This is a genomic window from Peribacillus asahii (assembly GCF_003570725.1).
GTDB lineage: Bacteria > Bacillota > Bacilli > Bacillales > DSM-1321 > Peribacillus > Peribacillus asahii.
In genome coordinates, this window is record NZ_QWVS01000029.1 from 1 (window position 1) to 43,638 (window position 43,638).

Below are 43,638 nucleotides of genomic sequence, written 5' to 3' on the forward strand. Positions count from 1 at the left end.
ACAAATTTAGGTGCTTCCTATGAGCCTGTTAGCCGAGCTTATAACACACTTTTCCTTACTAAACAGAGTGCTATTCGACGCAGGGGGAGCCTTTCCGAGCGTTACCTCCTCATTCGACTCCTCGACATAACCCTTCAGTTTTAGAAATCTAAAACTGCCTAACCTTTACCGAAATTGTGTAAACCACATTTCATTTGAGCTAGGAACATTTCGCACCCACAATCTGGCCCTAAAATAAAAAAGCGCTGATCCTTATTATTACAGAAAAGCCCCCTTTACTTTAAGTATAAATGTTCACAAAGTTTTAAGAGTCGTTATTCACTCTCTTAAATAGTTATGAAGAAATCCCTATTCCTTCATAATATGCATTGTTTCCAGAACACCTCCTGAATGTATTATGGAAACAAAAAAAGCCGCGTGGCTACGGCGTTTCTTGCTCGTTCAACTTTTGTTGAAGCTCGGTTTCTAATCTCTTTTACCGAGTTGAAGGACATAATGTTTATCGACACATTTATCAGTATAAGAAAAATAACGGCATCACAAATGATGCCGTTCAAATGGTACTCTACTCCTTTCCACCAGATATACTTTGTTGCCTCTTCTTTGCTTTCCAGATCAATTCTGGAATTAAGGGAAGATTATGAAGCGAAACACCAGCGGCCACAGACAATGCATTCCCGAGGGCCCCAGGCATTCCCATTAACCCCAGTTCTCCTATTCCTCGGGCTCCGTATGGTGCATCAATCTGTGGATTTTCAACAAAACCAACCAAGTAATTAGGATTCTCTCCATAGCGGAGCGGGCGATACGTCCGAAGTTGCGGATTCAACACCCTCCCTAAATCATCAAAATAAAAGGTTTCTCTCCCAGCGAATGCCAGCCCCATACTCATCGCCCCCATAACCTGACCTAACGCTGTTTTTTCATTCATCACCCTGCCAGCATCCACCACCGCTGCAGCATTAACAAGCCGATACGTATAATCTTTACGATCGAATTCTATCTCTACCCCATATGCCGCAACAGACCACTCCGGACCAGGCTTCCCAGCCCCAGTTTCAGGATCCAAATGCGTGATATGGCGTAATATATATTTTCCTCTGCCAATAATTTGACCGCCAATAGAGTTACCATTTGGATACTTATAACCATAACCAATATCTTTAAAATGGAGCCCAATGGATGGATCATCCCTCAAAAATACCCGACTATTTGCCACTTCAAGATCTTCCTTTGGTGCTCTTAACACACATGAAGCCACTTCTTTTAATTGGTTAATCACATCGTCTGCGGCATTTAAGGTAGCCCTGCCTGCCATAAATGTCCCCCTGCTGGCAACAGTTTTCCAATGTTCTGGCGTTGTCTCGGTATCGACTTTCATTCGAACATGAATTTGATTGATATCCATTTTAAGTCTCTCGGCGAGAATTTGAGCTAGCACAGTCTTAGTTCCCGTTCCAATTTCGATAATCCCTGACATTAAATTGATACTCCCATCGCGATTAAATGTTAAAATAACACCCGAGGGAGCGTTGGTATCAATTGTTGATGTTTTCCAGCTGCAGCTTACGCCTTTTACTCTAACAAAGCGTTCATCTATCTCTTTAATCGACCCTTCGTCCCACTTGATTAAATGTCTTAATTTCTCAATACAATGTGGTAAGTCTCCTAAATTACTTTTATTTAAAAGAACCCTTGTCGGTGTTGTATTTCCTGGCCTAATGGCATTTATAAAACGGAGTTCAAGCGGATCCATTTGCAGTTTTTGTGATAGTAAGTCCAATGTTCTTTCCATTACAAAGGACAGCTCAGAATGAGAAAATCCTCTATAGGGGGATGCATACGGATGGTTGGTATACATACAGTATGAGTTACACCAGACATTCTCAACATTGTAGGGACCTGTACAGTCGACTGCCCCTGATCTCGTTACATCAATGGCCTTATCAGAATAGGCACCCCCATCCCACAAATAAAGAATTTCCATAGCCTTAATTTTCCCGTTGCGGTCGGCCCCAATTTTAACTGTTGCATCCAAACCAATGTGACATGGAGATGTAATAATATCCTCTTCACGGGTATTGAAAACCTTCACAGGTCGGCCGCCAACAGCTTTCGATGCTAAGTAGGCAAGTATTTCAAGCTGAACGGATGCCTTTCCACCGTAGGCTCCTCCAACAAACGGCGTGTGAACAACAATTTTCCCTATATCCTCACCAAAGTAATCAGCTATAAGTGTTTTGACCATAAAAGGTGCCTGAGACGAAGTCATTATATTGATTGTTCCATCTGGTAAGATCTCACACGTTGAACATCTTGTTTCCATTGCGGCATGGTCCGAAGGTGCAAAAGAATAACTTGCTTCTACTGTTACCTCACTGTCAGACCATCCTTTTTCCATATTACCCTTGCGAATTTTAATAAGGCTTGCAATGTTTGTTCCCGGAACCGGGTGTGAATCTTCCTCCTTTTTGTATTCACCTAACCTTTCATGGACGAGGGGAGCATTCTTTTGGAACGCCTGTGTAGGTGAATTGACTACTGGCAATAATTCATAGTAGACCTTAACTAGGTTAGCTGCTTTCTGAGCCTGTGCTAGAGTATCAGCGACAACTAATGCAACCGGTTCTCCGTGATAACGGACCTTATCAACAGCAATCGGTGGGCGGTCACGAATGGCCTCACCTGTGAGTGGAAAATGTTCTCCTGCAATAACCGCTTTAACACCTGGTATTTTTAATGCTTCTGTCGTGTCAATCGCAGTGATCCTAGCGTGCCCATATGGACTAATGACCTTTGCACAAGAAAGCATCCCGACTGATTTGTAATCATCCGTGTATTTCGCCCGTCCTGTCACCTTATCCCACGAGTCTTTACGAATAACACCTTTCCCAATTATATCCAACAAATTCCCTCCTAACCCTCGTTTTTCATGAAACCTTTCTATTCCCAATGCATTAATATTCGTGTACATAAATATAGCTAAATAGAAGTGACCATATGATTAATTATATAGATGAAGTTTGCAAGTGTATCTCCTACCTTATAAATATGGGATTTCAATGAAATCATACGTTAAATAACAAAAGCCGATAATTCTTTTACAAAAAAATAGGCATTAATGTTTATACACTCTAATAAATTTCATTTCTTAAGAATATAAACCTGAACATTCAGAATGTGGTGTTTATTAGAATATTGCATCGATACATGTGTCTAAGATCCCAATGTTCTGCAATTTTACAGTTTTCTAAACTGTAAATATCCGCTAATTCTGATTCCTGTGGTATTGAGGCTTGTTATAACATAACTATGGACAAAACCACATAGACATCCTCAGCAATCATTCACTCTTGTCTGCATGACTACTAAATTCTTTATATCACCGGGCTAATTCTTGTTCCACTAAATTGAATCTATAGTTTAAGTACAATTTTTCACAATATCAATAAGGGTTCACTCTATTGATATTGTGAAAACATCCTTTTAAGTAGCTTCTCAATACATCAAAATGTAATTTATTATAAATGCGTATTTTCATATTGGTCTCTTTATTAGAGATGATAGTTATTTCTATATATTCTAACGAGGTCAATTCAAAAATATTGAGTTAAACTCATCGCTCAAATATAGCTTTAAATCCCCAATAATGCTTACATTAAGTGTGTGTATTGTTGATAGTGACAGAACCAATAATAGCCTTCTCCCCTGCCGCTGCTCGCTCCGAGGCTTTGCCCTCCAACAAAGTGCAAGTAATGAATCTCTAATAAATCAGATCCTTCTTTTAAATCTTTTTAAAAATGGAGCAAGCAGGCTATCGCCCATAATATAAGAACAAGGACCGGTGCGCACCTGCTTCAATCTATAAATTGATTTTCAATTTACGGACATATGACTCGCTGACTGACAATAGCACAGCTAGTTTCCGATTAGACATTTTAGGATATCGTTGCATAGCCTGTTTAAGCTGCCATAACTTATCCTCTGTCTTTTCCTTCTCATTCTCCAAACACATTTCACGACTTACAGATTTACGTTCTTCGCTCTTCTGTAATTTATCCCGCTCACGCTTTCTTCTACGCTTTTCATTACCATCAATAATCGTTTTTAAATGCTGCTGTTCTTCCGTTGTTATCTCTAACCATCTGATAATCGTAGAGTTTTTTAAGTTATACCCCGCTCCCGGATATCCTTTAGCTACCGCTTCTTCATTAGCCTTGGCATCACTCTTTGCTTGCCAGGCCTTCTCAGCGCTTCTGGTCACCCTTTCTACCTCACGCTTCGGCAGCGGCTCCTTAAATTCGCTGTTAAACTCCAACATTTGATCCAAGGACCCTTTTAAAGGTTCTGGTGCAAAGATAAAGCAAAAGAGAATAAAGCGCATATATTCCTAGCGGAATGGTATCTTATGCTACAATCCCAAACAATTGATGGATGAATTCTTTCTGATTTTGGATAGACTGATCCTGTAAATCAATCTGTTCTTTATTAATGTACGAAAGCAAGGTAACGTGGAGTCTCATCGTCCCTATTAACTAAGGGGAAGAACAGGCTTCTGTGTCGTGTTTTTTCTATACTATACGTTCACAAAAGTATGCTTAATTTTTATAATTCGGACTTACACTATTTTCTTCATTTTCTTCTCTCCTATTTAATTAATAGAAAAAAGCCGTTTTCATAGTACGGCTTTTTATTCTAAGAGTAATAACTAGGTTACTTCTTCCACTCAATACTCTCCTGTTTCTCCCTGTTTACTTCCAGCTTAAATATATCAGGTCTTGCATAATGACCTGTAGGATCGAAATCAAATTGACTATAAGCTATTTGTTTCATATCAAGGTCAGCAAGAAGTATTTCTTCTTTTCCCCAAACAGGTTCTGCTACATAATCTCCCATTGGGCCAACAATAGCGCTTCCACCAGTACACATCACTTCTGGAGAAGATTCAAGATCAGCATAACAAGCTAAATCCTTAGGATACATATCTTTCGTTACATATTGATTACAGGACAAGACAAAGCATCTTCCTTCCATTGCAATGTGACGAATAGTGGACTGCCACGTCTCCCTTGCATCTGCAGTTGGAGCAATATAAATTTGAACACCTTGAGCATACATTGCCGCCCGAGCAAGCGGCATATAGTTTTCCCAGCAAATTAGTGCTCCTATTTTTCCATATGGAGTATCCAATACAGGTAATGTACTACCATCTCCTTCTCCCCAAACAATCCGTTCTGCTGCAGTCGGTTTTAACTTACGATGTTTCCCTAGTAATACTCCATCCGGACCGAAAAATAATACAGAACAATAAAGAGTGCCACCACTATATTCACTATCTCTCTCAATTGCGCCCATTATAAGATATACACCTGCTTCACGTGCAGCTTCACCAAGTTGATCCGTCGTTTCTCCGGGTACTGGTATTGAGTTCTTCCAGTATCGATACCAATCTTTCCTACCGTTATCCGAACGGCTCCCTATTATAGTACCAAAGGACAAACCTCTGGGATATGCGGGAATGAAAGCTTCTGGAAAAACAACGATTTTTGCTCCTTTTTCACTTGCTTGTTGTATAAGAGTGATTGCCTTTTCAATAGTTGCATCCTTATCCATAATAATAGATGCGGCTTGAATAACAGCAACTCTTACACTTTGATCCGTACTTGCCATATACAAAACCTCCTTTTACCGATAATAAATATTTTAATTACTAGAATTTTATAATCTTTCTAGTACATCTAGATACATGCTGTATTTAACTATCCAACTATTTTAGCGACTGAGTTAGTATCTATCCTAGTTGTTCTTTTTCTTTATCACACGTATTGTTTTTAGCTCATTATCTTCCGCACCTTGAACAGGAAGATCAGCTTCAATATTTTTTCTTGTATATTTTATATTATCCTCTGTAATAATCTCACCTGGTATGAAGATTGGAATTCCTGGCGGATATACCATTACAAATTCAGCAATGATTCTTCCAGCAGATTGTCCAAATGGAATCACTTCTGTTTCAGCATAAAAAGCATCACGCGGCGCTAAAGCAAGGGAAGGAATTTCAGGTAATAGAACGGAACTGTCTACCCTTTTATCCATCTGAACTTTATTCTCCCGTGACAGTTCTCTTAAAGCATGTACAAGTGTAAATAAATTTTCCTCAGAATCACCCGGTGTAATAATACAAAGAATGTTATAAAGATCGGACAATTCAACTTCAATATTAAATCGGTTTCGCAGCCACTTTTCAGCTTTATATCCAGTAATACCCAACTCTTTTACGGATATTAAAAGCTTTGTTGGGTCCATAGTAACTGCAGTACTAAATTCTAAAATTTCACGACCCATACAATATAAATGATCAATTTGGTTTATTTTGGAACGTATTTCTTCTGCTTTTCGAATAGTGTCCTCTAGTAATGCTTGCCCCTCAGTAGCCAACAATTTCCTAGCAACATCTAATGAAGCTAGTAATAAATAAGAGGTAGAGGTAGTTGTTAGCATACTTAAAACAGACTGTACACGCTTATGAGAGACAAGATTTCCGCGCAAATTCAAAATAGAGCTTTGGGTAAGGGATCCACCTAATTTATGCATACTTGTTGCAGCCATATCAGCTCCAGCCTCCATTGCAGATAATGGAAGCTCCCTATGAAAATGAATGTGAGCTCCATGTGCTTCATCTACAAGTACAGGAGTATTTCGGGAATGAGCAATTTTCACTATCTTTTCCAAATCACCAGAAATACCGTAATACGTTGGATTGATAACGAGAACAGCTCTTGTATCTGGATGTAGTATTAATGCTCTTTCAATAGATTCCGGTGTGATTCCATGAGAGATCCCAAAATAGGAATCCACTTCAGGATGAATAAAAATTGGAATGGCACCTGAAAAAACAATCGCACTCATAATTGATTTATGAACATTTCGCGGGACAAGAATTTTATCACCTGGTTCGCAAACAGACATAATCATGGCCATAATAGCTCCACTTGTTCCCTGTACGGAGAAAAACGTATAATCTGCACCGAATGCTTTGGCGGCTAATTCTTGCGACTCTTTTATAATTCCTTTCGGAAGATGCAAATCATCCAGGGGAGCTATATTTATTAAATCGATCGAAAGAGCATTTTTACCGATGAATTCTCTGAAGTCAGGATCCATTCCATTTCCTTTCTTATGGCCAGGAATGTGAAATTGGACTGGATTTTTTTCTGCATGTTTTGTTAAAGCTGTAAATAATGGAGTTTCAAATTGGCAAACCAATTTTTCACGCACCCTTTCTTATGTTGCAAAATATAACAATCATAGTTGTAATAGACGATAAAAGTGTTCTTTAGATAAATAATGTCCGATATAAAAAGAACCAAATTCTCCAAAACGGGCACTGACTTCTTCCCTCTTTACACTTCTCAGATATATCATTCTGAAACACGTAGGGAAGTATTAGGCAGTATATTTCACAAGACCATAACTTGTTCCTTGTAAAATCAGTTGTAGTCAGTTAAACCGACTCCCTCGTTTATTGCAAAATGGCTACACACCATCAAACACTACTGCAATATGATTAGGGATTGTTTAAAGTAGCTCTTTTAACTTATATTTTGTCAATATGAAATTAGCACTCATGGTCAAAAGGAACAGGAGCTAACTTTGCTTCCATCAGATGCGCGTCGAAATCATATTCACTAAAAGATGGTGAAGGGACCATAATCTCATCTTCAGGTTCAAGATAGGTTCCTAAAATTTAGGTAGTCGTTTCATCTACCCCATTTTTAATAATTAATTGTTTAGTGGACAGTAATACGCAGGAAGCAATAACTGTCTTCAACTGAATGACATGTGTATGAAAATAATAATTAAGCTCATTAAGACTATCAGAGATTGCCTCGAGAGCTTTAGGCAACTGTCCCGCCTACTTCTCCAATTAATTTAGTATTTAAAACAAAAAACATTTAGTGGTGAAAAGATAATTGTGAATCAGTTCACACCTTTAACTACAAATCATTATTATTTAGTCATATATGGATTTTTAATAGAATCCACTTCTTAATAATAAAAGATTTATAATTTTTATAACCAGCCAATCAGATGGTTTTTTAGCCATCCATTTTTTAAAAATAAAAAGAAACAACCATGACAATATCATGAAGTTATAGAAACCTCAAAAATAATGATAGTGGATCTCCCAAAGTTTACTTAGTCATTTTCTTTATATTCATCGCAGTGAAAGTAGGCATCGGCTGCATCGATAACTTTTTAAGTCTCTTTAATATTATCAAACGCATATATTCATGTTTTCGGAAGAACATTCTGTTATCTACTAAGTATTTCATAATCACAGGAATTTTATAAACTACATTTGGGGCAACAGTTTCAGGCTTTCCAACTTTCTGAATTACTTGTTCAGTTAATAGTTCTAAAAGATACGACTGTTATGTATGTTACCCGGTATTACAATCGCTCCAAGCACAAAACCCTTACATTCCACGACCACATAAAGGGAACAAGTAAACTGTTTTGTATGTTCATCCTTCACATAATACCTATTCTCTGAATCACTTGGACGACCTATTTCTGAATACATATCTTTCGCCAAGTCATAGATGAAAGATAAATCAATTACCTCCTCTATTTTTCGGACCGAGTGGTTCGCGGGCACCAGTGGATTTAAAGCAATCATTTCAATTGAACCTCGTTAAATGGAATTATGTTTCGAAAGTATTATCGTCACCTCAGGATATTTCTTATTTCACATTTAAAATAAAAAAGCTGACTCAAAAAGTCGTTAATAAAAACCTTTTGAATTAGCTTTTTGTTTTATCTTTTTTTGTGGTTATTTCTGGATATAACATATCCTAAAAGTAATAACTTTTTGGACATCCACTTTCCTTCTGCTCTATTTAAGAAGTCAACATTTTAAGAAGCTATTACAACTGATTTTGATTGTTTTTCAGGATAACAAAGACTTGCGACAATTCCCCGCTAGCTAATCCGTTTATGTTCCATCGCTTCTTTTCGTATCTTTTGGGTAACAGTTAAATTAGGCAAAACAATCCTTTCTCACTATACATATTCCAGCTTGGAATATACTTTTTAATAATTCCCATATGTCTTTACATTTCGATTTAGCTTCCAACTTCCACCCCCCATATACCACGTCCTCATTATCAAATTGAAGCGTCAAACCAATTGTTATTTTCCTACTCATTATTTTTAATCTGCTATACCTTTTATTAAAAACAAAACTTAGACAAAAAATAACCTATCGTTACAACAATAGGTTGAAAAGTCACATAATCGGCTAAGAAATAAACCAAATATATACCCCAAGGGCAGTTACAGCCAAGGCAATAATGACAACATAAATTAAAGTTAGATTTGTAAGATTTCTTTTTGTTGAGCTGCTATAGTTATCGTCACCTTTCCCCGCAATTAATAGTGTTGAAACAATAGAGATTATTGCAATTATGATTACCAAAGCATACATAACCTTCATGTTCCACCTCTAACACGTTTTATTTATAGCATGAATTGAAATAGGATTAAGTAAGCCGCAATGTACTGCATACTTATATGTTAGTAATTATCTTTTTTGTAAATTAATTACTTATAATAAATATATTATAAGGTAATTGTATTAATAAATAACCATCCATTTAACAATTGTTTTAATCATCCAATCCCTTCTCAACGTTATTATTTATATCTCTTTTTACACTCAATTACCGATGAAATATAGATTAATTCACATGAAATCAGTTAAATCTAACTCAAAAATTTTTTTTACTTTCTTGAATACTTTGTGACAAAAATCACGTTCTCTTGCCTTTTTAAATTTGCGCAACTAATATAAAACTCAATTGTGAATCAAGCAACATATTAACTCATTATTATTAGTCTATGAAACTTCAAGATCATAGAAAGGGGTTTGTCCATGAAAAAAAAATGGGCTATTTTAACCGCAAGTTTGAGTATGGCCGTTATATTAGCAGGATGTGAACCTTTGTTAGTTTTTGATCCAAAAGGGCCTCAAGCTCAAATACAAGCTAAGGATATCATGTTATCAATCTGGATTATGTCCTTTATAGTGATAATCGTGTTCGCAATCCTAGCTTATATGTTAATGAAATATCATACATCTAAACAAAGACCAGACTATCGCCCACCATACATTGAGGGCAGTATTCTCGTCGAGGCCATATGTGTCGGGATTCCGGTATTAATCGTTATATTCCTGTCAATTGTTTCTGTTCAAAGCAACTATAAAGTGGAATCAACACCGGCAGTATATAAAGATAAGGAACCACTCATTATTTACGCATCTACTTCAAATTGGAAATGGCATTTTAGCTACCCTGAAGAAGATATTGAAACAGTAAACTATTTATATATACCAGCAGGTCGTCCACTTGAATTTAAACTATATTCATACGGACCGATTACAAGTTTTTGGATTCCACAACTTGGAGGACAAAAATACGCGATGGCGGACATGGTTAACACATTACACTTAGCTGCAGACGCCCCTGGTGAATTTATGGGACGAAATGCAAATTTTAATGGTAAAGGGTTCGCGGAGAATACTTTCAATGTTACGGCAATGACCCAGGACAAATTTGATCAATGGGTAAAAGAAGTGAAAGAAACAGCTGAACCATTAACAAAGGAAAAATTTGAGGCCTTGTTGGAACCAGGGCATGTTGGTCAATCAACATACACTGGAACACATTTGACTTTCCTGCCTGCACCAGAAGGTGAAAATGGGGGACACCAACATGGATCTTCTAAATCGAATGATTCTAACAATCACTCTTCCGGTCAACCTTCTAATTCTGATGATGGGAATTTTAACCATAACAGCCATTAAGCTGATTGGAAAATTAGAATTGTAAAAAATACAACAATCCCGAAAGGAGTCACAAAGAATGGAGTTCTTTGAACGTTTTGCAATCCCTCATCCAAGTCCTGCCATTTATGCATCAATGGTTGCAATCGGTCTAACTGTTATCGCAATTGTTGCCGGCTTAACTTATTTTAAAAAGTGGGGATATCTTTGGCGTGAATGGTTAACAACTGTAGACCATAAACATATCGGAATCATGTATTTAATATCTGCATTACTCATGCTTTTCCGTGGTGGGGCAGATGCAATTATGATACGAGCCCAACTGGCTGTACCAGACAACAAACTGTTGGATGCTCAGCATTATAACGAAGTTTTCACCACTCATGGGACTGTTATGATCATATTTATGGCTATGCCTTTTATTATGGCTTTCATGAACTATATAGTTCCATTGCAAATTGGAGCCCGTGATGTGGCATTTCCACGGTTAAATGCACTAAGTTTTTGGTTATTCTTTATGGGTGCGATGCTAATAAACATCTCTTTTGTCATTGGTGGTTCTCCAGATGCAGGTTGGACTTCTTATTTCCCACTTGCTAATAACGAATTTAGTGAATCAGTAGGAACAAATTATTATATGTTCGCTTTGCAGATCTCTGGACTTGGTACATTAATGACTGGTATTAACATGATTACCACGATTCTTAAAATGAGAGCACCTGGTATGACATTAATGAAAATGCCGATATTTACTTGGTCTGCGTTAGTAACTAATATTATCATTGTTTTTGCTTTTCCTGTATTAACGGTGGCACTTATTATGGGAACTATGGATCGACTATTTGCAACGAATTTTTTCACGTCAACAAATGGCGGTATAGATATGCTTTGGGCCAACTTCTTTTGGATTTGGGGACATCCTGAAGTATACATTTTAGTTTTACCGGCTTTTGGAATATACAGTGAGATTATTTCTACCTTTTCTGGAAGAAACCTGTATGGATATAAATCAATGGTTGGCTCTATGTTGATCATCTCATTCCTTTCATTCTTGGTTTGGACACACCATTTCTTTACAATGGGACAAGGAGCTCTAACCAACAGTATCTTCTCGATTACTACAATGGCCATTGCCGTGCCGACCGGGGTTAAAATTTTTAACTGGCTGTTTACGCTTTGGAGAGGAAAAATTGTTATTACTACTGCGATGCTTTATTCCTTGCTATTTATTCCGATTTTTACAATAGGGGGAGTTACTGGAGTTATGCTCGGAATGTCAGCGGCTGACTATCAATATCATAATACGATGTTTCTAGTAGCCCACTTCCATATGGTTATTATTCCAGGTGTAGTATTTGGTATGCTTGCTGGTCTCCATTACTACTGGCCAAAAATGTTTGGCTTTATTCTTGATGAAAAAATTGGAAAATGGACTGCTTGGATCATCTCCATGAGTACTTTATTAGCATTCATGCCGATGTTTTTCTCTGGTTTAGATGGACAAGCTCGCCGAATGTACACATACTCTGAGTCTACTGGTTTTGGAATATGGAATATGATTTCGTTTATTGGAGCAATTGGTCTAGCGATTGGATTTGTTTTAATTGTTTACAACATTTACTACAGTACTAGGTATGCTTCCAGAGATATTAGTTCGGATCCCTGGGATGCACGTTCACTTGAATGGGCTACTCATAGTCCCGTACCGGAATATAACTTTGCCATTGTGCCACATGTTACGTCAACTGATGCGCTTTGGGACTCTAAGTATAATAATCATGTATTATTCCCTGGCAAATATGAAAAAATTCATATGCCAAATAATAGTGGTATTCCGTTTATCCTATCCTGTATTTTCTTTGCATGGGGTTTTTCATTCGTGTTTGGTATGTGGATTCCTGCTATTATTACAACGATTGGAATCTTTATTTGCCTCGGGCACCGTTCATTGGAAAAAGATTACGGACGTTATATCTCTGTTAAAGAAATCGAAGAAACTGAAACGAAATTGCGAGGTGTTTAATAATGAAAATCAATCACTCGCTGCCACTTGAATATAGTACACATCAAAATCAAATGAATATTTTAGGATTTTGGGTTTTTCTTGGGGCCGAAATTATGCTTTTTGCGACGCTTTTTTCAGGTTATTTTACTTTAGTTAATCGGACTGGTAACGGCCCAACTGGTGCAGATATTTTCGAAATAACACCTATATTGCTTGAAACAATGCTCCTCTTAACAAGTAGCTTTACAATTGGGTTAGCCATTCATGCTATGCGATTGGGTAACAAAAAAGCTATGAACGTCTATTTTGTTCTTACTCTTCTTCTCGGTTTAGGATTCTTAAGTCTTGAAGTCTATGAGTTTATACACTATGTTCATATTGGTGCTGGACTACAAACTAGTGCATTTACGGCTGCTCTATTAACTTTATTAGGGACACATGGAGCGCACGTTACATTTGGTATCTTCTGGGGACTGTTTATTATTGGGCAACTTAAAAGTCGCGGGTTAACCCCAGAAGTAGCCAACAAATCTTTCATTTTCTCTCTTTACTGGCATTTTCTAGATGTTGTTTGGATCTTTATCTTTAGCTTCGTCTACTTGAAAGGAATGATGTAACAATGAAAGAATTATTACCTCTTAAACAGGTAATGGGCTTTGCCTTCTCAATGATTCTAACATTCATTGCAGTAACTGTATATTTCTCAAATATGTCTTTTGCTACAGGGATGACCGTTCTTTTAGTTACTGCATTCTTGCAAGCAGGACTTCAACTTGTCGTGTTTATGCATGCAAGTGAAACCGAGGATAAAGGGGCTATTTATACAAACATCTATTATGCATTAGCCATTGCTCTCGTTACCGTCTTCGGTACATTGCTTTGCATGATCTGGGGTTATATATAAAAGAGTGTTATGCTAGGCACTCTCTATGATGGAAGTGCTTTTCACAAAAAATGATACGCTAATAAAAAATCCTTTTGAATTAGTATTATGACCAAAAACCCTTGCTATAGCAAGGGTTTTTCTATTTTATATATCAATAATTCTGTTTATTTCTGCAACTTCTGTATTTTTCAAGTGTTTCTGTATTTAAATCTTTACATGTATATGAAAATGAATGTTTACTCTAACATAAAGAAATAAGAAATCTTCCCCACCACGCAGGAGTTTTTTACAAAAACACTCAATAGAAGTATTAATAATCTTCACTTTACCATCAGTTATAGGCACAAATGGCAATCGTACTGAACCCACAGGAATCTCTTACATTTATAGCGCGAATGGGGTTCGCTGTAATAAAAGGATTGGAAGCAGCTTGCGATGCATGTCTGCAGCTTCATCTACTTTACCTTTTAAGAAAGATGTAAATATCATCTTCATTTTAATCCTACAATACGACTAACATACTTATAACTCCATGACCACCTATAATGCGTAGAGAAGTGCTAAACTAGCATTCCTGGAGTAAATCTTAAATTCTAAAGGAACCTTTTGTATTATTGAGGCAATGTTAAAAAAATTACCACTTGCCTCTTTAAAAACAATAATATTATGAAAATTGGATAAACGAATTATTGTGTAGATTGATGGATTAACAGAAGTTCTTTCTGGAATATCACAAAGTATGATTGAAAGATTTGTATGATTTGATATAGTCTTAAAAAGCTGAAATAAACCTTCTTGAGGCCGTTTATTATAATAAGCTCGCTATTAAAAGGTGTAACCATCACTGGTAGTATTCTTCCAAGGTTACTCAAAATTATTATTCATGATTCACATCAACAGATTTATTGCCATCCAATTAAAAAAATTATGAAAGTAATCATTATCAAGTGGGAATGGATGATAAAAAAAACGTTTGATTGGATGGTTAAAAAATTGTTAAATCTTTTATGATGAAAAGTAACTTATATGGGTCTAATCGCATAAGGTCAAAATACAAATTAGAAAGGGGGTGGGCACATATGAATAGTATTCCTGGAAATAAAGAGCATCCATTATTTTTAAAAGATTTAAATCATAAAAATATTTCGGCAGGTATGGTAGCGGCAATATTTGTTATTACAGGACCAACCGCTCTTATATTGGAAGCATCCTCAAACGGAAACTTCAGTACTGTACAGACGATTCTATGGATATTTACAGTTTATGTATTTGGAGGGTTATTCGGGATTATTCTTCCTATGTATAGTCGGATACCGATAGTTGGTGGCCATACACTTACTGGGGTTGCATTTCTCACAACGATGACATCGCAGTTTACCTATCATGAATTAATTGGATCATATATAATCTCAGGTATCTTAATGGTACTTATTGGATATCTAGGTCTTTTCTCAAAATTGATTAAGTTAGTGCCTAAAGAAATAATTTCTGCAATGCTGGCAGGAATGGTTACAAACTATATGGTGAATTTTATTTTTTCCATCAACAATCTTTTAATAGTCGGATTTATTTCTTTAATCACCTATTTTATTTTCAGTAGGTGGAAGCTAAAAGTTCCGCCTGTGATTGCAGCGATTATAATTGGGGTTATTGTATTGAGCCTGTTTTATCCATTGAAGACCATTCAATGGACATCTGGAGTGATTATGCCCGAAATTCAGTTACCTGAGTTTAATATATTAAGTTTCCTTTCTGTATCTATCCCTCTTGCTCTTCTCATTTTAAGTAATGATGGAGCGGTTGCGATTGGTGCATTGAAACAAAATAATTATCGGACCCCAATAAAACAAATTATTTCCTTAAGCGGACTTTTTTCAATAATATCGAGTTTTTTTGGAGGTCAATCCGCAAATATTGCTGGAATGGCAACTGTAATCTGTTCAGATGAAGAGGCAGGACCAAAGGAAAAAAGATACATGGGGGCTGTAGTGGCGGGTGTTCTCCTTCTAGTTTTCGGTTTATTCTCTTGGAAACTTATTCCGCTTATTCAATCCTTACCAAAAGATTTCATTTCAATAATTCTTGGATTTTCTCTTCTAAGCGTATTTGGAAATAGTTTGCATCAAGCTTTCTCAAAACATACAATGAAAATTAGCACTGTATTTGCGTTTATTATTGCTTTATCCAGTATTACATTTTTAAATATTAGTGCTCCAGTTTGGTCCTTACTTGTAGGTTCATTCATTGCTCGATATATAGAAAGTAATACGATAGAAAAAAATAGAGAAAAGTCGAACAAAACGGCTTAACTAAGGTCTAGATATAATCTCTGGTGTAAAAACTATTTGATAGAGACATAGAACCTACACGGACTGTTCAATGACAGGTTATGATGTAATTCCAAATAATTGATGTATGAATCCAACTTTATTTTGTATAGACTTCACCTGTGGGTGAAGTTGTCTTTTTTTCATCATATGCATGCCTTCAACGCCACTCAATATAAAAGTCACTGTTTCATAACAGCCTCATTTTCTACCACTTTCAAAAATAAAGTAAAGTATTTAGGTCCTCAGTTGTGTTGTGATATGCTAAAGATTTTCCGCATTGCTTCCCCTTATCTAAAAATGCTTGAACCTGACTTTCCCCTGCACAAAAACAAACTATACACTCCTCCCGAAAACTCATGCAAATAAAAGGCACCAGGTGAGCAATTCAAATGTTGAATATCACCCAGTACCTTTTATGACCACCTTAAACCAATGTTGACTGTTTGTCTTCCCATATCGTACTTGGAATCTCGCGACGAAGCACTGGTATAACTTCAGTAACAAATCTCTCGAGCTGTTCACGCTGCTCAGCTTCTCCTAATCCTTCTATACTAATACTTTGAACTTGATGTCCATATGCCTTATGTTATTTTAACAGTTTCTCAATCACTTGATCAGGTGTGCCTACTAAAGCTGGACCGTTCTTAATATTATCGGTATACGAATGGTGACTGATTGTACTTCGCTGGTTCTGTATGATTGTAAGCATCATAGTAAGGACGATAGCCTTTGATGACCTCCTCAGTTGTATTAGCTAAATACAAGCCTCTAGCCCCTGATTCCACAACTGCAGTTTCAGGATTGTGACCGTAATAAGCTAAACGTTCACGGTAATGTTCAATCAATTCTTTATACTTTTCCATTGGATGGAAGGTATTTGATGAGAAAATTGGCTCTCCACTTTTCACTACCAGTTCAGTCGAAATCTTACTTGAAGCACTGCAATGCCATATCGGAATCTGTTGTTGAAATGGTCTTGGTTGAGTCGTTACATTATTTAATGGTGTTCGATATTTTCCTATCCACGTTACATTCTCTTCATTCCATAAGCGCTTAAGAAGATGATATCGCTCATCGAGGGATTCCCACTGTTCTTCCTCAGTAATGCCAAAAAGTCGATAATGACGCGGGTCGTTTCCTTTACCAATGATCATCTCTAATCTCCCACCTGAAAGATGATCTAGCGTAGCGTAATCCTCTGCCACACGAACTGAATCCAGAATGCTCAAAACGGTAACAATCGTTAGCAACTGAATCGTTGATGTTTTTGCTGCAATTGCTCCAAGAATCACCGTAGGCGAAGAGACAAGAAGGGTTCTCCATGCCTCTCTCCTATACCGTAGCCATCAAAGCTAATTTTTTCAGCGAAAATGGCCTAGTTAAGTACCTTTTGAAACATTTGCTGTTGATTCAACCTTCTTCAACGCTCATGAAAGAACGAAAGTCTTTCATTATCTATAGTGCTATGAAGTTATAGTATGGTTGGCTAATGGGACAGTTCATGGCTTCAACATTCAATTTTCTATGAACAGTTAACGATGAGTGACTTTTTAAGATGAAGGTCGTTTTTTTATTCCTTAAGAAAGATAGAAAAAAGCCGTTTTCGTAGTATTGAAAACGACTTTTTATTCTAAAAGTAATAACTAGGTTACTTCTTCCACTCAATACTCTCCTGTTTCTCCCTGTTTACTTCCAGCTTAAAATATATCAGGTCTTGCATAATGCCCTGTAGGATCGAAGTCAAATTGACTATAAGCTATTTGTTTCATATCAAGGTCAGCAAGAAGTATTTCTTCTTTTCCCTAAACAGGTTCTGCTACATAATCTCCCATTGGGCAACAATAGCGCTTCCACCAGTACACATCACTTCTGGAGAAGATTCAAGATCAGCATAACAAGCTAAATCCTTAGGATACATATCTTTCGTTACATATTGATTACAGGACAAGACAAAGCATCTTCCTTCCATATTGCAATGTGGCGAATAGTCGACTGCCACGTCTCCCTTGCATCTGCAGTTGGAGCAATATAAATTGAACACCTTGAGCATACATTGCCGCCCGAGCAAGCGGCATATAGTTTTCCCAACAAATTAGTGCCCCTATTTCCGTATGGAGTATCCGGTACTTGACAAATAACATTTATACGCTTTTCAAAGCCTCTGCAAATCGTTTTATACCTTCGTCAATCATATCCTCCCTTTCTCTAGCGAAAGTAAAGCGGATATAGTTTTTTTGAGATCCCAAGGTTGATCCTGGGGCATAGATTACCCCTCTTTTAATTGATTCCTCCAGCAATTGCATCTCATTTAACTCTCCCCTAACCTTGCACCATAAATGAATGCCGCCTTCTGGAATATGAAAATCAACCTGTTTATCTAAATACCGTTTAAGACTAACAACCATTTGATTTCTTCTTCTTTCAAGTTGCTTCCTTAAAGAAGAAATATGCGAATGAAAATAATCAGAACTAAGAAAATCATTTGTAATCCACTGATTAAATGTACCGTGACCAAAATCAATTTGTTGTTTGGCATCTGACAGTCTTTCAATAACAGAATTCAGACCAATAATCCAGCCAATTCTTAAGCCAGAAGCAACAATCTTTGATAAGGAACTAATATATAGAACATTCCCATTTTCATCCATTGATTTTAGAGTAGGGATCTCTTCTCCATTAAACGCTGTTAGACCATAGGGATCATCTTCAATAATAGGTATTCCATATTCAGATGAAATCTCTAATATTCTTTTGCGCCTATTCGAATGAAGCAGCGTTCCTGTAGGATTTTGAAAAGTAGGATTTAAAAAAATCATTCTAATACGATGTTTTTTATAAAGAGATACGATATCCTCCGGGTTAATACCATGCTTGTCTAAGGGTAAATCAAAGGTTCTTACACCAACCGATTGAAAAATAGGAAGACTGTAACTATATGATGGATTTTCAATCGCAACAGCATCTCCAGGCTTCAATAGACATTGAACAACAAGATATAACGCTTGCTGTGCCCCGGAAGTAATAAGAATAGAAGAAGGCTTGCTGTCTATTTTTCTATACTCTCTTACATGAGAAACAATGGTTTCCCTTAAATGTTGGTTGCCTTGCGGGTGGTCATATCCTAATCCTCCAACAAGGCATCTCTCAGACATCATTTCTCTTAAAGATCGAACAGGAAACAAGTCCTCTGACAATTCTCCACTAGCTAAATTGATTAGCTTATGTTCCGTCATTTCTTTGCGAATTCTTTGTATTACAGGTACATTAGGTAAAAAAGAACCCGCCTCTATATACCTATTCCAACTTGGAACACGCTTACGATTCACCCCCCATATATCTTTACTAATTGTCGTTCCACTCCCTTTTTTCCTCTCAATTAATCCATTAGCCTCCAACTCATCATAAGCTGCTACGACCGTACTTCTGTTTACTTGTAATTGATTGGCTAAAGCACGTTCAGAAGGTAATGGTACATCTTGTAGAAACGTTCCATCCTCTATTCCACTCTCGATATATTCGGCAATTTGTTTATAGATAGGCTTCTTTGCATTACGGTTAAGTTTCCAATCCATATATATGATCCATCCTTTTGATTCACGTTATTATTTGTAAGACATTTATCTTAGTATATTAAAAATGATTCTGGTGCAAACACCAAGAAGAATGAAAAAAAGTGGTAAGCCTACTTTTAGATAACTCCTTAGGTGGTTATCCTGAACAGTCCATGTATGAATGCCACTTCATTTTGGGAAGACTTCTCCCTTGGATGAACCTGATTCTTTTTAATCATATGCATCGTTTCTATGCCACTCAGTATGTAAGTGGCTGTACGAAAGGATTTCAATAATAACCTAGAACGAACATATTTCTTGATAAAACGATGATTCTGTTCTACGTTATTATTGAAATACTTCTTTTGTCTGAGTTGCATGCCTGATGGCATGCAACTCAGGCAATTGATTTTGCGGAAATCTTGTAAACAATACCAACCTTCTAGAGTTTAGGCTGCTTGATCCATACTGCCCTCACTCCTATTCCCCCATTATATTAGACTCTATTAAATCCTTGACCCCTTGATAAATAAGGTCAAATAGTTCTGCTATGTCTTGTTCTTCTACGCAAGAAAAAGCAATTCTTAAGTCCGTAGAATTGATAGCAACAACACCTATCCCGTATCGGTCTAATAAATGGATTCTAAGGTCTTCCGCATTTATCTGTTTCAGCTTTAAGCACATAAAATAACCGGAATTAAACGGATAATACGACCAGTACTGTTCATATTTCTCCTGATTTAATATCTCTTTTACCTTACTAGCTCTTTGCTTCATCAGTTCAAACTTTTGTTGTTTTTCCCACTCAAATTCAGCCGATTTCAAAGAATGTAAAATGACCGTTTGAGATAAATGAGATCCACTTGATACCGTTCCCCTTATTAGGCCTTTTGTTTTTTGTTCCAATGCATCCAAGATGATTGAACTTTGAGAAGCATACGTAATAAAACCGACTCTCAGTCCCCAGACATAGCTTTCCTTCGTTACTCCATCTACCTTGATAGGCAATATCCTTGGATGCAAGCCGGCTAATTGACCGAATAAAGATTCTTTAACAGAGTTTTCGTAAAATAATCCAAAATAGGCATCATCTAAAATCGCTACAATATTGATGCCTTCTTGAGCCGCTTCATATAGAGCAGAAATAATCTCTTCCATCTCCTCCCTATGAGGTGTGTAACCCGTCGGATTGTTCGGGAAATTCAGCAATACAATAGCCTTCCCTTCCGATTTCTGTTTCAACAAAATGCTTCTAAGGGCGTCTGTATGGAAGCACCCATTTTCATTAAAGAGCGGATAAGTCAATAAGTTGGCCCCTCTTCGGATATGGAAGATGGATTGATAGTTTCCCCAATATTTATCAGGTACAATTACAGAATCCCCTGTGTTTGCAAACAAATCTGCCGTAATACTCAACCCATGTGTAAGAGCATTTGTAACAATAGGTAGCCCAAAACTCCGTGTTTGCAACGAAGGATTATCTCCCAATAATTTCGCTTCCCATAGTTCTCTTAACGCTTGCTTTCCAGCTGGTGGCGCATATGAATAAATCTCTTCCGGTGCGTACCCTATAAAATGCTTTTGTATATGTTGAAAGTGCATTGGGACATGATTCTCTGTCGCAATCCCAATTGTCGCATCAAAACGATAAGCTTTTTTGCTTGCCTCAGCACTTTGACTCAAAATTCCTTTTGGATAATACAATTTCTTTCCCAGATCTGACAGCATGTTATATGTGAATGGATTTTCGTTTTTTATTGCTTCATTTAATTGTTCAGCTAGAGCATTCAAAGTAACATCCTCCTAATAGTTTGAATTGCTTTTAGTAATTATCTTGTAAAATCGAACTCATTACTCCAATTAGAACAGTACTTTCTTCAGATGTACCAACTGAAATTCGAACATACTTCCGTAATTCGCATCGCTGTACCGTACGATAAGTCCTTTAGTAAAAAGCTTCTCATATACATCCTTTGTATTCGCCCTAATTCGCACGAGTACCACATTAATCATGCTCTGTATATAAAATCCGAGAGTGTTTGCAGAGCTTTACGAGGCTTAATTTTTGATTAATATATACCTTGTAAGCTCTCTCCTATTAGTTCCTTTCCATAATTCAATTCTTATGTTCTTTACCGTGGTAAGTGCAATCTCCATGATTCCTTTCGTTTAACTTCTATAAATCAAATGGTAAATGAAGTCTCGATAGTTCAATTTAAAACATAATAAAAATGTAAATAATATCCTTTTTTTAAATATAGCTAACTATTTACCAACCAAAAAAGAATTTAATTGATAACATATTCTATAATAATGACGTTGGAAAAAAATCCATCATCCAATTCACAGGTATTTTAACCATCCACTCTTAAATATAAGATTGTATTAAATAAAGGGACTATGGGAATTCCAAAAAATACACAAATGGGGCACTATTGTAGACACTCCATTTGCTTCATGGTTCTGGTACAAAAACTTCAAGACAATGGCAATTAATCTCTATATCTTGGACATACGGTACAACTTGAGTTTTCGTAATTTAGTGGAGATGATGAAAGAACGTGGCTTATTGATAACTCACACTACTATTATGCGTTGGGTTCATCAATATGGATCGAAATTAGATGAAAGGATACGACGTTATCTTAGGCCAACAAATGATTTCTGGAGAGTCGATGAAACAAATATCAAAATAAAAGGTCAATGGATGTATCTGTATCGTGGAGTTGATTTCGAAGGAAATACGATTGATTTTTATCTCAGTAAAACAAGAGATAAAAAGACTGCAAAGCGCTTCTTCAAGTGTCACTTTAGGAGTTATTTTGCATCTATTTTAAGTATTATTTTGCACTATAAGTAAATATAAAAAGCCCTTTAATTTCATAACTAAATATGAGTTTAGCCCTGAAATAACTTAATTCTGGTTGAACTAACACACACGGTTAGTTTAATATTCAATTTACTATAACTGTTCCCTAATAAAGAAAACTCATGATTAAATTTATTTATATAACAAAGGAATGCTACACGCTAAGTCGATGGTCATCGATGAGGAAGTAACTGAAATAGGGGCCGCAAACTATGATATGAGAAGTTTGCGTTTGAATTACGAAGTATGTGAATTCATATACAGTAAAGATGTATCAAGGAATCTTCCAGAACAGTTCGAGCAAGACCTTTGTGATTCTGTCCCATTGCGAATGGATGATTTATTGCAATGCTCGCCTTCGCAGCGGTTAATGCAGCAAGGGGCCCGCCTTCTTTTTCCGCTGTTATAGCTATTAACTTTTATTTTGAAGATAATCATAATAATACATTCCATAAGCCCTCAGACGATTCAAATCTGAGGGCTTTTTTGAAAATTAAATTAGAACCCCGAGAAGAAATAAAAAGGGAAAATTTTTCATAGAAGTTCTTTTTTATTCACAAAGATAAAAATCCCTTTTTTAAAACGATCCATCCTTCAACTCTGGTAAATACGGTGGTATTGGTACATTTATGGTTGATGCCGGTATCTCAAGTATCTTTCCAATTTGAATATCGTAGGGTGAAATTAATGCGTTGGCTTTTTGTAAATTATCAACGGATATGCCATATTGATTAGCCAGCGATTGTAAAGTATCTTCTTCAGTAACGATATGCTGGGTCCGCAACTTTTCGATTTTACATGCTGATTGCTTAAATGTTGGCTGTTTGGATAGTGGATCGGTAAAATCCGCTGTTAACTCATTTGCAGCTTCCCGTCTTTCCCAACTGCCAAAATGAAATGGAACAAATACTAGTCCTTTTTGTACCACATTTCCAATTCTTGCAGGAACCTCAATCCATCCACGTGGGGACGAAATACGTATAAGTTCTCCGGGAAGAAGAGAAAGTAACTCTGCATCTGCCTCATTGATTTCCACATATCCTCGGGGAGCAGTTACATGCAAAAGAGGTGATCGAGCCGTCTTTGTCCTGGTATGCCAATGCCAAACAAGTCGTCCTGTTGTCAGCCACATAGGATACTCTTTTGTCGGCTGTTCAGCAGGTGGCAAATAGGTGATTGGATAAAGGATTGCCCGACCATTTGGATTTTTCCTTTCATACTCTATTTTTGTTAAAGGCCGGCCTGTAAATTGATGCTTCGTAAAACTCTGGGTATATTCTGTTTCTGTAGGAAATTTAAAATCAGTATATAGTCTAGTTGTACCTTCAGAATGCTCTTCATTTACAGGCCAGCGAAGTCCGTTATACTTTTCTAACTTATCGTAAGTTATCCCGGTCATATCACAAGGACGGCCACGAGAGACACTTTTCCACTCTTCAAAGCATTCTTCTGTTGTTGTGTAAGCAATTAACGGATTTCCATCACGATCCTTTAAGCCCATCCGTTTTGCAAAATCCAACAAAATTTCAAAATCAGTTCTTACTCCTTCCGGAGGGTTTACGGCTTTTCTTAATAAATTAATCGTTCGATCTGTATTCTCCATAACTCCCTCTTTTTCTCCCCATAAAGCAGTTGGCAGAACAACATCCGCAACGGTGTCCGTCTCAGTTAAAAAAGGATCCTGAACTACAACGAATGTTTTTTCAAATGCTGCTTTGGCCCGCCGTCTATTCGGAAGAGAAACCATGGGGTTGGTGCCAATATTCCAAAAGAACCCGATTTGGCCCATTTCCATCATATCAATTTGTTCCTCAATCCCTTTTTCCGGACCAACCGGAAGTTTCGCTTCATCTATATTCCATAGCCTTGCTATCTCTTGTATATGTGACGGATTGGCCGAATTCCGCTGTGCTGGAAAAGTTCCCACTCCCCCTACAGTCCGGTTGGCGGATGAACTCGGCTGTCCTGCCATATGGAGTGGTCCGCAGCCTGGCTTGCCAATTAATCCTCTTATCAAATGCATATTATTGATGGCTACACAAGCTGTTGTGGCGTCAGCGCTTTGATAGACTCCCTGCAGAGTGGTGGTGATAAGTGATGGAGTTTTCCCTAGATGGGCTGCCACAAGCAGGAGTATGTCGATAGGTACCCCCGTTACTTCTGACGTTTTCTCCGGGGTCCAATATTTTACCGATTCCGCCATTTCTTGAAACCCAATTGTATGGTTATCAATAAAACTTTGATCAATCCAGCCATTTTTTAAAATCAAATGAACAATTCCATTTAAAAGAGCCACATTTGTTCCAGGATAAAGCTGAAGATGAATATCCGCTGCCTTTGCCGTGAGGGTTCTTCTGGGATCAACCGTGATGATGAACGGTTTTCCGGTTTTTTTCTTGCGCTCCATAATCCGTTCAAACAGTACTGTACCCGTTTCCGCTACATTATGGCCAAACAGCATGAGCGTTTCAGTTTCATCGATGTCATCAAAGGAAGCCGGGCTGCCATCCGCCCCAAATGATTGAAGCAGGCAAAATTCGGTGGTAGCTGTACAAAGCCGGGTATTGGCATCCAGTAAATGAGTTTGAAGGCCGGCCCTGCCAATTTTTGCAATTGTGTAGTAATCCTCTAAAAAACCTTGTCCGGTTGAATAAATGGCTATGCTATTCGTCCCTTTCTGTTTTATAGAGTCATTCGCTTTTTTTATAATTAAATTCATGGCCTCATCCCATGTAGCAGGAACCAATTTTCCGGAAGAGTCACGGATCATGGGAGTTAACAGACGGTCGGGGCTATTATTGGCATACCACTGATTTTCCCCTTTTGGGCCAAGTCTGCCCCTGTTAATGGGATGGGCACTGTTCCCCTTGATTCCAACTATCTTCTCATCTTTCACAGCAATATAGCAGCCGCAGCCAATTGAGCATATGTTACAAGTACTGTACACCCACTTATCAACATCTCCCTGGCTGTACACATTTATATCGGTTCTTTCAGTTTCCCAGGACATTGAACTTCCTCCTTGGATATTAGTTTTGAGAAAAAAAGATCTTGCTGTTAGCGAAGGGTAGATATGTAAAAAGAAGGAATGATATACTTCGTTTGCTTAGCTCCATAAATCCTTTCCAATTCGGCAGCTGAGTGTTCAAGGTTGGTCTTAATCTCCTGGAACAAAGGCTCCAAATTTCTCACTGATTCCAGGTAGGGAAGGCTCATCCATTCAACCGCTCTTTTCCATGCTCGGAATGTGGGGTTGGCTATTTCATTATCATGATAAATAATTGTCAGAAATTCTGTCATGTTCTTTAGTTCGGCCCCATCATTTGAAAGCTCAAGCATTAGCTTTTTAATCATTTCCAGTTGCTCTCTCAAAATAGTTTGAAGTAAAATCGCAATCGAGTGATCAGAATTTTCTATTTCCTTTATTGCTTTTTCAGTTTGGTTTTGAAGATCTGAATATAACTCTTTGAGTTGTAACAATAAATTTCCTCTCTTTCTTAAAAAATTAAAACGCTACGGGCAGCGCTTACATTCTTTACTAGATTCCCCAATCATTTGGAGAATTACATAATAAATAGAGTAATGGGCAGCTTTAAAGCTGTCTATTACTCTATTTCCCACTTTTGCCATCTTCTCCTACAAGATAATTTTTAACGACAGTTTATCACCCTATACCTTTTTAAAATCATTATTCATCTATATCATCTGCGTCGTTTACATCTTTAGGATCTTCAATTGGCTCTTCTGTATCAGGGACCACATCATTTTCATCTATATTATCCGGGTCATTTGCATCTTTAGGATCTTCAATTGGCTCTTCTGTATCAGGGGCCACATCATTTTCATCTATATTATCCGGGTCATTTGCATCTTTAGGATCTTCAATTGGCTCTTCTGTATCAGGTGGTGGATTATTATCCTCTTCTACATTATTACACCCCATTAACATGATGGCAGATAGAAAAACTGCTGTTAATAGTCTTAACCACTTTAGATTCATTTTTTATCTTCCTTTCTATCGTCATTTGTATTCTAAATTATTTTCTCCGTTTATTATTTTTTTATTCTAATTTTTATTCTACAGGTTATAAGCATTACCTAAGCTAAAAGCTTCCATTAAGTTGGACAATACAATGAGGTGAAGTTTTGGGAGTAGTTAATACTAGGGAATCAGATATTGCCTCTTTTTAGGAAGATTATTAAGAGCTGAAGGTGATAAGAGGATGTTACTGTTACTAGTCGGGAACTTTGGAATAAACAAAAAAGGATATAATGATAAGTCATATCGTTAATAAAACGAATTTAGAAACTGAATCGTACTATAAGCTTGGAGAGCTTCAAAAAGGGGGTCCTGGATTTAAGATAATAAATTCGCCATTAAAGGTAGGGTTTACCAGTTCCATAGCTTCTGGAAATGCCTAATGCAGCACAGCCGGAGTATTAGGAGGAGAGTTAAACAGACAAATCATATATTACGTCTTAAATCAGCAGCTATCGAACTGGAATATACTATACGTAAAATTACATAATTATAAGAAATTCCAGGAATTATATAATCAAGCCAATTCACATATTGATGAATAAATTAGGCTTAAAAAAGATACTGCTGAAGATCTGGAAAGATATTGTTACGGATTTTTCTCTGATGATTGAAGAATTAAAACAAGGAATTGAGATTACAGAAAAGAAAACGATGGAATCACCCACGAGTTATTAGCAATAGGGAAGAAGCTCCATACATTTTTGATGTATATTTGTAAGTTACACTAACGAAGCCAGCAGGAATTTTAGAGCACCAGGCCGCTTTACAACCGAAAGAGGTTATGACGGATACCGCAGGGTATAAAGATATTATAAGTGCTTTGGAAATCGATTATTGTTGTAATAGATCTTATTCCATTTTTTCTAACGAACAAGAAAATGATAAATAATAAGAGCGAGGTATACGACGTATGAATAAGGACTTTATTGATAATATTTTAGGAACAAACATAAAAGCTAGACATAAGGGATTAAACAAAAGTTTTGATGATCAAAGTTTTACAAATCTCATTATACACAGGGAAATTCATGGGGGAAAAGTATATGTTCCCTTGGATCTAAACAAGATCTGGAACAGGATAAATTAGCATTAAAAAAATCGGATTTGGCTTATCAAGGGAAAGTGCACCTTTGACAAGCTAAATCCGAAAGGATATTTGGCCGCTAAGTTGAACAAGGAATAACTCTATTCATTTCTAAATGAAACCCCATTTAAAACTATTTAGTGTGGTGGTTTGACAGTTTCGTTCATATCAGTTGAATAAAGAGGTAAAATAAAAATCCCATATTAGATTAAAATACAGGATTTTTAATCAATTAACGATATCGTATTATTTTGCACTATAAGTAAATATAAAAAGCCCAATTTCTCATTAAAATTGAGAAATTGGGCTTTTACCGTTACTTCGGAAAAGCGCTCTTTTATTGAATAAGCAGTTCAAAAAAAGGCGTTAATCCTTTTGGGATTAACGCACCATGTAGTTTTTTTATAATACACAACGACAGCTATACGTGAGTTTCAAAATCTTTAATCTTAGCATTCGGACTTAGTATCTTTTCCGGCTGGAAATCGGCTATAGGTGCCCCGGCTTTCACTTTGTTTACCCAGTCATGGTTGGCTAGCGCCCCCTTTCCTAAGGTAACCACGTCAGCCTCTCCTTTTCCAATGATTTCTGTAGCTGTTCCCGGATTCTCAAGGTGCCCATTCGCAATAACAGGTAAGTTGCTGTATTTTTTCGCCAACCTTGCAAGTGAAGCTCCACCATCTCCAAAAGCTGGATCGGTTGCGGTTGTGCCTTCTCCTTCCGGAAATGCTGGCTGCCATGCTTCATATTCCGTGACATGGATAAAATCAAGGCCAGCTTGGCCTAGCTGACCAAAGATAATCTCAGCATCTCTTTCTTTTCCCTGCCACTTGTGTGAGTAATCATTTACTTTCCCTTGTGAAATTCGGATCCCAACGGTGTAGTCCTGTCCAACGGCTTCCCGAACAGCTTTCGAAACTTCCACCAGTAAACGCACACGATTTTCTGTAGAACCACCATATTCATCCTTACGCTGATTGGTATAATCCGTTAGGAACTGGTCTAGTATATAGCCATTTGCCCCATGAATTTCAACTCCATCAAATCCAGCTGCTTTGGCATGTTTAGCCGCATTCACAAATCCGTTTATTACTTCTGTGATTTCTTCCTGTGTCGCTTCTCTTGGTGTTGGAAAAGCCCCTTTTCCTCCGTAAAACTCCATTTGTTCACCTTTTGGCGGAACAGCAGAAGGAGCAATCGTTTCATTCACAAAACGATTTCCTTGTGACAGTGCTCCTGCGTGCATGAGCTGCGCAAATATTTTAGCTCCAGCTTGATGAACAGAATCCACTACTTTCTTCCAAGCTTGTACCTGTTCATCATAAACAATACCTGGTTGATTTAAATACCCCTGACTATACTTATCATCCGGGTAAATTCCTTCTGTAATAATCAGTCCAAATCCACCACGGGAAAATGACGTATAGTACGAAACCATTTGATCGGTTGCATACCCTTCCGATGTAGCACTTGTCCGTGTCATTGGGGCAACTCCTACCCGGTTATCTATTGTTGTACTACCCAATGTCACTTTTTCAAACAATAAGTCTTGATTTGTCATGAATTAAACCCCTTCCAAATTAAAAGCATATATAAGTATTTCCATTTCATTGAATGAATTAACATCCGTCAATGCCGCAGGTCATACCTTCTGTTGATATTTGAGACTTTTGTTTATCCAATTCATCCTTAATGATTTGTTCAAGAGTTTCTTTAGAACGCACCCCAGCGATTTTGGTATCACCAATAATAAACGTCGGAACGGCAGTAATATTTGCTTCTTCATAAGCATGTTTCAATGCTTTTTTATGTGCATCTTTGTACCTTCTTGTTGTTAAAGCCTCCCGATACTCCTTTTCTTCCAATCCTACTTCACCAGCTAATTTTGTTAGTACATCGATGTTACCAATATCTTGTTCTTCCTGAAAGAAGGCGCGTAGCATACGGTCATTATATTCATTACCTTTATCTTTTTCCTTTGCATATTGATACCCTTCAAAGACTAAATGAGTATATGGCTGAGGAGACACTTTTGGAAGGACAATGTCAATCCCCATTCGTTCTGCCATCGGATAAATGGACTGTTTCCATGTACTTTGTAAGTAATGTCCTTCCGGCTTTAATGTTTCATTGGGATATGGACGTAGCTCATACGGCATCCACTCCACTTCTACATTTTTTCCTTTTATGGCTTCCTCAAGAGGTTGTTCTGCCAAAAAACAAAAAGGACATACATAATCCGAATACACCTTAATCTTTACCGTCATGTTATTACCTCCTATATCATGTTCATCTTTGTTGCATATATAACATCCCCTACTCTTTTAGGTGGAAACTAATCATATTAAACAGACTTTTGTATCTGCGTACTATTTATTGTAATTCACCGTCTATGTTTAGCAAAATAGATATTATCGAACAATTAGTTCAATAAAAATGAACAATAGAGGAGAGACAGTTATATATGGAGCTTCGTCATCTTATAACACTTAAGACAATTGTAGAAAGAGGAGGATTTAAAAAGGCTGCTGAACATCTTGGCTATGCTCAATCTTCTGTTACAACCCATATTCAAGAATTGGAAGAGGAAGTAGGAAAACCTTTATTTGATCGACTCGGCAAGAAAGTCGTTTTGACTCATTACGGCGAGCGACTTCTTTCTTATGCGGTTAAGATCATTGAATTGCATGCTCAGGCGTTAAGCACGGATGAAGAACCAATAGGCGATCTTATTATTGGCATATCGGAATCGCTAACAATCAGTCGTGTTCCATCTATTCTTTTAGAATATAAAAAGTCTTACCCGAAAGTTAACCTTTCTCTAAAATCGATAGAAAATTATAATGTTGCATCAAAACTCCAAAATGGAGACATCGATTTAGCATTGGTATTAGAAAAAGAAGATTGGTCTATTCCTGAGATCTATAGTGAAAAATTGAAAAGAGAAAAAATGGTTTTGATTAGCCCACTAGAGAAAGAAGAAGACACTAGAACAGTTCTATATACTGAGCGATTATGCAGTTATAGATCTGTGTTTGATGAGTATTTAAGGTATAAGCAGATGGATGTTAAAGAAAGTTTAGACTTTCAAAGTATTGAAGCGATAAAGCAATGTGTTAGAAGCGGTTTAGGAATTTCAATAGTGCCTTACTTTTCGGTGAAGGAAGAAATAGAAAGTAATAAACTAAAAGGAGAAGAAGTAGAGGCAGAACATCCGGCAATTGCTACATTTCTTACTTATCATAAAGATAAATGGCTTTCTCCGTCCATGAAAAGTATGATTTCTTTAATAAGAAACCATGCTAAAAATTGGGTGTAATGAGTTCTTAGCAAATAAGGGATTAATTAATCATTTATTAGATTTTCAATGATAAAGAGAAAAATCATTAATAAATAAAGTGTATCCCTTTAGGGTTCTACCAATTAATTCTAATAAAAACCAGACGTTTATTTGTACACCCTTTTTTTATATCATGAAAGGGTTCTAGCGCAAAAATGATTTAAATAGTGATGATATATGGAATGCAGTTATTAATGTGTTAATCGAATAGGACTTCCCAACAGAAAATAAAATTTCAAACGAAGCATTCACTGTTTTTCAATACTATTCTAAACTCGAAAGTGGAGGTCATGAAGGCTTATTCAATTAGTTTTCAGAGTATATAGAAGGAGTAGGAATAACTAATTATTTGAAAGAACTAACAGACATTCTTGAGAAAATTCGTGCTCATGATTATGCAATTATTGAGAAAAAGTATGGTGAGGAAATGTGGCGAATGTTCATGGCTCTAGAAAATGAAGAGATTGAGGAAATTTAATAAAAAAGTGCCTTAATCCTCCCTGGATCAAAGCACTGGCAGATTTATTATCATACTTTAAATTACATCCGAGAGCTGATTACTTACATTGCTCTAATTCCTTAATGCTCTTCTCTATTTGTTCAATTTCTTTAGGTAAAGATTATAAAAACTATTCCTCTTTACAAATGAAGGTATCTGGAGTTTTCTGCTTTAGTTATACTACGATACTTGACCCTGCAATTGATTGGTTTGTAATAGGCTTTTACCTAACACTCCATATGCATTTTAATTTCGACTATCCCAACTCCGAAATTGCCAGGATATTGTTAAAACGATTAGGCACCTTTCTATTGTGATGATTTTATTGGTAACCTAACTTCAACCGTAGTACCATGGTTTTCTTTACTTCTTACTATTATGCTCCCATTATGTTGCCGAACAATTTTATAACATAACATTAAACCCAGACCAGTGCCTTTTTCTTTATTGCTGTAGTACGGTTCACCTAATCGTTTAATACGTTCTTTATTTAGACCAATTCCATTATCAATAATTTTCATTAGGAGATTTCCATCTTCTACATAACCCTCAATTTTCACAAATCCTCCATTAGGAATTGCTTCAATGCTATTTTTTATAATATTAATGAAAACTTGTTTAATTTGATTCATATCGCACAAAACTTGTGGAAGATTTGGTTGAAATTCTTGAGAAATCTCTACGTTTCTCAAATTTGCTTCGGACTTAAGTAATATTGTAACGTCATTAAAAATAGTTTGAATATTAACCTTTTTCAACTGAATCTCCTGTGGTTTTGCAAGAGCTAAAAATTCTTTTAGAATTCCCTCAATTTGATCAAATTCTTTAGAAATGATTTCAAAATATTCTTTGTTGTTGCTTCCTTGCTCAAGAAGCTTGATAAACCCTTTTATTGACGTTAGAGGGTTTCTAACCTCATGTGCTACTCCTGCTGCAAGTTGACCAATAATAGATAGTTTTTCAGCTTTGGAGAGCTGTTCTTCTGTTATCCTTTTTTCGGTAATATCTCTTCCAACCACAATAAAGTATTCTGGTTCTCCATTTTTCCCAAGTACCGGAGTACCAACACCTTCAATTAATACAGAATCTCCACTTCTTGTAAAAAAATGAGCTTCCATCCTAGCTGGTGTTATAGTGTCTATTACTTGTTGAAACCCCATTATTACGCTTTGTTTGTCTTCGGGATGTATTAAATCAAATGAACTTTCACCTACAAATGATCTTAACGGGTAACCGATTATATTTGCTAAGGATGGTGATGAATATAATATTTTTCCATTGATGTCCAATAACATTATTATATCAGTCATACTATCAGCAATAAGGCGATATTTAAACTCACTCTCTTTTAAAGCTTTCTCTGCTTTTTTTCGTGCAGTTATATCAATACAGGACCCAATAACTTCAACTACTTCTCCTCCCTTTTTTAATGGGCGCAAAGTGGCTAAATAACAAATTCCATTTAACTCGTCTTCATAAGTAACAAATTCTTCCCCTTCCCATGACCTATTGTAGAAGGTAGTTTTTTCGATAGCATTTTCATAAGGCAGAAACTCCTCTAAACTTTTACCAATAATTTGAGAAGGAATCATTCCAAATCGGTAGAGTAATTCCCCATCGCATAGTGTATGAATAAATCGATCATTAATTTTTTTAAACTTGAAAATCATACCTTGTTGTAATCGAACAGTATCTTGTAGCTCTTTTTTAGCTTTTTCATAAAATTCTTTCATCCACAATTTTTGGTTTAGATCCCCAGGGATCCCATTGTCTTCAACGATTTGTTCAATCCTAGAACGTTTTTGTTCTAAATCATTGGCTAGTAACGGCTTACTTAAGAAAAATCCTTGTCCTTCGTCGCATAAATGGTGCTGCAGAAAAACAAGTTGCTCCTTTGTTTCAATTCCTTCTGCAACTACTTTCAAATTTAAATTATGAGCCATTGAAATGATAGCTTTAATGATTGTTTCATCATTAGGATTGTTATGAAGTTTTCTAACAAATGATTGGTCAATCTTTAAGGTGTCTACAGGGAAATATTTTAAATAGCTAAGAGAACTAAACCCAGTCCCGAAATCATCAATACTTATACGAACACCAATCTTTTTTAGATGCTGTAACATTAGTATTGTACTCTCAATATCAGCCGTCATGCTTTCAGTAATCTCAACTTCTAAAAAATGTGGTTCAAGTCCTGTCTTTTGAAGAACAGCTTCAATTGTATCAATTAGATTAGGTTGATTAAATTGAATCGCTGACAAATTGACAGAAACAACTGTTTTAAATCCTCGTTCTTGCCATATTTTGTTTTGTTTACAAGCAACATTCAAAGCCCATTCACCGATAGGTATTATTAATCCAGTTTCTTCAGCTATTGGAATAAATGTCCCAGGTGGAATTAATCCCCACTCTGGATGTTCCCAACGAATTAAAGCTTCTACCCCTACTATTTTCCCTGTATTTAAATTTATTTTAGGTTGATAATGGAGAAATAATTGATCTTGGTCTATAGCTTTACCAAGCTCCATCTCCAACTCTAATGGGTCAATACTTCCTTCACCTTGGTTATAGGAGTAGAATTTAGAGTTATTTCCTCTTAATTTTTTAGCTCTATTCATTGCGAATGCTGCATATTTCATTAATATTTCTACGCTATCTCCATCCTTTGGAGACTGACTTATGCCAATACTTAGTGAAGTTTTTAATTCAAAGCCATTAATTAAAAAAGGATTTGAAACTGATTCTATTACTTTATCAATAATAGAAGAAATCTCCTTTTGATCCTGGTATTCCAAAGCCACAAGAAACTCATCTCCAGAATAGCGCGCAATAAACCCTATTGGTTCTACAATTCTTTTTAGACGTTCTGCAGTTTGTTTTATTAATTGGTCACCTGATTCATGACCAAACGTATTATTTACTTTTTCTATTTTGTTCATAGATATAAATACAACTGCAATAGGCTTCTCAAGAGTTTGTAACTTATCATTTAAGTAATTATTAAAAAAATATCTGTTGGGTAAATCTGTTAAAACATCATAATTAGCTAGATAATTCATTTTTTGATACTCTTGCTCTTGTTTAGTAATATCTCTAAAAAATACGGACAAACCCTCAGCAGAAGGAAAAGCCCTTATCTCATACCATCTATTGTTAAAATACTCTTGAAATTCTACCGTGATTTGTTTTAATAACGCCCTTTTGTATCTTTTTACAAATTTCTGTATATCACTGTGTGGTAATACTTTATATATATATTGTCCAATCGCTTTTCCACGGTTAATTTGTAAGAGACTTTCGGTTACATTATTTATATATTCAAATTTTAAATCTTTATCTAACGAATAAAACGCATCAGAAATTCTTTCCAAAATAATCTCAGTATTGCTTGTCTTACTCAAAATCTTATCTCCTTTCAATTAGGGTATCGATTATTAGTCCTCAGCATAATATAGTTACAATTAAGTTCCAGTAAAATTACCAAAGAACGAAATTTTCAGTTTCTTTATAAGCTATACTCCTATTAATTGGTTAACAAATCAGCATATACCTCCATTTTCTCTTCTATCAGCAGTATACTTAATACTTGCAATAACCATTAGGGATTTATATGCCTCTTTCAAATAGATGTAATTTTTGCACCATAAACATATTTTTGGAACTTGTTTAAGCAGGTACTTTTTTACTCCTAGAAACCAAAATAACAACACTCAAGCTGTAGCTAAGTGTTGTTATTTTGGTTTCTTTTCAAATCGGATTTATTATCCGAACGCTGATTTTTGTTTTATTATATCATCATTTAATTAGGCTCTACGACAGTCCCATCAAAAGCAGATTGATAGATTTTTCTAATATCGCCTTCTAGTAAAGGTAGAGGGCTTCTAGCCAAGATTCTTTTTTGCTTCACTCCATCTTGCGTTAAACTCTCTACAGCTGATTCCGGTACATCGAAGCCTGCTAAAGTAGACGGAATACCAACATCTTTCACAAGTCTCTCGAGTTCTTCTACGCATTTGCATGAGGCTTCCTCTTCAGATAAGTAGGTTGAATTCCCACCTAAGGCATTCAAAATATCTGCCATCCGCTTTGTGCAGCTTTTGCGAATATAGCCCATTACATATGGCAAAAGGACCGCGTTCGATTCACCGTGAGAGATATGAAATTGTCCTCCTAATGGATACGCTAATGCATGAACACCAGCTACTCCAGCATTAAAGAATGCAAGGCCTGCTAAATAACTTCCATTACTCATATCAATACGCGCTTGCTTGTCACTTCCGTCCTCTACTGCCTTGCGAAGTGATCGTCCAATTAAGCGAATCGCTTGAAGGGCCAAGCCGTCAGTCGCCGGGCTTGCATTTACTGAAATATAGGCTTCTACGGCATGAGTTAGTGCATCAATTCCCGTTGCTGCTGTTACTTTTGCCGGAACAGATACCGTCAGTTCTGGATCAACAATCGCAACATCTGCAAGCAGATAATCGTGTGTAACAACATCCTTTGTTGTCTCTAAGGACAAAACAGAGATATTCGTCACTTCTGAACCGGTTCCAGACGTAGTAGGAATGAGGATTTTAGGTAATCCCTTCTTCTCTACACTTTTCGTACCAGTTAAGTTTAAGTAATCAGCTGCAGAGCCTTCATGCACAGCCAAAACTGCTGCTAATTTCGCTAAATCGAGTGCACTTCCTCCACCGACACCGATAACCATTTCAAACTGACCTTCACGAGTAAAGGAAACAAGCTTCTCCCCTGTTTCTAAAGGTGGTTCAGGAACGACATCTGTATATAAAGTAACTGAATAGCCTTGCTTTTCAAGTGGAGCTGTTATACGCTCCGCTAGCCCAATCTTTGCTAGCATTGGATCTGTTACGACTAGAATCTTCTTTGGTGAATATTTCTCAACTTCAGGTAACAATTCCTTCAGGGCTCCCCATCCTGTATAAGTTAACGAATTGAAAACTAACTTTGCAACACTCATTGATTTTTCCCCCTCTATCTTACTCGTAATATCCTTCATTGGATTTACGGAATGTTTTAAATTGATTAGCATCATGCCCAAACCAGACTTGGGAGTTCGTTTGATTGGCTATTCTGCGTATTTTTTCAACTGCATTGGCATAACCAAGAGAATCATAAATAATACCAGGTGGCTGAATCGGCGGCCCGAAGCTTTCAGCTGTATAGATAGCATCTGAAGCGAGAATAATCCCACCCGTTTCTGGCATATTGATCTGAAGACCAAGCATTCCCCAGGCATGTCCACTTCCGAAATTCAGGATATTAATTCCTTCTGCTAATTCAAGATTGTCTTCACTACGCTTTACTGTTTTCCATTGAAGGTTATTTTTTATCCACGCATCAATATCTCCCCAGATATACGCACCTTCTTTTTGGTTGCGGGCATACGTTTGAAGCGCACCGTTTAGCTCATCTTCATGAACAATAATCGTTGCATTCGTAAATAACTCCAAGCATCCAGCATGGTCAAGGTGAAGGTGGGAGGCTACTACGTATTTAATATCTTCCGGTCTTACATTTAACTCCTCTAAGCGATTATGAAGATAGCATTCCTCGCTCATATTGATTGGAAACATTTGTTGAGTTGCTTTTCCCCACCGGCCTTCTGGTCCCATAGAGTTAGGATTACAAGCAGTATCAAAAAGGATTTTACCTGCTGGATGGTCAATCAGAACAGTATAGACAGGAAACTCGACAAATTCAGTTTGTGCATTCGGGTTGTCCATTGTCGCAGGATTATGCATCGCAATCATCCAATTTTTATCCATGCTCATACGACCGTTATCCATTACATAAAGTTTCGGGTTAGGTTTAATAATATTTGCCATATTGTTACTCCTCCTTAAAACGATGTTTTTATCGTAACGAATTTTAATTCTGTCATTTCTTCTACTGCATATTTAATCCCTTCACGTCCGTAACCACTTTCTTTTACACCACCATAAGGCATATGATCAAGTCTAAATGTTGGTATATCATTAATGATGACGCCACCGGACTCTAGCTTTTTGGCTGCATTCAATGCATTCATGATATTTTGGGTATAGATCGCCACATTCAATCCATATACCGAGTCATTGACCATATTTATTGCTTCATCTAACTCACTATATGGAACGATCGAAACAACTGGTGCAAATGTTTCTTGGCAAGAAACCGCCATATCATTTGTGACATTCAGTAAAACCGTTGGTGTGAAGACGGAACCCTCACGTTTACCACCCAAGCCAACTTTAGCGCCTTGCTCAACTGCTTCCTCAACCCATGACTCGATTCGCTCCACTTCTTTACAATTAATCATTGCGCTAATATCAGTTGTTTCTTCTAGCGGATCACCGACTGTTAATTGTTTGGCTTGTTCAATAAAACGCTTACTAAATCCTTCATAAATGGATTCATGAACATAAATTCTTTGCAGTGAAATACAAACCTGACCTGCAAAAGCAAATGCTCCTTCTACGCATCGAGGAATAATTTTTTCCAAAGGAACATCTGGTTCAACAATTAATCCAGAATTGGAACCTAGCTCTAACGTTACTTTCCGCAAACCAGCCTTTTCTTTAATCAGCTTGCCTACCCCAGCACTTCCTGTGAACGTCACTTTTTTGACTCTCTCATCTGTAATAAGAGCGTCACTGAGTTCTCTTCCACTTCCTGTAACCACTTGAAGAGCACCGTCTGGAAGTCCGGCTTGCTGGAAGATTTCAGCGGTTAAATATGCACTTAAAGGCGTTTGTTCCGCCGGCTTTAATACAACCGTGTTCCCAGCGGCGAAGGCTGGTCCTAATTTATGAGCGACTAGATTAAACGGAAAATTAAATGGGCTAATTGCCACTACTACACCTAATGGTTCTCTCCATGTAAGCCCTAGTCGATTTTCACCACCAGGTGCCGCATCCATTGGAAGGGTCTCCCCGTAAATTCGTTTCGCCTCTTCTGCTGCAAATTGGTAGGTAGCAATGGTACGATCTATTTCTCCTCGTGCTGTTCGAATTGGTTTGCTAGCTTCAAGTGCCAAAATGCGGGATAACTCCTCCCTTCTTTCTTGAAAGATTTGGGCAACTTTAAACAAAATCTCTGAGCGCTTATAGGCAGGCATCTCTTTCATCGTTTTATAGACTGCCTGTGCCCCTTCAATGGCCTTTTTTACATCTGCTTCATCTGCCATACTGATGTTAGCTACAACATCTCCACTATAGGGAGAATGAAGTGCATAGGTTCTTTCTTTTGTTTCAAAATGACCATTAATAAATAAACCTTTTGTCTCCATTTTCACATTCCCTCTCCTTTTTATTTTTATTAACACAATAATTATTACATGCAAGAACCGTGCCAACATTCAAAACCCTTATTTTCTAGATATTTTTCTATTGTTGAAATCTACAAATGGTGATAAAATTCACCACAATAGATTCGATTGTTGATGAAATAGACTGTTAAAGGTGGTGAATATAATCACCAATCGGTGATTATATTCACCATATCTTGTAGAAGGCTGGTGTTCTCATGAAATCACTAACTGTGAACAAAGAAATTTTAGAGAGTGTTTTCTATTCCATGTCAAATGGAGTCATTGTAGTGGACTCTAATAAAAAAGTTCTATTCATGAATAACTCAATACAGAAATTATTAAAACTTGAACATCGAGACTATCTCGGCACAGATATCCGAGAGTTTATTCCTAATTCACAAATTCCTCATGTTCTTGATAGTGGTGAAAGTACAATTGGAGTGAAGATGACAATTGCAGGGTTACAATGCATGGTTAACCAAACCCTCTTATATCAGGATGACAAGGTGATTGGCGCTGTTAGTGTTATTCAAGATATTTCTCAAATGGAACATTATCGTTCTCTATTTTTACAAATGGAGAACATCATCGAATTTTCCACAGATGGTATTTATGTCGTTAATAAAGAAGGCATTACACTCACTGTCAATTCAACCTACGAGGAAATGTCAGGGTTCAAAAGAGAAGAACTCATCGGTCATCATATGAGCGATTTAATGAAAAAAGGGTATTTTGATCAATCCGTTTCTCTCCTTGTCTTACAAGAAAAAAAGCGTATTTCTATTCTTCAAAGAATTGGTCAACAAAAAGATGTCATAGTAACCGGAAATCCCGTTTTCGATGAAGTTGGCGACATTCAAATGGTCGTCACAAGTGTTAGAGATATTACTCAGTTAAATGACCTCACAAATGAGTTAAAAAAGGCAAAAAGTTTTTCAGAAATGAGCCAAAATCGATACACATTTTCCACCGACGGAACGGATGAAAAAGTAATCTTTCAAAGTACTCAAATGAAGGAAATTATCGAGAAGGTAAAACAAATTGCTTCGTTCCCAACAAGTGTTTTACTATCTGGCCCTTCAGGATCCGGAAAAGAGGTTATTGCCAATTTAGTTCACCAATTGAGTGATCGAAAAGATATGCCGTTTATTAAAGTGAATTGCGGGGCTATCCCCGAACAACTATTAGAATCTGAACTATTCGGCTATGAAAAAGGAGCGTTTACCGGGGCAAGGCAGGAAGGAAAAGTTGGCCTCCTTGAACTTGCAGACAAAGGAACAGTCCTACTGGATGAAGTTGGAGAACTGCCATTGTCCTTGCAGGTCAAATTACTTCGTGTCCTGCAAGAGAAACAAATTCAAAGACTAGGTGGCACTAAAACAAAGCAATTAGACATTAGAATTATTTCAGCGACTAATAAAAATTTGAAAGAATTAATCGAAAAAGGCGAATTTCGTGAAGATTTATATTATCGACTGAAAGTTATTGAATTATCGATACCTCCATTAAGTCAGCGTCCAGAAGACATTGAGAGTTTACTGGATCACTTTTTCGCTTATTTTTGTAAATTATTTAATGTCGAAAAGCATATCTCACCCGAAACAAAACATATTTTACAAAGCTATCATTGGCCAGGAAATGTGAGAGAATTACGAAATCTAATTGAGAGCATGATTGTTTCAGTCCCATCGCTTACGATTGAGCCTGTTGATCTTCCCCTACATTTTAGTATTCATAGTTATATAGAATCAGCTCATACGTTAAAACAAAGAATGGAACAGTTTGAAAAAAGAATAATTATCGACGCACTTCAGAAAAAACCGTCGATTAGAAAGGCGGCTGAATATTTAGGAGTCGATCACTCGACTCTAGTGAAAAAAATTAAAAGGTGGAATAATATATAATATTTTGAACAACACTTCTGCCACTTTTGTTAAATAAAAACAGCTTTGAAAAATTGAATATTTGTTAAGTTAAATATGTGCCAAATAGTAGTATCACTGCTAAAAATTCAACACTTGAAAAATCAGATGAAAGCTAGTATACTGAACAAATTAATATTATCTGTATAACCTCAGAATATGGCTTGAGGGTCTCTACCAGGAACCTTAAAATCCTGATTACAGAAAATGGATAATTCATTTTCTGTAATCAGGATTTTTTTATTTTCTAAAGGCATCTTTATTATTTTTTCATTAGAAAGGACGTAAAGCAGAATATGAATTTAAAAGTTTTTATACTAGCATTATCAACTGTTGCAGTTGGACTGGTTGAATTAATCATTGGTGGAATACTTCCAACTATTGCAAACAATTTAAACATCTCATTAAGCTCTGCTGGACAACTAATCACTGTTTTCGCACTTATTTATGCTGTTTCCGGTCCTGTATTACTAGTCATAACTAGCAAAATGGAGCGAAAAAAGTTATATCTCACTTCCTTGTTTATTTTCTTCATCGGAAATATAATGACATATTTCAGTCCGAATTTTACCTTTATGATGATTGCAAGGATTTTGACCGCAATGAGTACAGCACTTATCGTTGTACTGTCCTTAACCATAGCTGCAAAAATTGTTTCACCAGCACACCGAGCAAAGGCTCTGGGTCTCATTTATATGGGCATTAGTTCGTCACTTGTCATGGGCGTGCCACTGGGAATTCTAATTTCCGATAACCTTGGCTGGCGCGTTATTTTCCTCGGGATTGCTATTTTATCTATAGGTTCCTTTGTACTTATTTCAATCTTTTTGGAGCGAGTTCCTGGGGAAAACACGATTCCACTTTCACAACAATTAAAGGCAGTGGGTAGCTTAAAAATAGGTAGTGCACATCTGGCAACCATGTTTATGCTAGCAGGACATTATACGCTTTATGCGTACTTCACTCCATTTTTAGAAACGGAACTTCATCTGAATTCCAATTGGATCAGTCTTTGTTATCTATTATTTGGGATTGCAGCGGTAAGTGGTGGTGCATTCGGGGGAATTCTTTCAGATTCGATTGGAGCACATAAAAGCATTATTGTTGTAATCATTTTATTTGCCATTGTGCTATTCTTATTACCATTAACTACTTTTTCACTTATTGTATTCATACCGATCATGATGGTTTGGGCAGCATTAAGTTGGAGTCTATCTCCACCACAACAAAGCTACTTGATTCAAACAGATCCTGCTACATCTGACATTCAGCAAAGCTTTAATAATTCAGCATTACAAATAGGTATTTCTCTTGGGTCAGCATTTGGTGGCATCGTGCTAAGTCAAACCGGAACTGTTTCCAATGCAGCTTGGTTTGGTGGCGCCCTTGTCATCATCTCCTTACTATGCGCAGTCTTTTCTTTAACAAGAAGAACGAAAGTGAGAGAGAATACATTTGTGGCTTCGGCTGTACAAAATCAAATATATGATTAGCTTAAATTTATAGAATACTTTATAAGGTAACTGGACTTGTCCTTGTTGGATTTAGATTAAAGTAGTTTTTTATTATCAAAACTAAAACACTAGGATATTACGTTAACAGGTTCCGTCTTGGGAGGAACAATGTGAATTCACAAACTGGACTCTCAAATTTAGTTCAGACTTATAAGGCTATTTTTTAAATGGCTATTCAAAAATAGCACCATTCTAGATTATTATTGAATTGGTGATATATCTAGTCCAAAACCTCACTTACTTATGATACGGTTTTGCACATGATCAAAAAAAGGACAGACTCTCCAAAGGGAGAAGTCTGTCCAAAATCAAAAAGAATTCATCGATCAACTGTTTGGACTAGTTGCTTAAGATCAGGGGTCACTAGAAATCTTTCGCTTTTTTATATTTTCTTCAAGTATTTGCACCAGAACCAAGAATAATATCGGGTTGATAATGTTTCCACTTGAATAAATTTTGCTTTTCTATACTGAATACCATCCCTTTTCTAGATTGATAATATCAGTATGTCCAAGATTTAGAGATTAATTGCCATTGTTTTGAAGTTTTTGCACCAGAACCAAAAAAGGTTCGCTTCCCCCAAAGGGAACAATAAATTTATCAAAAAAGCTAATCGAGACGTTATAAAATATTTCTTAATGCTTCATTTTGACCTTGTTGTTCTGCTCTTTGCATTTTTTTGACATCAGCGCGTAGCCAGACTGAAATGATGAAAGTAAGAGCTATTAATCCAAAGAATACATAAAATACAGGAATGTAACTGCCAGTAGCTCCATTAATTGCGGTTACCAACATTGGTCCACAAACCCCACCAAGAGACCAAGTTGTTAAAAGATAACCATGAATCGCACCAACTTCTTTTGTCCCGAATAAATCCCCAGCAAATGCAGGAAGATTGGAGAATCCTCCACCATAACAACTAACAACCAACAAAATAAGTGCTTGGAACAATAAGGTATTTGTTGTAACCGGAAGTGCAATGAACGCTACTAATTGAATGACAAAGAAAATTATAAAAACATTATGGCGACCAAGATAGTCAGAAGCTGCGGCCCAACCAAGTCTACCGCCGCCATTAAAGATTCCCATAATTCCCACTAAAGTAGCTGCTCCAGCAACTGATAACCCCACCACGTCTTGAGCCATCGGAGAAGCAACAGAAATCATCATAATTCCCGCACTCGTATTAATAAGTTTCATTGTCCACAGCATCCAGAAATGCTTTGTTTTCACTGCTTCTTTTGCCGTTAATTGTCGTAAATCTTTCTTTACTTCTTTTTTACCAGTGTCAATAGCTTGTTTCATTCCCTCTGGCATATAATTAGCTGGAGGCGGTGTGATATAAGAAGCACCTAGAAACATTAGTACGAAATAGCCTGCACCTAAAATATAATACGTAGTTGAAATACCTACAGATTGCATAAGGTTAGCAGCT

28 protein-coding genes, 8 pseudogenes and 1 riboswitch are annotated in these 43,638 nt (G+C 36.8%); of the genes and pseudogenes, 12 read left to right on the forward strand and 24 right to left on the reverse strand.

All coding sequences use genetic code 11. The annotated features are described in order from the left end of the window. Positions 1–565: 565 nt before the first annotated feature. The 7 genes and pseudogenes from D1953_RS14805 to D1953_RS22260 all read right to left on the reverse strand — a co-directional run bounded on the left by D1953_RS14805 (position 566) and on the right by D1953_RS22260 (position 8,683). Positions 566–2,905, reverse strand: a complete 2,340-nt coding sequence (locus tag D1953_RS14805) for a xanthine dehydrogenase family protein molybdopterin-binding subunit (protein ID WP_245980170.1) — start codon at positions 2,903–2,905, stop codon at positions 566–568. Between the two features lie 957 nt (positions 2,906–3,862). Next, on the reverse strand, positions 3,863–4,321 hold the full coding sequence (locus D1953_RS14810) for a hypothetical protein (protein WP_142920455.1): 459 nt from the start codon (positions 4,319–4,321) through the stop codon (positions 3,863–3,865). Positions 4,322–4,406: 85 nt separating this feature from the next. Next, positions 4,407–4,493: pseudogene (locus tag D1953_RS14815) on the reverse strand (IS6 family transposase); the annotation flags it as partial. A gap of 220 nt (positions 4,494–4,713) precedes the next feature. Continuing rightward, positions 4,714–5,670: a carbon-nitrogen hydrolase family protein gene (locus tag D1953_RS14820; RefSeq protein WP_119117969.1), complete on the reverse strand. Its 957-nt coding sequence runs from the start codon at positions 5,668–5,670 to the stop codon at positions 4,714–4,716. A gap of 126 nt (positions 5,671–5,796) precedes the next feature. Continuing rightward, a complete protein-coding gene (locus D1953_RS14825; protein WP_119117970.1) occupies positions 5,797–7,266 on the reverse strand; it encodes an aminotransferase class I/II-fold pyridoxal phosphate-dependent enzyme in 1,470 nt (489 codons plus the stop codon). Between the two features lie 481 nt (positions 7,267–7,747). Continuing rightward, positions 7,748–7,906 (reverse strand): hypothetical protein, encoded by a 159-nt coding sequence (locus D1953_RS21335; RefSeq protein WP_182480622.1) that lies wholly within the window; start codon positions 7,904–7,906, stop codon positions 7,748–7,750. Between the two features lie 513 nt (positions 7,907–8,419). Next, entirely contained in the window at positions 8,420–8,683 is a 264-nt protein-coding gene (locus D1953_RS22260; RefSeq protein ID WP_119117971.1) for a transposase, read from the reverse strand. A gap of 1,254 nt (positions 8,684–9,937) precedes the next feature. Between D1953_RS22260 and qoxA the strand changes: the two genes are divergently transcribed. Genes qoxA through qoxD form a run of 4 tightly spaced genes read left to right on the forward strand, consistent with a single transcriptional unit; the run spans position 9,938 to position 13,758 of the window. After that, positions 9,938–10,870, forward strand: coding sequence for a cytochrome aa3 quinol oxidase subunit II (gene qoxA, locus D1953_RS14840; protein ID WP_119117973.1), 933 nt, complete (start codon positions 9,938–9,940; stop codon positions 10,868–10,870). 58 nt (positions 10,871–10,928) lie between these two features. Continuing rightward, positions 10,929–12,872, forward strand: coding sequence for a cytochrome aa3 quinol oxidase subunit I (gene qoxB, locus D1953_RS14845; RefSeq protein WP_119117974.1), 1,944 nt, complete (start codon positions 10,929–10,931; stop codon positions 12,870–12,872). A gap of 2 nt (positions 12,873–12,874) precedes the next feature. Further along, complete coding sequence (gene qoxC / locus D1953_RS14850) at positions 12,875–13,471, forward strand: cytochrome aa3 quinol oxidase subunit III (RefSeq protein ID WP_119117975.1); 597 nt, start codon at positions 12,875–12,877, stop codon at positions 13,469–13,471. A 2-nt stretch (positions 13,472–13,473) separates the two neighbouring features. Next, positions 13,474–13,758: a cytochrome aa3 quinol oxidase subunit IV gene (gene qoxD, locus D1953_RS14855; RefSeq protein ID WP_119117976.1), complete on the forward strand. Its 285-nt coding sequence runs from the start codon at positions 13,474–13,476 to the stop codon at positions 13,756–13,758. A gap of 522 nt (positions 13,759–14,280) precedes the next feature. Here qoxD and D1953_RS22205 read toward each other — a convergent pair. Continuing rightward, positions 14,281–14,544, reverse strand: a pseudogene (locus D1953_RS22205) (dihydrodipicolinate synthase family protein); the annotation flags it as partial. 275 nt (positions 14,545–14,819) lie between these two features. Between D1953_RS22205 and D1953_RS14865 the strand changes: the two are divergent. Further along, positions 14,820–16,049 carry a benzoate/H(+) symporter BenE family transporter gene (locus D1953_RS14865; RefSeq protein WP_119117977.1) on the forward strand — a complete coding sequence of 410 codons (1,230 nt, stop codon included), beginning with the start codon at positions 14,820–14,822 and terminating at the stop codon, positions 16,047–16,049. A gap of 78 nt (positions 16,050–16,127) precedes the next feature. Here D1953_RS14865 and D1953_RS21740 read toward each other — a convergent pair. From D1953_RS21740 to D1953_RS14895, 6 genes and pseudogenes are all read right to left on the reverse strand, one after another. Next, positions 16,128–16,262, reverse strand: a pseudogene (locus D1953_RS21740) (IS6 family transposase); the annotation flags it as partial. 232 nt (positions 16,263–16,494) lie between these two features. Next, positions 16,495–17,484 (reverse strand): annotated as a pseudogene (locus D1953_RS14875) (LLM class flavin-dependent oxidoreductase). A gap of 234 nt (positions 17,485–17,718) precedes the next feature. Then, positions 17,719–18,191, reverse strand: a pseudogene (locus tag D1953_RS14880) (nitrilase-related carbon-nitrogen hydrolase); the annotation flags it as partial. Positions 18,192–18,211: 20 nt separating this feature from the next. Beyond that, positions 18,212–19,642, reverse strand: coding sequence for a MocR-like pyridoxine biosynthesis transcription factor PdxR (gene pdxR / locus D1953_RS14885; protein ID WP_119117978.1), 1,431 nt, complete (start codon positions 19,640–19,642; stop codon positions 18,212–18,214). A 128-nt stretch (positions 19,643–19,770) separates the two neighbouring features. Beyond that, positions 19,771–20,013 (reverse strand): annotated as a pseudogene (locus D1953_RS14890) (DDE-type integrase/transposase/recombinase); the annotation flags it as partial. 88 nt (positions 20,014–20,101) lie between these two features. Further along, positions 20,102–21,412, reverse strand: a complete 1,311-nt coding sequence (locus D1953_RS14895) for an aminotransferase class I/II-fold pyridoxal phosphate-dependent enzyme (RefSeq protein ID WP_119117979.1) — start codon at positions 21,410–21,412, stop codon at positions 20,102–20,104. A gap of 694 nt (positions 21,413–22,106) precedes the next feature. On the opposite strand from D1953_RS14895, the pseudogene D1953_RS14900 reads away from it, so the two are divergent. Together D1953_RS14900 and D1953_RS14905 are read left to right on the forward strand one after the other, a co-directional pair. Further along, positions 22,107–22,451, forward strand: a pseudogene (locus tag D1953_RS14900) (IS6 family transposase); the annotation flags it as partial. 169 nt (positions 22,452–22,620) lie between these two features. Beyond that, positions 22,621–22,899 (forward strand): phospholipase D-like domain-containing protein, encoded by a 279-nt coding sequence (locus D1953_RS14905; RefSeq protein WP_342769260.1) that lies wholly within the window; start codon positions 22,621–22,623, stop codon positions 22,897–22,899. A gap of 168 nt (positions 22,900–23,067) precedes the next feature. On the opposite strand, the gene D1953_RS14910 is transcribed toward D1953_RS14905, so the two are convergent. From D1953_RS14910 to D1953_RS14930, 5 genes are all read right to left on the reverse strand, one after another. Then, positions 23,068–25,500 (reverse strand): molybdopterin-dependent oxidoreductase, encoded by a 2,433-nt coding sequence (locus tag D1953_RS14910; protein WP_119117981.1) that lies wholly within the window; start codon positions 25,498–25,500, stop codon positions 23,068–23,070. 47 nt (positions 25,501–25,547) lie between these two features. After that, on the reverse strand, positions 25,548–25,970 hold the full coding sequence (locus D1953_RS14915) for a hypothetical protein (RefSeq protein WP_119117982.1): 423 nt from the start codon (positions 25,968–25,970) through the stop codon (positions 25,548–25,550). Between the two features lie 208 nt (positions 25,971–26,178). Further along, entirely contained in the window at positions 26,179–26,490 is a 312-nt protein-coding gene (locus D1953_RS14920) for a hypothetical protein (protein WP_119117983.1), read from the reverse strand. A gap of 1,547 nt (positions 26,491–28,037) precedes the next feature. Next, positions 28,038–29,177: an NADH:flavin oxidoreductase gene (locus D1953_RS14925; protein WP_119117984.1), complete on the reverse strand. Its 1,140-nt coding sequence runs from the start codon at positions 29,175–29,177 to the stop codon at positions 28,038–28,040. 58 nt (positions 29,178–29,235) lie between these two features. Further along, a complete protein-coding gene (locus tag D1953_RS14930; protein WP_119117985.1) occupies positions 29,236–29,883 on the reverse strand; it encodes a DsbA family oxidoreductase in 648 nt (215 codons plus the stop codon). Positions 29,884–30,080: 197 nt separating this feature from the next. Here D1953_RS14930 and D1953_RS14935 point away from each other — a divergent pair, with 197 nt between their 5' ends. Then, the gene (locus D1953_RS14935) at positions 30,081–30,935 is read left to right on the forward strand and encodes a LysR family transcriptional regulator (protein ID WP_119117986.1); all 855 of its coding nucleotides are present in this window, start codon (positions 30,081–30,083) and stop codon (positions 30,933–30,935) included. Between the two features lie 370 nt (positions 30,936–31,305). After that, the gene (locus D1953_RS22000) at positions 31,306–31,434 is read left to right on the forward strand and encodes a hypothetical protein (RefSeq protein WP_281271566.1); all 129 of its coding nucleotides are present in this window, start codon (positions 31,306–31,308) and stop codon (positions 31,432–31,434) included. 329 nt (positions 31,435–31,763) lie between these two features. Here the strand turns inward: D1953_RS22000 and D1953_RS14940 are convergent, their stop codons facing one another. From D1953_RS14940 to D1953_RS14955, 4 genes are all read right to left on the reverse strand, one after another. Further along, on the reverse strand, positions 31,764–34,856 hold the full coding sequence (locus tag D1953_RS14940; protein ID WP_182480623.1) for an EAL domain-containing protein: 3,093 nt from the start codon (positions 34,854–34,856) through the stop codon (positions 31,764–31,766). A 398-nt stretch (positions 34,857–35,254) separates the two neighbouring features. Continuing rightward, on the reverse strand, positions 35,255–36,436 hold the full coding sequence (locus tag D1953_RS14945; RefSeq protein WP_119117988.1) for an iron-containing alcohol dehydrogenase: 1,182 nt from the start codon (positions 36,434–36,436) through the stop codon (positions 35,255–35,257). 19 nt (positions 36,437–36,455) lie between these two features. Next, positions 36,456–37,304, reverse strand: coding sequence for an AhlS family quorum-quenching N-acyl homoserine lactonase (ahlS, locus tag D1953_RS14950; protein WP_119117989.1), 849 nt, complete (start codon positions 37,302–37,304; stop codon positions 36,456–36,458). Between the two features lie 14 nt (positions 37,305–37,318). Beyond that, complete coding sequence (locus D1953_RS14955) at positions 37,319–38,746, reverse strand: aldehyde dehydrogenase family protein (protein ID WP_182480624.1); 1,428 nt, start codon at positions 38,744–38,746, stop codon at positions 37,319–37,321. A gap of 236 nt (positions 38,747–38,982) precedes the next feature. Between D1953_RS14955 and D1953_RS14960 the strand changes: the two genes are divergently transcribed. The 3 genes and pseudogenes from D1953_RS14960 to D1953_RS22210 form a co-directional block, all read left to right on the forward strand. Beyond that, positions 38,983–40,671: a sigma 54-interacting transcriptional regulator gene (locus tag D1953_RS14960; protein WP_119117991.1), complete on the forward strand. Its 1,689-nt coding sequence runs from the start codon at positions 38,983–38,985 to the stop codon at positions 40,669–40,671. Positions 40,672–40,811: 140 nt separating this feature from the next. Next, positions 40,812–40,910: riboswitch (purine riboswitch) on the forward strand. A gap of 75 nt (positions 40,911–40,985) precedes the next feature. Beyond that, positions 40,986–42,182, forward strand: coding sequence for an MFS transporter (locus tag D1953_RS14965; RefSeq protein WP_119117992.1), 1,197 nt, complete (start codon positions 40,986–40,988; stop codon positions 42,180–42,182). Between the two features lie 272 nt (positions 42,183–42,454). After that, positions 42,455–42,554, forward strand: a pseudogene (locus D1953_RS22210) (IS6 family transposase); the annotation flags it as partial. Between the two features lie 270 nt (positions 42,555–42,824). Here D1953_RS22210 and D1953_RS14970 read toward each other — a convergent pair. After that, the coding region (locus tag D1953_RS14970; protein WP_119117993.1) for an MFS transporter at positions 42,825–43,638 on the reverse strand (814 nt) is incomplete at its 5' end.

Excerpts from the sequence above, each read along its gene's own strand:
- D1953_RS14810 (WP_142920455.1), bottom strand. The coding sequence starts at position 4,321 with ATGTTGGAGTTTAACAGCGAATTTAAGGAGCCGCTGCCGAAGCGTGAG.
- D1953_RS14820 (WP_119117969.1), bottom strand. The coding sequence starts at position 5,670 with ATGGCAAGTACGGATCAAAGTGTAAGAGTTGCTGTTATTCAAGCCGCA.
- D1953_RS22260 (WP_119117971.1), bottom strand. The coding sequence starts at position 8,683 with ATGATTGCTTTAAATCCACTGGTGCCCGCGAACCACTCGGTCCGAAAA.
- qoxA (WP_119117973.1), top strand. The coding sequence starts at position 9,938 with ATGAAAAAAAAATGGGCTATTTTAACCGCAAGTTTGAGTATGGCCGTT.
- qoxB (WP_119117974.1), top strand. The coding sequence starts at position 10,929 with ATGGAGTTCTTTGAACGTTTTGCAATCCCTCATCCAAGTCCTGCCATT.
- qoxC (WP_119117975.1), top strand. The coding sequence starts at position 12,875 with ATGAAAATCAATCACTCGCTGCCACTTGAATATAGTACACATCAAAAT.
- qoxD (WP_119117976.1), top strand. The coding sequence starts at position 13,474 with ATGAAAGAATTATTACCTCTTAAACAGGTAATGGGCTTTGCCTTCTCA.
- D1953_RS14865 (WP_119117977.1), top strand. The coding sequence starts at position 14,820 with ATGAATAGTATTCCTGGAAATAAAGAGCATCCATTATTTTTAAAAGAT.
- pdxR (WP_119117978.1), bottom strand. The coding sequence starts at position 19,642 with ATGGATTGGAAACTTAACCGTAATGCAAAGAAGCCTATCTATAAACAA.
- D1953_RS14910 (WP_119117981.1), bottom strand. The coding sequence starts at position 25,500 with ATGTCCTGGGAAACTGAAAGAACCGATATAAATGTGTACAGCCAGGGA.
- D1953_RS14920 (WP_119117983.1), bottom strand. The coding sequence starts at position 26,490 with ATGAATCTAAAGTGGTTAAGACTATTAACAGCAGTTTTTCTATCTGCC.
- D1953_RS14925 (WP_119117984.1), bottom strand. The coding sequence starts at position 29,177 with ATGACAAATCAAGACTTATTGTTTGAAAAAGTGACATTGGGTAGTACA.
- D1953_RS14930 (WP_119117985.1), bottom strand. The coding sequence starts at position 29,883 with ATGACGGTAAAGATTAAGGTGTATTCGGATTATGTATGTCCTTTTTGT.
- D1953_RS14935 (WP_119117986.1), top strand. The coding sequence starts at position 30,081 with ATGGAGCTTCGTCATCTTATAACACTTAAGACAATTGTAGAAAGAGGA.
- D1953_RS14945 (WP_119117988.1), bottom strand. The coding sequence starts at position 36,436 with ATGAGTGTTGCAAAGTTAGTTTTCAATTCGTTAACTTATACAGGATGG.
- ahlS (WP_119117989.1), bottom strand. The coding sequence starts at position 37,304 with ATGGCAAATATTATTAAACCTAACCCGAAACTTTATGTAATGGATAAC.
- D1953_RS14955 (WP_182480624.1), bottom strand. The coding sequence starts at position 38,746 with ATGGAGACAAAAGGTTTATTTATTAATGGTCATTTTGAAACAAAAGAA.
- D1953_RS14960 (WP_119117991.1), top strand. The coding sequence starts at position 38,983 with ATGAAATCACTAACTGTGAACAAAGAAATTTTAGAGAGTGTTTTCTAT.
- D1953_RS14965 (WP_119117992.1), top strand. The coding sequence starts at position 40,986 with ATGAATTTAAAAGTTTTTATACTAGCATTATCAACTGTTGCAGTTGGA.